Here is a 57,418-nt window from a genome sequence, read left to right on the forward strand (position 1 = left end):
ATTCGCGACGCCCGGCCGGACGTCGACGCCTTCCTCCAGCGCTATGGCAATCCCTATGCCCGGATCGGCCTCGACGCCCGCAGCGCGGTGCAGATGGCGCTCGGTTCGTCGGGCGTGCCGGAAACCTTCGTGATCGATGGCAAGGGGCGGATCGCTTACCAGCATATCGGGGATATTCGCGCGGACGATGTGCCGATGATCCTAGACCGGTTGAAGGACGCGCAATGAAGCTGATCCTTGCTCTTTTTTGCGCGCTGCTCGCGGTGCCAGCCGCAGCGCAGACCGCGCTGCCGCCCGCGCCCTGGGCCGACCGGCAGATTCCCGACGCTGCGCAGGAGCGCAAGGCGAAGGCGCTGATGGAAACCATCCGCTGCCTCACCTGTCAAAGCCAGTCGATCGCCGATTCGGGCGCCAGCATGGCCGGCGACATGCGATCGCAGATCCGCGAGCGCATCATGGCCGGCGAGCAGCCCGAGGCGATCCGTAGCTGGCTGATCGCGCGCTATGGCGACTGGGTCAGCTATGAACCCACCGCCGCGCCGATCCTGTGGCCGCTATGGGCCGCGCCGATCCTGCTGCTGGGGTTGGGGCTCCTGCTCTTGCGTGGGCGGATCAAGCGGAGGACGCGCGCATGACCGGCTGGTTCCTTGCCTTCGGCCTCGCGGCCATCGCCTTCCTTGCGCTGCTGCTGATCGGCCGCATTCCGCGATCGACTCGCGAAATCAGTGCGGCTGCGCTGCTGCTGGGCCTTGCCGGTTACGCCTGGCAGGGCAATCCGGGACTGGCCGGCGCACCGCGTCTCGCCAAGGACGCGGCCGGCGAGAAGTTCGACGAAAATCTGGCGGAGCGGCGACGCGGTCTGGCCGAGCGATTCGGTCCTGCGGCGCAGTGGATGATGCTGTCCGACGGGCTGGCGCGGCAGGGCAAGACCAAGGAAGCGGCCAATGTCTTGCTGTCGGGCCTGCGCGCCGCGCCAGACGATGCCAATCTGTGGCTGGGTCTGGGCAATGCGCTGATCGCCCATGCAGATGGCGTCGTATCCCCTGGCGCCGATTTCGCCTATCGCCGCGCATTGGCGCTCGATCCCGAAGGCCCGGCGCCGCGCTACTTCTACGGACTTGCTCTGGTTCGCAACGGCCAGTTGCAGGCCGCCCGTGACCTGTGGAAGCCATTGGCGGACAGCGCGCCTGCGGGCAGCCAGGTCAAGGCGGAACTGGACGCCAGCATCGCGCGTATCGACGCCATGCTTGCAGCGGGCGCGCCGCCGTCCCAATGATGCAGTGCAGCGTCCGCATTGCGTGCTCCACAGAGCCGTGATAGGGCGCGGCGGTTTACAGGGGTCGTGCGGGCTATTCCGCCATGCGCCCTCTATTGGGTGTCGATACGAGCATGATCCTTCATGGCTGACCTCCTTCCCAACACCGCTCCGGCTTCCGACGAGGAAGAGGGCGGTCATGGACATGCGCGGCAGAAAGCGACGGTAAAACTGGTGGTCGGGGCGATCGGCATCGTCTTCGGCGATATCGGTACCAGTCCGCTCTACGCTTTTCGCGAAACCTTCCACGGCCATCATCACCTGACGCTGGACGCCGACCATATATTGGGCGTCATCAGCCTGATGTTCTGGTCGATGATGCTGGTGGTGACGCTGAAATATGTCAGCATCATCATGCGCGCCGATAACAAGGGCGAGGGCGGCAGCCTGGCGCTGCTGGCGCTGATCAACGGGCAGACCAAGACGCAGCGCTGGTCGCGCGGCATCGTATTGCTGGGCGTATTTGCGACGGCGCTTTTCTATGGCGACTCGATGATCACCCCAGCGGTGTCGGTGCTGTCGGCGGTCGAGGGCCTGACCGTCTATAATCCTGCATTGGCGCCGGCGATTTTGCCGGTGGCGATCGTCATCCTGCTCGGCCTGTTCTGGATACAGGGGCTGGGCACCAACAGGGTCGCGGCCTTCTTCGGCCCGATCATGCTGACCTATTTCATCACGATCGCGGCGTTGGGCGTGATTTCGATCATGAAGACGCCGGGCATCCTCTATGCCTTCAATCCCTATTGGGCGGTGATGTTCTTCGTCACCGATCCGCTGCCGGCTTTCCTGGCGCTGGGGTCGGTGGTGTTGGCCGTAACCGGGGCCGAGGCGCTTTATGCCGATATGGGGCATTTCGGTCGCAATCCGATCCGCGTGTCCTGGCTCGCCTTCGTGCTGCCGGCGCTGATGCTCAATTATATGGGGCAGGGCGCGCTGCTGTTCCGCGAAGGCGCGGCCGCGCTGCACAGCCCCTTCTACAATCTCGCCCCGCAATGGGGCCAGTTGCCGCTGATCGTGCTGGCGACGCTGGCCGCGATCATCGCTAGCCAGGCGGTGATATCCGGTGCCTTCTCCGTCACGCAGCAGGCGATCCAGCTGGGCTTCATGCCCCGCTTGCGGATCGAACATACCAGCGCGTCGACCGCGGGTCAGATCTACATTCCCCTGATCAACTGGGGTTTGATGGTCATGGTCATCCTGCTGGTGCTGGTGTTCCAGACATCGTCCAACCTGACCGCTGCCTATGGCATCGCGGTGACGGGGGCGATGTTCATCGACAACGTATTGCTGACGGTGGTGCTGTACCGCCTGTGGCATTGGAAATGGTATTATGCCGCGCCGGTGCTCGGCATTTTCTATCTGGTCGACGGCGCCTATCTGGCGGCGAACCTGACCAAGGTGCCGGACGGCGGCTGGTTCCCGCTGCTGATCGGCTTCATCGTCTTCACGCTGCTGACGACCTGGTCGCGCGGTCGCCGGCTGGTGCAGGACCGGTTGCGCGAAGCGGCCATGCCGATCCCGGTCTTCGTGGCCTCCGCCGCCAACAGCGCGGTGCGGGTGCCCGGTACGGCCGTGTTCATGACCTCCACGCCCGATGGCGTTCCCCATGCGCTGCTGCATAATTTGAAGCATAACAAGGTGCTGCACGAACGGGTGATCCTGCTGACCGTGAAGATCAGGGACGTGCCGGTGGTCGAGGATGACGGCCGCTGCAAGCTGGAGGATCTGGGCCGGGGCTTTTTCCGCATGGTGCTGCAATATGGCTTCATGCAGGAGCCGGACGTGCCGGCCGCGCTCAAGAACGTCACCGGGTGCGGTCAGGCGTTCAAGATGATGGACACCAGCTTCTTCCTGGCGCGCCAGACGTTGCTCCCCTCGGCCAAGCCGGGCATGCCGTTGTGGCGCGAGAAGATCTTCGCCTGGATGCTGCGCAACGCGGAAAGCGCGATGGAGTTTTTCCGCCTGCCCACCAACCGCGTCGTGGAATTGGGCAGTCAGGTCGAAATCTGATTTTCATATCTGGAAGTTCACACCGTCCTGAGTGGACCGGTGATGAGCGATGGTTTCCGGATAGGACAGCAAAATAGGGCGCGACCGGATGGCCGCGCCCTTTCCAATTTCCGATCGAAGCCGGATCAGGCCGCGTCGCGGTCCTTGTTGATGTCGACCAGCTGACCGCCATTGACGGCGATCTTCTTGGGCTTCATCGCTTCGGGCACTTCGCGCACGAGTTCGATAGTCAGAAGGCCATCGGCCAGGTCGGCCTTTTCGACTCGCACGAAATCGGCGAGTTCGAAGCGGCGCTCGAAGCTGCGGTTCGCGATGCCGACATGGAGGAATTTGGAGCGATCCGCGGAGGAGGCGTCATCCTTTCGCCCGATCACCTGGAGCAGGTTCTGCTGGGCGGTGATGTCGATCTCGTCGGGGCGGAAGCCGGCGATGGCCAGCGTCACGCGATAGCGGTCTTCCGAAAGACGTTCGATGTTGAAGGGCGGATAATTGTCGCCTTGCGCCAGCCGGGCATTATTTTCGATCAGGTCGAACAGACGATCGAAACCCACGGTGGAGCGGCGATAGGGGGTGAGGTCGAAACCACGCATAATCATAATCTCCCAAAGGGCAGATGAACGTGCCGGACCCAATCATTGGCATCCGGCGATAGGATGTCCGACCCCATGTGGCGGCTGGACAAGCATGGATATGGTCTTGGCGTTCCGGCTTTCAAGAGCAGGGCGATGTTGGAAAATGCCGCCTTAACTTCGCACATGTCCCGCAAGTTTCGACATTAAGTTGTGCGCGCCCGATCCTATCGAAAAGGTCGCGCACCTTTACATGGCGGCGTCGGATCGAACAGAAAGATGCAAGAAAAGAGCGGGATAGGACAGGGTAAATAAAAAGCACCCGGATCATGCTTTCATGATCCGGGTGCTTAATGGACGATTGCTCGTCTCCCCCTTGGCCTGCCTCAACCGCTTCTTAGCCCCCTAAGCTCGAAGCGGGATGCAGTATCCCTGAACCACGGCCTTTTACCTGTGCTTCCGAAGCCTTGCTATGACTGGCGCAGCCCGCTGTCACGGGCAAAATCAGGCTGGTGTGATTTTCGGTTCGTCCCTGTGGCGGCAATGCAACAATCGGGCAATGCTTGCCGTTATGTCGGCTGATCCCTAGACCCTCATCCATATCACTATCGAAGGGCCGTTCGCGCCACATGATTCTATCCCGTTACGAACGCATGATCGCCAAACGCTACCTGCTGCCGGGCAAGGGCGAAGGGTTCATCTTCCTCGTCGCCGGCATCAGCCTGGTCGCGGTCATGCTGGGTGTCGCCGCGCTCATCATCGTCATGAGCGTCATGAACGGCTTTCGCGCCGAGCTGTTTGACAAGATCGTCGGCCTCAATGGCCATGCCGTGGTGCAGGGCTATGGCGGGCGGCTGCCCGATTGGCAGTCGGTGCTGAAGGAGGCCAAGGCCACGCCGGGCGTTACCAGTGCCACGCCGATGATCGACCAGCCGCTGCTGGCGACCTTCGACGGCCGGGTAGAGGCCATATTGGTGCGCGGCATGACGGTGCCGGATATTCGCAGCAACAAGACGCTGAAGAGCAAGATACTGGCTGGCAACATGAACAATCTGGTCGCCAATGGCGGCAAGATCGGCATCGGGTCGCGGCTGGCGGAAAATCTGGGCATCCAGCTGGGCGACAGCCTGACCATCATCAATCCCGCCGGCCGTTCCACCCCCTTCGGCACGGTGCCCCGACAGGTGGCCTATCAGGTCGCGGCGATCTTCGAAGTCGGCGTCTACGACTATGACAAGGCGATGGTCGTCATGCCGATGCAGGATGCGCAGACATTGCTGTTGCTGGGCGATGTCGTGGGCATGATCGAGGTCGAGACGGTCAATGCCGACAAAGTAGGCCAGATATTGGAACCGCTGGCCGGCAAGGTCGCCGGGCGCGCCGTCGTTACCGACTGGCGACAGATGAACGCATCCCTGTTCGAGGCACTGGCGGTCGAGCGGGTGGCGATGTTCGTCGTCCTGTCCATCATCGTGCTGGTGGCGGTGTTCAACATCCTGTCGTCGCTTATCATGCTGGTGCGGGCCAAGACGCGCGACATTGCGATTCTGCGGACGATGGGCGCGAGCCGGGTGGGACTGGTGAAGATCTTCATGACCGTGGGCGTGACCATCGGCACGCTGGGCATGGTGACGGGTATGATCGTCGGCTTCACCTTCCTCTTCTTCCGCCAGAGCGTGGTGAATTTCGTCCAGTTCGTGACGGGCCAGAATTTGTGGGATCCCTCGATCCGCTTCCTGACCGAACTGCCATCGAAGCCCGATCCGGTCGAGATCGCCATCATCTGCGTCATGGCTTTGGTGTTCAGCTTCCTCGCCACGCTTTATCCGGCCTTCAAGGCCGCCAACACCGATCCCGTGCAGGTGCTGCGCTATGAATGATATCCTCAAGGTCACGGGCCTTGCCCGCAGCTTCACGCAGGGCGGCGTCACCATAGAGGTGTTGCGCGGCGTGAACCTTAACGTCGGGCCTGGCGAGATCGTGGCGCTGCTGGGGCCGTCCGGTTCGGGCAAATCGACCTTGTTGCAGGCGGTCGGCCTGCTGGAAGGCGGGTTCGACGGGTCGATCCGGATCGCAGGCGAAGAAGCGGCCAAGCTGGACAATGACGGGCGGACGCGGTTGCGCCGCGACGCGCTCGGCTTCGTCTATCAATTCCATCATCTGCTGCCCGATTTCAACGCGACGGAGAATGTCATCCTGCCGCAGGTGATCCGCGACAAGGATATGGAAAGCGCCAAGGCGCGAGCTGAACTGCTGCTGACATCGCTGGGGCTTGGCCATCGACTGGACCATCGGCCGAGCCAATTGTCGGGCGGCGAGCAGCAGCGCGTCGCCGTGGCGCGGGCGCTCGCCAATCGCCCCGCGCTGGTGCTGGCGGACGAGCCGACCGGCAATCTGGACGAACGGACGGCCGATGTCGTGCTGGCCGAGTTCCTGCGGCTGGTGCGCGAAGAGGGATCGGCCGCTCTGGTCGCGACCCATAATGAGCGGCTGGCGCAGAAGATGGACCGGGTGGTCCGGCTGCATGCCGGGGTGCTGGAAGGCGCCTAGGGCATTTTGAAGCCGGCTGGCACGGCGAATAGTGAGGATGATCCGATCAGATCATCCTCTATGCCGCGGCCGTCGCACCATCTCTGACATTGGCAACCAGCACGCGGTCGCGACCTTCCGCCTTTGCGCGCAGCAAGGCAGCGTCGGCGGTCTGAAGCAGGCGGTCGGCACGGCCATGGTCCGGGAAGGTCGCAAGGCCGAAGCTGGCGGTGATCGCACCCAGTTCCCGACCGCGATGTTCGATCCGCAAATCCTGGATGGAACGCTGAATCTGAATGGTGCGGCCGAGCGCCTGGTCGAGGCTGAAACCGGGCATCAAAATCACGAATTCCTCGCCCCCCAAGCGGAAGGCATGGCCATTTTCCCGCAAGGCATCGGCTAACACCTTGCCGACCGCGCGCAATACGGCGTCGCCGGCATCATGGCCGAAACTGTCGTTGAACCGCTTGAAATGGTCGATGTCGATCATCAGGCAGGTGAGCGGTGAAAGATTGCGTTCGGCTTCGTTGACCAGCGTTTGAAGCATGATGTCGAATTGACGGCGATTGGGCAGGCCGGTCAGCACATCGGCCATCGCCATGTCGCGCAAGACATCGCGCAGGCGGAGATTGGCGAGGGCAAGGCCGATGTTTTCGGCCAGCATCTCCAGATATTTGCCGGTACGTTCCAGATGGCTGGCATTGGCGTGTACCGGCTCCTCATAATAAAGCATGCCGATGCTTTCGCCCTGCGCCGCGAGCGGGATGCAGATCGTGCTGATCGCACCGGTGGCATCCAGATGGTCGCAGGGAATATCCACCATCTCGCCGATCGGTCGATGCGTCTGGCCACGGCGCAACGCCCAGCAGGCGGAGGGAGCAAATTCCTTGCGCGAATAAGCGGGGGCGAGCCAGTCGCAGGCCTGTGTCATGGCGTTGCGGCGGGCGTCGTGAATATAGAGGCGGCCGGGGAAATCCGGCGCGATTTCGGGGGCGAAGCGGCGGACCACCTCCACCAGATCATGCACGCTGTCGCAGCCCTGCAGGCGTTGGGTCAGGCGGGACAGCAAGTCGCGCATGGTGCGGTCGGTGTCGCGTTCCTGCTCCAGACGCTGCCGCTCCAGGCCGTTTTCGCGGAAGATGCGGATGGCCTGCGCCATGTCGCCAATCTCGTCCACATGGGCGCTGTCGGGCGGGATGGCATCCCAATCTTGCGCGGCCAGACGGGTGACGACGTCGCTCAGGCTGACGACCGGCCGCAGGATGCGCTGTTTCAGGACGAAATAGAGGACGCACAGGAAGAGCAGGGCAGTGATGCCCAGCATGACTTCCGACATGGTGCGCCATTGACGGGCAGTGTCGGTTGCGCGCGACACGGCGTGGTCGGTGCGCTGATCCAGCATATATTGGAATTTGCCGACCTGCGCGGCGACGCGGTCCAGTTCGCGGCCATATTCGTCGCCGAACAAGATGGTGCGGCCGGTCTTGTCGTCGCCCGCCTGAGCGGCGCGGATCGCGGCGTCCTGCTCGTCCGTCAGCGCGTCCGACCAATGCAGCGCCTGACCCAGTGCGGCAAGTTCGCTTTCATTGGCGCCGGCATCGCGCAGATGGGCGACGCGCTGCTTGACCGACTTCAGCGCGCCCTTCTCACGACGGTAGGCGATCAGATGGCTCGGATCGCCGCTGATGACGAAGCCGCGCGCCTGTTCGGTAAGGCGATAGACATCCTCCTCCAACGTGGCGGTGGCCTGGTCGAAGGTGGCGCGTTGGGCGACGGCGGCGCGTTCGCGTTCTTCGGCGCCCGATGCCATCAACATGGTGGCGCCCGACGCCAAAGTCAGGGCGACGGTGGCTCCATAGGCCCAGTTGGTGATGGTAGACAGACGCATGATGCGAGCGACGGTAGCAGGGACAGGTTGGCAATCCGTTAAGGATGTTGACCGTCGGGCAGGTCGGCCGACCGCTTTACCCACAGATTTCGTGGCGAGGGGGGTGGGCCGAATCGCGCGGCATCCCTAGATTGGGGGCATGCCCCATGCTCCTTTCGTTCCGCTGCGCGTTTTTTCCTCCTTCACCATGCTGGAAGGGGCGATCGACCCCAAGAAGATCGCCAAGCAGGCGAAGGCTTTGGGCTTTCCGGCGGCGGCGATCACGGACCGGAATGGGCTTTATGGCTCGATGGCCTTTTCCGACGGGTGCAAGGATGAGGGCGTGCAGCCGATCATCGGCGCGATGCTTGGGATATTACGGCCGGGCCGCCCCGCCAACGCGCCGCCGGTGCATGACTGGATCGCGCTTTATGCGCAGGATGCTGGGGGATACGACAATATCTGCGCGCTGGTGTCGATGGCGCATCTGGACCGGCCGGTCGAAGACGTGCCCCATGTGACGATCGAGGCGCTGGAGGGGCGGACCGACGGCGTCATCGCGTTGACGGCGGGTGGCGAGGGCGCGCTGGCGCGGTTGTTCGCCGAGGATCAGCCGGACGCGGCGGTCGCCTATGTCGAGCGGCTGGAAGCGCTGTTTCCGGATCGGCTCTATATCGAGATTTGCCGCCGGCTGGACCCGGTCGAAGGCAAGGCCGAGCCACAACTGCTCGAAATGGCCTATGATCGCGATCTGCCATTGGTCGCGACCAATCCGACCTGCTTTGCCGAGCCGCATTTTCATGAGGCGCATGACGTGATGCTGTGCATCGCCGACAGCGCCTATGTCGAAACGCCCGATCGCCGCACCAGCTCGCCCGACGCGTGGATGAAGCCGGTGGGCGAGATGAAGCGCCTGTTCGAGGATCTGCCCGAGGCGCTGGCCAACACGCTGGTCGTCGCGCAACGCTGCGCCATTGCCGCGCCCAAGCGCAAGCCGATCCTGCCCAGCCTTGCGGGCGATATCGAGGGCGAAAGCATCATGCTGCGCGATCAGGCGACGGCGGGGCTGGAGGCGCGACTGGCCAAGGCCGGGATCATCGGGGAGGAAGCGCGCAAGCCCTATTTCGACCGGCTGAAGTTCGAGACGGACATCATCATCCAGATGGGCTTTCCGGGCTACTTCCTGATCGTGGCCGACTTCATCAAATGGGCGAAGGATCATGACATTCCGGTGGGTCCGGGCCGTGGTTCGGGCGCGGGGTCGCTGGTCGCCTGGGCGCTGACCATCACCGACCTCGATCCGTTGCAGCTTGGCTTGCTGTTCGAACGCTTCCTGAACCCGGAACGCGTGTCGATGCCCGACTTCGACATCGATTTCTGCGAAACGCGGCGCGGCGAGGTGATCCGTTACGTTCAGCAGAAATATGGTGCGGACCATGTGGCGCAGATCATCACCTTCGGTAAACTGAAGGCGCGCGCGGTGCTGAAGGACACGGGCCGCGTGTTGCAGATGAGCTATGGGCAGGTGGACCGGCTGGCCAAGCTGGTGCCCAACCATCCGACCGATCCGTGGACGCTGGAACGGTCGCTGAATGGCGTCAGCGAGTTTCGCGCGGAATATGACAATGACAATCAGGTCAAGCGCCTGATCGATTATGCGATGAAGCTGGAGGGATTCCCGCGCCACAGTTCCACCCATGCGGCGGGCGTGGTGATCGGCGACCGGCCGTTGCAGCAATTGGTGCCGCTCTATCGCGACCCGCGATCGGACATGCCGGTGACGCAGTTCGACATGAAATATGTCGAGGGCGCCGGCTTGGTGAAATTCGACTTTCTGGGTCTGAAGACCCTGTCGGTGTTGCAGAAAGCGGTGCAATTGCTGGCGGCGCGGGGCGTGCATGTCGATCTCGACACGCTCGCCTGGGATGACGAGGCGGTTTACGAACTGCTCCAGCGCGGCGACACGGTCGGCGTGTTCCAGCTGGAATCGGAAGGCATGCGCAAGACGCTGGCGGCCGTGCGTCCGACCAACTTCGGCGACATCATCGCGCTGGTGTCGCTCTACCGCCCTGGCCCTATGGACAATATTCCGATGTTCGGTCGCCGCAAGAATGGCGCGGAAGAGATTGAATATCCGCACATTCTTCTGAAGCCGATCCTGGAAGAGACGTATGGCATCTTCGTCTATCAGGAACAGGTGATGCAGGCCGCGCAAATCCTGGCCGGCTATAGCCTGGGTGACGCCGACCTTCTGCGCCGCGCCATGGGCAAGAAGGTGAAGGCGGAGATGGACGCGCAGCGGTCCCGCTTCGTGGACGGTTGTGCGCGCAGCGACATCAAGCCGGCTAAAGCGAACGAGTTGTTCGATTTGATCGACAAGTTTGCGGGCTATGGTTTCAACAAATCGCACGCCGCGGCCTATGCTTTGCTCGCTTATCAAACGGCGTGGTTGAAGGCCCATTATCCGGCGGAATTCTATGCCGGGTCGATGGCGTTCGATATCCATCTCACCGAAAAGCTGACTGTGTTCGTCGACGATATGCGGCGCATGGGGCTGACCTGCCTGGCGCCGGATCTGAACCGCAGCGAGGCGGACTTTACCGTCGAGGCGGTGCCTTGCGAGGGTGAGGATAAGAGGCTGGGCTTTGCCGTGCGCTATGCGCTGGGCGGGCTGAAGGGCGTGGGCGAAAAGGCGATGGAGCAACTGGTCGCCGAACGTGCGGCGACCGGGCCATTCAAGTCGCTCGATGATTTCGCCGATCGGATCGAGCCGCGTCTGCTGAACCGGCGGCAGTTGGAAAGCCTGGCGGCAGCGGGGGCTTTCGATGGCATCCATGAAGACCGTGCGGGCGTGCATGCGGCGGCGGAAACCATCTTGTCTGTCGCATCGAGCAATGCGCAGGCGCGCGAGAGCGGGCAGGGCGGTCTATTCGGCGATGTCGAGACGCCCCATGCCGATGTGCGCATTCCGCCGCATCAGGCCTGGACCGTGGCGGATCGCATGGCGCAGGAGAAAGAGGCGTTCGGCTTCTATTTCTCCGCCCACCCGGTGGACCGGTACAAGCATCTGGCCGATGCGCGGGGCGCCAAAAGCTATGGCCTGATCTGCCAGTCGCCCATGCCCGCGCCCAATGCCGAAGGGCGGTCGATGACGATCATGGCGGCGATGGTCGAGGATGTACGCTGGCGCGAGACGAAGCGGGGCGCGCGCTATGCCAACGCGACCTTCTCCGACCAGAGCGGGCAGTTTCAGGCGAGTTGCTTCGATGAAGAGGCGTGCAAGGCAATCGAGGAATTGTCGAAGGACGGCGATTGCGCGCTGTTGATCGTGGAACTGGACCGGTTGCCGGGCGAAGAGACACCGCGCGTCACCGTGCGCGGCGCCGAGCCATTCCGCGCGATCGCCAGTGCGTCGCGAATGGAGTTGACGGTGGATATCGACACGGTGCAGGCGGTCGAGGCGCTGGCGGCCTTGCTGGCCGGGGCCGGAGGCGGGCGCAGCGAAGTATTCTTGCGGGCGCCTGTAGGCGACGGACAGGCTGCCAAGCTGTTTCTGGGCGATCATTATAGTCTGGGCGCGGATCAGGTTGATGCGATCGCGACGATCAGGGGGCTGACGGTCCACAGGTTCGAGCGGATGGATGTGAAGGCGGATGGCTACCGCACCAAGATGCGGCGGATGGCCATGCGGTTGGCGGGGTAGGGAAGGTACGGCTGGTGGCCAGAAATTCCCTTACCGCTCTTCGTCACCCTGAACTTGTTTCAGGGTCCATTTGCCGCCACCGAGCAAAGGCTTGTTAGGCTTGATGGATGCTGAAACAAGTTCAGCATGACGAGTAAACATGAATCCGCCTAAAACAACCGCATCTGGGCGCCTTCAGGTGGGCGGAAGAGGTCGGTGCGCAGGATCAGGCGTTCGGCGCCGAGGCCAGCGCGTTTGCGGGCCTTGAGGAAGCGGGTGCGGATGAGGTCGGCCCAGACGCCTTGACCACGCATGCGAGTGCCGAAATTCGGATCATTGTCCCGCCCGCCGCGCAGGTCGCGGATGATGGCCATCACCTTGCCCGCGCGATCGGGATAATGGGCCTCCAGCCAGGCGCGGAAGAGCGGGGCGACTTCGTTCGGCAGCCGGACGGGGATATAGGTGACTTCGCGCGCGCCTGCCTGTGCGACGCGGGCGACCAGCGCTTCGATCTCATGGTCGGTGATGGCGGGGATGATGGGCGAAATGCTGGCGGTGACGGGGATGCCCGCTTCGGCCAGTTGGCGGATCGCCTCGACCCGGCGCAGCGGATGCGGGGCGCGGGGCTCCAACGTGCGAGCGATGGCCGGGTCCAGGCTGGTGACGGATAGCACGACCGCGACCAGCCCGTCCCGCGCCAGATCGGCAAGCAGATCGATGTCGCGCAGGATGCGGTCGGACTTGGTGGTGATGTAGGTCGGGTGACGGGTTTCGACCATGATCTCCAATATGGAGCGGGTGATGCCCCAATCCTTTTCGATCGGCTGATACGGGTCGGTATTGGTGCCCATGGCGATCGAGGCCACGACATAGTTTTTCTTCGACAATTCGGCGCGCAGCAGTTTGGCGGCGTCAGGCTTGGCGAATAATTTGGTTTCGAAATCCAGGCCGGGCGACAGGTCGTGATAGGCGTGCGACGGTCGGGCGAAGCAATATATGCAGCCATGTTCGCAGCCGCGATAGGCGTTGATCGACTGGCTGAAGCCAATATCGGGGGACTGGTTGCGGGTCACGATCGTGCGGGGATGTTCGATCGTGACCTGCGTTCTGGTGCGGGTGAGCGGACCGTCAATGTCGCCGATCGCGTCCAGCCAGTCGCCGTCCGCCTCCCGCTGGGGCAGGTTGAAGCGGCGGCTGTCGCCGTTCAGTGTTGCGCCCCTGCCTTTCTCGATCGCCATGGCCGATAAGAACATATCAGGAACGATGTGTCAATCGAGACAGCGAGTCAGACGGGTGAAGCGATGTCCAGTTATTAATTTGTTAGCTAACTAATTCAATGAAGGCTTTAAAATCGACCTTATGAAATATCCTTCGATACGCCATTTCGACTTCGCTCAACGGCTACTCAGGACGAACGGGACAATGCTATTATAGCCTTATCGCTCGGTCAGGCGGGGCATCAGTTCCACGAAATTGCAGGGGCGGAAACGGCTGTCCAACTGGGTGATCAGGATGCCGTCCCAGGCGTCCTTCACGGCGCCAGTCGAGCCGGGCAGCGCGAAGATGTAGGTGCCGCGCGCGACGCAGGCGGTGGCGCGGGACTGGATGGTGGAGGTGCCGATGCTCTGGAAGCTCAGCCAGCGGAACAGCTCACCGAAACCGGGAATTTCCTTGTCCTGCACCTGAGCCAGCGCTTCGGGCGTGACGTCGCGGCCGGTGACGCCGGTGCCGCCGGTGGTGAGAATGACGTCGATGTCAGGGTCGTCGATCCAAGCGTGGAGGCGCGCGACGATGGCGGATTTGTCGTCGCGCTCGATATAGCGGGCGGCGAGAATGTGCCCCGCGCTTTCCAGCCGTTCGACCAGCGTGTCGCCGGAGCGATCCTCGGCAAGGCCGCGCGTATCCGACACGGTCAGCACGGCGATGCGAACCGGAATGAAGGTCCGGCTCTCGTCGATCGGCATCAGTCCGAGCCGCCGCCCATGGAACTGCGACCATCCGCCTTGCTGAGGCGGACCAGTTTCACGCCCTTGGCATTGGGGAAGGTCGGCCACATGCCCTGCGCCATGCCGGTCAGGCAATCGGCGCTGCCCTTCGCCTGGATCTGGTACATCCAGTAGTTGCGCATGACGATGTTCACATAAGCGCGGGTTTCATAATAGGGCAGCGATTCCATGAAGAGCAGCGGATCGCCCTTGTCATGGACCTGCGTATTCCACCGATCGACCGGCAGCGGGCCGGCGTTGTACGCGGCCATCACCTTGGGCAGCAGGCCGCCGGTGGCGCTCATGTCGCGCAGCGATTCCAGATAGCGCTGGCCATATTCCATGTTGGTCGACGGCACGAATAGTTGCGCCGCGTTGGTGAGGCCCACATCGCCCGCCGTGCCTGGGCGCACCTGCATCAGGCCGCGCGCACCCGCGCTGCTGACCACATCGGAGCGGAAACCGGATTCCTGAAGCGTGTGGGCGTAGATGAGCGAGGGATCGACGCGCCAGCCACCATCGGGGCGCCAGTCGGGCGCGGGGAAACGGGCGAAGCTGTCGGGCTGCTTGCCGGCCGGGCCGTTATGGGCGAGCCAGAGCTGGGTGGCGGGCAAGTTCAGCGCGCTGGCGAGGCGGAGCAGGGCATCATATTGATCGCTGCCGCCGATTTTCGCCTGATAGCGGATAAGTTCGTCAGCCCGGCCATTGTCGCCGATCGCGGACAGGGCGATGGCGGCGCGGGCATTGGGGCTGCTCTTGAGCTTCTGCCATTCCAGGGCGCCGAAGCGGCTGCCGACCGGCGCGCCGCCCAAGGGCAGGCCAAGCGATTCGCGGGCGAGCAGGCCGTAGAAGGTTTCGTCGGAACGGGCGGCCTGCTTCAGATAAGTGGCGACCTTTTCCGCTTCGCCGCAGACCATATAGGCGCGCGAGGCCCAATAGGCGCCGGCCGATCGCATGTCGGTGTCACCCGCCAAAGCGGCGACATTGGCAAAGGCAGGGGCGGCAGCGCGGCAGTCATTCTGGCGCCATGCTGCAAGGCCCGTGGTCCAGTGCGCCTGTACGGTCCAATCGCCGCCGGTGCGGGTTTCCAGCGCGCGCGCGGCCATGCGGCGGGCGTTGGTGTCGTCATTTTCGATATAATAGGCCCAGGCGACGCGCTGGCGCACTTCGGTCAGGCCTTCATTGGTCAGGCCCGCTTCGCCGGTGCCCAGCAGCCCTTCGGCGCCGATCGGATCGTCATTCTTGACATAGGTCTGGATCTGGCCGGCGAGCGCCTGCGCGGCGACGTCAGTCTTTACGGCGGCGACATATTGCCGGCGAGGGGCAGCGCCAAGCCACACCATCTTCTGGATCTGCGGCAGGGTGGGCAGGATGGTCGCGCCGCGCCGTTGCGCCAGACGGGAAAGCTGATCGGCCTTGGGCAGCCAGGCGGCCTTGTTGATGAGGTCGAGCAGGTCGAACAGTTCGACCCTGGGCGAACCCTTGGCCAGATAGAGTTCGGACAGGGCCAGCGGACGAACGGCGTCCTGGCTGTCCAGCGTGGCGATCATCGCCGTCGCATCGGTCCATTGCTGGGACTGGATCGCGGTGAAGATGGCACGATAACGGGCCTTGTCGCCGTCGCTCAGTTGGAGGGGGGAGGCGTCGGCGGAAAGGGTCGTCGGCAGGACCGGGGTGGTTTCGGCCTTGGCAGGCAGCGTGGCGGCAAGGCCCATCGCGATCAGGGCAAGGCGGGATATTTGGGTCGCGGCGCGAATCACGGACGGGCTTCCTCGATCAGGCTTTGTAATATGCGCCAACATTCCGCCTTCGCCGCGGGCTGGGTCAGCAGCAGCCGGGGGTGGAATGTGGCAATGGCGGGCACAATGCCGCCATCATGGTTAAAGTCGTGTAAACCGCCGACCGCCGCGCCGTTACCGGTCGGGAGCAACGCACGGATCGTCCGATCGCCCAGCAACAACAGGCGCCGGGGCTGGGCCAGCGCGACATGGGTGCGCATCCGCTCGGCGGCGGCGGCGAGATCCGATGCCTCCACCATGCCGCCGGGGGGACGAGCGGTAAAAAGAGAGGCGAGATGGATGGCACCACGGTCGAGGCCGATGGCGCGCAACATCGCGTCGAACAGCAGGCCGGCGCGATCGGCCAGCAGGCGGCCTTCGAAGAGGTCGGCGGGATCGGGCAGGTCGGTGACGACCATCAGCGCAGCCTGCGCTTTGCCGACCGGTGCGATCTGTGTGCCGGACCAGCGCCGTTCGGGCTGCGCGGGATCAGTGGCCAGCCAATCAAGGAACGATTCGAGCGTTCGGGGCTTATCCACCACAAAGGCTGAAAAAACGGCTTCATTCGCGGCCGCAAGGCGAGCCGGCGCCGGACGCAACCAATTGACGGGCGCTTCCGTTACGGCACCGTCCACACCGGCCAGTTGCCACCATGCCAGATAGGCATCGGCGCAAACTGCCGCATCATCCTGCAATAAACCCCGCATCACAATCAGCTAGGGCCAGAGGTTGACGATCGGGTCAAGGTGCTTCATCGCCTTGGGTGGTAAACTGTTGGACTAATGCGGCGATCGGAAAAGACGGGGTGCAGCCCGCCGACGTCGACATGGAGGGATGAATGAGCGAACGGGAATCGATGCCCTATGACATCGTCATCGTCGGTGGAGGGCCGGCGGGACTGTCAGCGGCGATCAGGCTGAAGCAACTGGCGGAAAAGGCCGGCCAGGAACTGGCCGTGTGCGTGCTGGAAAAGGGGTCGGAAATCGGCGCCCATATCCTGTCCGGCGCAGTGATCGATCCCAGGGCGCTCGACGAATTGCTGCCGGAATGGCGGGAGCAAGGCTGTTCGCTAGCAGAAGTGCCTGTGACGGACAACCAGCATTGGTTCCTGACCAAGACCGGCAAGATCGCGATGCCGCACATCATGACGCCGGGCTGGATGCACAATAAGGGCACCTATACCGGATCGCTGGGCAACCTTTGCCGCTGGCTCGCGGAACAGGCCGAGGGGCTGGGCGTCGAAATCTTCCCCGGCTTCGCGGCGGCGGAAATCCTCTACAATGAGGATGGCAGCGTGAAGGGTGTGGCCACCGGCGACATGGGCATCGACCGGGAAGGCAACCACAAGGGCGATTATCAGCCCGGCCTGGAGCTGCATGCCAAATATACCTTCTTCGCCGAAGGCGCGCGCGGCCACCTTACCAAGATATTGAAGCGCCAGTTCGCGCTGGACGCGGACAGCGAGCCACAGGTCTATGGCCTGGGCATGAAGGAATTGTGGGATATCGATCCCGCGTTGCATCAGCCGGGACTGGTGATCCACTCGCAGGGCTGGCCGCTGACGGACGCCTATGGCGGCGGGTTCCTCTATCATCAGGCCAATGGGCAGGTGGCGTTGGGCTTCGTCGTGGGGCTGGGTTATCGCAACCCGCATCTCTATCCGTTCGAAGAGTTCCAGCGCTGGAAACAGCATCCGGAAATCCGCAAGTTTCTGGAGGGCGGGCGGCGCGTCTCCTATGGCGCACGAGCGATCAACGAAGGCGGGTGGCAGTCCATTCCCAAGCTTGTCTTCCCCGGCGGCGCGCTGATCGGGTGTTCGGCAGGCTTCGTCAACGTGCCGCGGATCAAGGGCACGCATACGGCGATGAAGTCGGGCATGCTGGCCGCCGAGGCGGCGTTCGAGGCGATCCAGAACGAGCGCGCTCGCGACGTGCTGGACGATTATGAACTGCGCCTGCGCTCCAGCTGGATCGCGACCGAATTGCAGCTGGTGAAGAATGCGGAGCCGCTGCTCAGCAAGTTCGGCGGCACGATCGGCACGGTGCTGGCGGGCATCGACATGTGGATGCGTACGCTCAAGATCGGCCTCCCCTTCACGATGAAGCACAAGCCGGACAATGAGAAGATCTGGCCCAAGGACTCCTGCGCGAAGATCGACTATCCCAAGCCCGATGGGGTGGTGAGTTTCGATCGTCTGTCGTCGGTATTCCTGTCGAACACCAATCATGAAGAAGACCAGCCGGTCCATTTGCAGCTGAAGGATCCCACGATCCCGATCAGCTACAATCTACCCCTTTATGACGAGCCGGCGCAACGCTACTGCCCCGCCGGCGTCTATGAAGTGGTCGGTCAGGAAGAGGGGCTTGCCCGTTTCCAGATCAACGCGCAGAATTGCGTCCATTGCAAGACGTGCGACATCAAGGATCCGACCCAGAATATCAATTGGGTCGTCCCGGAAGGTGGCGGAGGGCCGAACTATCCCAATATGTAAGCGCCTGATCCTTTTGTCCCTATTGGCGACCCCGGCCGTTGCCGGGGCGTCGGTCGAACCTGACGGGGCGCTCCATTCTTATGTGCGGGCGCGCATGGCGGACGGCGATGGCGCGCTGACGCTGGCGGTGGCCAGCTATCGCGAGGCGCTGAAGCAGGATCCGGCGCGGATCGAGATTGCGCGCCGGTCTTATGCCCAAGCGATGGAGAGCGGCGATCGGTTGCTGGCGCGGCAGTCGGCAGCGCTGCTGGATGCGGCGAGCGCTTTGCCGCGCGACGGCACACTGTTGCGGATCGGCGATGCGCTGACGGTCAAGGATTGGGCCGGCGCCCGGACGATGACCGACCGAATGGTGGAGGAAGGCAATTTCGCCTTTCTGGCGCCGATCATCCGCAGCTGGATTTCGCTGGGCGAAGGCCAATATGCGCCGCCGGTGATCGACGGCAAGGACCGGTTCGCAGCGCTGGGGCTGCGCTATGCCGACGAACATATCGCGTTTCAGGCGCTGGCTCGTCGCGATCTGGCGGTAGCGATGCCGGCGGCCCGCAAGGCGTTGGCGATACGCAGCGGCGATGGAGCCGCGTTGCGGTTGGCCCTGGCCGGGCAGTTGGCGACGCGCGGTGCCCGGACGGAGGCGCTGATGCTGCTGCCGGTTGGCGGCGCCAATTTCGCGCGGGCGCGCGCGGATATCGAAAAGGGTAAGTTGCCCAAGGCGTTGCGTAGCGCGGCGACGCCGGCGCAGGGTTTTGCCCGGCTGCTGTCGCGGCTGGCGGTCGATGTGTCGTCCGATGCGAGCGCATCGCCCCTTGGCCTGCGGCTGGCGCGGATCGCGACCTTTGCCGATCCCGATGGCGCCGACGTCCATTTGGTCGCCGCGCGGCTGTTGACCGCGCAGGATCATGCGGCGGGCGGCGCAGCCGAAGCGGGCAAGGTGCCGGCGAGCGACTGGTATGGCGCGTTGGCGCAGGCGGAGCTGATCGACGCGTTGGCGGCGGCCGGCGACATGGACGGCGCTTTGGCTCTGGCGCGGGCGCAGGCGGCGGAACCGGGCGCTGAGCCGGAGCGGCAGGTGCGGCTGGGCCGGTTGCTGTCTCAGAAGCAGGATTTCGATGGCGCGGCGGCGGCCTTCCATGCGGCGCAGGCCGGCTTCGCCCCGGACCAGATGCCCTGGACATTGCTGCTGTTCGAAGGCAGCGCGCTGGAACAGGGCAAGAGATGGGATGAGGCGCGCGCCGTGCTGGAGCGGGCGGCGGCGATGGCGCCGAACGAGCCGGTCATCCTCAACTACCTCGGCTACGCGCAGATCGAGCGTCGGCAGAATGTCGAGGCGGCGCTGGCATTGCTGAAGAAGGCGAGCGCGCTGAAGCCGCAGGATGCCTCCATCACCGATTCGCTGGGTTGGGCGCAGTTCGTGACCGGCAATGTGCGTGAAGCCGTGCCGGTGCTGGAGCGGGCGGCGGCGGCGGCTCCCACCGACAGCACGATCAACGAGCATCTGGGCGATGCGCTGTGGGTGGCGGGGCGTCGCTATGAAGCGCGCTATGCCTGGGCTGCCGCTTCGGTCTTTGCCGAGGGCGATGTCGCGGAGCGGCTGGCGGCGAAGCGCAAAGAGGGGATGAAGCCCGAATATGCCGCACCCTGATACGGCACTGGACGCGGATGCGTCCATCAAACCCGCTACCGAGATCGCTTATGCCAAGGTCAATGTCGCGCTGCATGTGCGGGCGCGGCGCGGCGATGGCTATCATGCACTGGAAAGCCTGTTCGTCTTTGCCGAGGATGGCGACGAACTGAGCGGGATCGCAACGGATGACGGGGCGATCGACCTGATGATCGACGGTCCGTTCGGCGGGGCGCTGGATGCGGGCGCGGACAATCTGGTGGTGCGAGCGGCGCGGGCGTTGCAGAGCTTTCTGGGCGAGCAGCGCGGGGCCGCGATCCGCTTGACGAAGAATTTGCCGGTGGCGTCCGGCATTGGCGGTGGATCGGCGGATGCTGCCGCGACGTTGCGGCTGTTGGTACGATTGTGGGATGTGCGGATCGATCCGGCGGAACTGGCCGGACTGGCGCTGGATCTGGGATCGGACGTGCCTGCCTGCGTCGCGAGCGTGACGCAGATGGTGAAAGGGCGCGGCGAGCAGCTGACGCGCCATGCGGTCGGGGGGCTGGAAGGGCTGCCGATGCTGTTGGTCAATCCGGATGTCGGGGTATCGACCGCGCAGGTCTTTGCCGGATGGGATCGGGTGGATCGCGGGACGCTGGACGCCGACAGTCTGGACGCCCTATGCGCGGATGGCCGCAACGATCTGGAAGCGCCTGCGCTGGCGGTGGCGCCAGTGATTGGCGATGTGCTGGCATTGCTGGCGGCGCAGGGGGATGTGCTGCTGGCGCGCATGTCTGGATCGGGCGCGACCTGCTTCGCATTGTTTCGCAGCGATGTGGCAATGGCGATGGCCGCGCGGGCAGTGGCAGACGCGCATGGAGATTGGTGGACGATGGAAACGCGGATCAAATGTGCATGACGCAAGCCTATGAGCAGATTGACGGCGGCGGGCTGGACCTGCTGATCGTCGCGGACCATGCGTCCGCCCATGTGCCGGCGAATATCGACTTGGGTATCAATCCCGCGTTGCTGCATGAGCATATCGCGGTCGATATCGGCGTGGCGGAGGTCAGCCGGTCGCTGGCCGAACAACTGGGTGCGACGGCGATATTGGGCGGCGTGTCGCGGCTGGTGATCGACCTCAATCGGGAAGAGGATGCGCCCGGTCTGTTGCCGGTGATGAGCGATGGCCATGCCATTCCGGGCAATCGCGACGCCGACCTGAACGACCGGATGATGCGGTTTCACCACCCCTATCATCATCGGGTGGCGCAGTTGCTGGATGCGATGACCTCTCCCTTCATCCTGTCGGTGCATAGTTTTACGCCCAAATTGGCGAGCGACCCTGATCAGCAGCGGCCATGGGATATCGGCGTGCTGTATAATCAGGATGATCGCGCGGCGCGGATCGCCATCCCATTGCTGGAAGCGGCGGGGCTGAAGGTCGGCGATCAGCTGCCCTATGCCGGGACATTGCTCAACGCGACGATGAACCGCCATGCGGAGGCCAATGGCATTCCCTATCTGGGGGTGGAGATGCGGCAGGATCTGGTCGGTGATGCAGAGGGTCAGGCGCGTTTTGCGGCGATATTGGGACCGGTGGCGCTGGCTTGCAGGAGGGCGTTGACATGAGGCGGATGGGTTGCGCGCTGGTGGTGCTGGCGACTTTGGCTGGCTGTGGCGAGCAGGCGCCGTCATCTTCGCCCAATCAAGCTGGCGTGGCGGCAGAGGCGGGGCCGGTCGATGATGGCAAGGCGGATTGCGCGCTGGGCGGATCGCAGGAATGGGCGCATGACTGTGTGGTCGAACGGGCTGGCAAGATGCTGACGCTGCGCCATCCCGACGGCGGTTTCCGGCGCTTTCATGTGCTGGACGACGGGCGCGGGCTGGAGGCGGCGGATGGCGCGGAGGCAGCGAAGCTGACGATATTGGACGACAAGCAGATCGAAATCGTGGCAGGGGGTGACCGCTATCGCCTGCCGGCACAGATCGGCGCGGCTGGCGGACAGTGAAGGGCGGGCCGATCCTGACGGCGGCGCAGATGCGCGCGGCGGAACAGGCGGCCTTCGATACTGGCGTCGATGACTATGGATTGATGGAGACGGCCGGCGCGGCGGCGGCAGAGATTATCTGGCGCGCGGGGCATAAGCGCGACGCACTGATATTGTGCGGGCCGGGCAATAATGGTGGCGACGGTTTTGTGATCGCGCGATTGTTGCGCGATCGGGGCGTGGCGGTGCGGATCGCGGCGTTGGGGGATAGCCGTACCGTTTCGAGCCAGCGCGCGCGGTCCGCGTGGGATGGGCCAGTCGAGGATGTCATGACCGCCGCGCCGGCGGGGCAGTTGGTCGATGCGCTGTTCGGCACCGGGCTGACGCGCGGACTGGATGAAGCGGTGGCGGCACGGCTGTGCCATCTGAGCGAAGCGGCGACGACCAGCCATGCGATCGACCTGCCGAGCGGGGTGGATAGCGATAGCGGCGCCTTGCTATCTGCCGTGCCGCATTTCGATGTCTGCATCGCCTTGGGCGCGTATAAGCCCGCCCATCTGTTGCAGCCGGCGGCGGCATATATGGGGCGACTGGCGCTGGCGGACATCGGGATCGCTATGCCGACCGAAGTGCATCATTTGGGCGCTCCTGCATTGTGCGCGCCGGGAGCGAATGCCCATAAATATACGCGCGGATTGGTGGCAGTGGTGGCCGGTGAGATGGTGGGCGCCACCTGCCTGTCGGCCGAAGCGGCCGCGCGATCGGGTGCAGGCTATGTACGATTGATCGCCGACGTGGCGGTTCCGGTACTGAGCCATGCGATCGTGCGGAGCGCCTCGCTGGATTTGGATCGCGCCAAGGCGGTGCTGGTTGGGCCTGGATTGGGGCGTGACGATGCAGCCTGGGACAGGCTGGTCGCTGTGGCCAAGGCAGGTGGGCCGTTCGTCGCCGATGCTGATGCCCTTCGGCTGTTTGCAGAAAAGGGTTTTGGTGATCTGACCCGACCGGCCATCATGACGCCGCACGAGGGCGAATTTAGCCGGCTTTTTGGCGATCTGCGGGGCAGCAAGATCGATCGGGCATTGGCGGCGGCGCGATCGTCCGGCTCGGTCGTGGTCTATAAGGGCGCGGACAGCGTGATCGCTGCGCCCGATGGCAGGGCGGCGGTGGCGAGCGGTGCTTCGCCCTGGCTTTCGACGGCGGGCACCGGTGATGTGCTGGCGGGACTGGCCGCCGGACGGCTGGCGGTGACCGGCGATCCGTTTCGTGCGGCGTGCGAGGCGGTATGGCTGCATGGCGATGCGGCGCGGCGGGCTGGGCCGGCTTTCGTCGCGGATGATTTGCTTGCCACGCTGCCAGCGGCTATCGCCGCGCGATTGTGATAGATTATGATCCAGATAGCATCATCCGCATCGCCGCGAAGGGCGACGGCATCACGGCCGACGGCCGCCATTTCCCGCTGACCGCGCCGGGCGACCGGATAGGACCGGACGGCAGCATCGTCTTCGGCGTACATCATGTCGAGCCGCCCTGTCGCCATTTCCCGGCCTGTGGTGGATGTCAGATCCAGCAGTTGGATGAGGAAAGCTACGCCGATTTCGTGACGGGGCGGGTCGTGGGGGCGCTGGCGGGGCAGGGTTTGACGCCGGGTATCGTGCTGCCGCCCCATATCTCGCCGCCCATGACGCGGCGGCGCGCGTCGTTGCGCGCGGCGCGGGCCGGCAATCGCGTCACCATCGGCTTTGCCGAGGAAGGCAGCCACAAGCTGATCGACCTGGATATGTGTTCGGTGTTGGACCCGGCGCTGTTTGCGCTGCTGGCGCCGCTGCGCGGGCTGCTGGGGACGATTCTGCCGGACAAGCGCGCGGCACATGTGCGCATGTCGATCACCGATCAGGGCGTCGACCTGCTGCTGGAGGGCGTGAAGGTGCAGGGGCTTAGCGCGGACGAAGGGCTGGGCGATTTTGCGCGGCGCCATGCGTTGGCGCGCCTGACCATCGACGAGGGGGACGGGCCGCAAACGCGCTGGGAGCCGGAGGCGGTGACAGTCAGTTTCGGTGGCGTCTCGGTCGGCTTTCCCCCCTTCTCCTTCCTGCAAGCCACGCCCGATGGCGAGGCGGCGCTGGTCGGCGCGGTGCGCGATGCACTGCCGGAAACGGGCGCGATCGCAGACCTGTTCGCCGGGCTTGGTACATTCGCACTGGCGCTGGGCGAGGGCCGCCCGGTTTATGCAGGGGAAGGCGCCCGCGATGCGATATTGGCGCTCAAGCAGGCCGGTGCGCGAGTGCAGCGGCGAATGGTGGCGGATCATCGCGACCTGTTCCGCCGGCCGCTAACGTCACAGGAATTGAACCGCTTTGCCGCCGTGATACTCGATCCGCCGCGTGCGGGTGCGAAGGAGCAGGTGCTGCAACTGGCGGCGTCCACCGTGCCGACGATCGCCTATGTGTCGTGCAATCCAGCAAGCTTCGCGCGCGATGCGGTGCATCTGACAACGGCGGGCTACCGATTGGAAAGCGTCAAGCCCGTGGGGCAATTCCGCTGGACCACTCATGTAGAATTGGTGGGTATCTTTCGCAAATAAGAAAAATCCCTCGCCGCTTGGGGGGAAGCGGCGAGGGATGGCTATCCTCTCCTGAAGAAAGCTGTCGCCAGCTTATCCCAGTTTGATGACGTTCGCGCGACGGCGGGCCGGCACGACTTCGGTGTAGAGGCTGGCCATCGGCTCATCCTCCACCTCGATCGTGGCTTCCGACGTGAAGCCGTTGAAACCGGTGCGCATCGCCGCGCCATAGGCGCCGAGCATGCCGATTTCGATATAGTCGCCGACCTTCACGTCCGACGGGAGCATGAAGGGACCGACCATATGGTCCATGTCGTCGCAGGTCGGGCCGTAGAAGGAGAAACCGGTCAGTTCCTCTTCGCTTTCGTCTTCGCGCAGCAGAGCCACAGGAAAACGCCAGCCGATATGCGCGGCGTCGAACAACGCGCCATAGGCGCCGTCGGTGATGTACAGTTCGCTGCCACGGCGGCGTTCGACGCGCACGATGATCGAGCTATATTCAGCCGAGAGCGCACGGCCGGGTTCGCACCACAGTTCCGACGAATAGCTGACCGGCAGGCTTTCGAAGCCACGGTGGATCGCTTCGAAATAATTTTCCAGCGCGACCGGCTCCATGCCCGGATAGATGGACGGGAAGCCGCCGCCGACATCGATGATATCGACCGTAACGGCTGCGTCCACGATCGCGGCGCGCACGCGCTCGATCGCATCGCTATAGGCCTGCGGGCTCATCGCCTGGCTGCCGACATGGAAGCAGATGCCGAGCGCATCGGCGGCCTGACGGGTAGCCATCAGCAATTCGCGGGTTTCGCCCAGTTCCGCGCCGAATTTGGACGCGAGGCTGAGTTCTGAATGTTCGGACGAAACGCGCAGACGAACGCACAATTCCAGATCGGTCGCATCGCCGGTGGCGCGCATGATCTTTTCCAACTCGTCGATCGTGTCGAGCGAGAAGGTGCGCACGCCATAGTCATGGTAGGCCTGTGCAATCGCTTCCTCGGCCTTGACCGGGTGCATGAAGCACAGCTTGACGCCTTCCTCACCAGCCAGCGTCTCGGCGACCAAGCGCACTTCGGCGATCGAGGCCACGTCGAAATGCGTGATGCCCGATGCGAACAGCGTGCGGATCAGATCGGGAGACGGGTTCGCCTTGACCGCATAGAGCGAGCGACCCGGAAACTTCTCCGTAAAGAAGCGGGCGGCCCGAGCGGCGGCTTCGGGGCGAATCAGCGTTACCGGTGCTGCCGGTTTGAGGGCGGTTGCTACCCCCAGCGCGCTAGGATGCTTGTGCAATTCAAGGGACCTCCAGTGTAGTTCAGGGCGAAAAGCTGCCTTGCGGTGGAAGTCCCATGGGGCAGCGGACGGTCCGTATATGCGGCAGTGCCCCCCCTGTAAAGCGCGCATCTCAAATTTGTTGCGCACCCTGCCATGAACCGTGCCGAAGCTTGGGCGAGATGTTGAAAAGAAAGGAAATTTCCGTCGGGCGAAAGATGCTTTCCGCCCGATTAACGCACGCCATCAGGCGTCCGACCGATCAAAATCAGGATAGCCGAGTCTTAAAATCGTCATATGAAAATGACCGGATTTCAGTGAGTTGATCGGATTCGGAATTCCAGCGCCAGATGGACGGTAAAGGCACGCCGTTGAAGGTGTTGGTCTTCACCATCGAATAATGGGCCTGATCGAGGAAGGCGATGCGGGCGCCCGGCTCCGCGCCTCCGGGGATGCGATAATCGCCGATGATATCGCCGGCGAGGCAGGATGGGCCACCGAGCCGGGTCACGGCGCCTTCCTCCGGCTCATGCAGCATGGCGGGGCGATAGGGGGCCTCGATCACGTCCGGCATGTGGCAGGTGGCGCTGATATCGGTGATGGCGACCGGCATGCCATTGTCGATCACGTCGAGAATTTCTCCGATCAATATGCCGGCGTCCAGCGCCATCGCCTCGCCTGGCTCGATATAGAGGGTGAGGCCGGTCTGGGCCTTGATCCGCTGGAGGAAGGCGACGAGGTCGTCGACCTGATAATCGGCGCGAGTGACATGGTGGCCGCCGCCGAAATTCAGCCATTTCAGGCCCCCGACATGGGGCATGACATAAGGTTCGATCGCCGCCCAGGTGCGTTCGAGCGGGCCGAGATCCTGTTCGCACAGATTGTGGACATGGAGGCCGTCCACGCCGACCAGATGCTCCGCGCGCAACTGGTCGATCGGGAAGCCGAGGCGGCTATGCGGTTGCGACGGGTCATATTTGGGCACTTCCCCCTCCGGATTGAGGGGGTTGAGGCGCAGGCCGATGTCGAAGACGCGACCGTCGGCGCGGGCGGCGTCGATCACGGGCTTGAGGCGCGCGATCTGGCCGGGGCTGTTGAAGATGACATGGTCGGAAATCTTGAGGATTTCGGCCAGGTCCGCAGGCTTGTAGGCGGCGCAATAGGTGGCGACTTCGCCCTTATATTCCTCGCGGCCGAGGCGCGCTTCATAGATGCCCGATGCGCAGACGCCGTCGAGATATTCGCCCAGCACCCCGCCGAGCGACCACATGGAAAAGGCTTTGAGCGCGCCCAGCACCTTGATGCCCGCACGGTCGCCTATGTCGCGCAGGACGGCAAGGTTGCGGCGCACCGCGGCCTCATCCACCACGAAGGCGGGGGATGGAACGCGGTACAGGTCGAAATGGGCAAAGGCGGCGGGATCGCCGGCGCGGGTTTCCATGGGTCGTTCCACTCCAGATGCTCCACCGTCGCCCCGGACTTGATCCGGGGTCCCGCTGCCTTAGCAACGGTGGAGAAGAAGCGGGACCCCGGCTCAAGGCCGGGGTGACGTTCGTTCGTGCGATAAAGCCGAATTAGAACGCCAGCGGCGCGTCCAGTTCCTTCACCTGCCAGGGCAGGCCATGCTTGTTCAGCATGTCCATGAAGGGATCGGGATCGAACTGTTCGATGTTGAACACGCCGTCACCCTTCCACGCGCCGGTCAACATCATTGCGGCACCGATCATCGCGGGGACGCCGGTGGTGTAGCTGACCGCCTGATTGCCGGTTTCGGCATAGGCGTCTTCATGGTCGCAGACCTGATAGATATAGACGGTCTTGTCCTGACCATCCTTCTGACCCGTGGCGATGTCACCGATGTTGGTCTTGCCCTTGGTGGTCGAACCCAGGCTCGACGGTTCGGGCAGCACGGCCTTCAGGAACTGAAGCGGGATGATTTCCTGCCCGTTGTAGATGACCGGGTCGATGCGGGTCATGCCGACATTCTGGAGGACTTCCAGATGCTTGAGGTAGGCGTCGCCGAAGGTCATCCAGAAGCGGATGCGCTGGATTTCGGGATAGTGGGTGGCGAGGCTTTCCAACTCCTCATGATACATGAGGTACATGTTCTTTTCGCCGACCTGATCGAAGTCGAACACCTGCTTGTGGCTGAGGGCCGGGCCTTCGACCCATGCGCCGTTCGCCCAGTGACGCGACGGGGCGGTCACTTCGCGGATGTTGATTTCCGGGTTGAAGTTGGTGGCGAAATGCTGGCCATGGTCGCCGCCGTTGCAATCGAGAATGTCGAGCGTGTCGATCCGGTCGAGCAGATGCTTCTTGATGTAGGAGGCGAAGACGCTGGTGACGCCGGGGTCGAAGCCCGAACCCAGCAGCGCCATGATGCCGGCTTCCTTGAAGCGATCCTGATAGGCCCACTGCCAGCTATATTCGAACTTGGCGGTGTCGCGCGGTTCGTAATTGGCGGTGTCGAGATAGTCGGTCTTGGTCGCGAGGCACGCGTCCATGATCGCCAGATCCTGATAGGGAAGCGCCAGGTTCACGACCAGCTTGGGCTGCACCTTTTCGATGAGCGCGATCGTCTCTTCGACATTATCGGCGTCGACCTGCGCCACGTCGATGGTCACGCCGGTGCGTGCCTTGACCGATTCGGCCACTTTTTCGCAGCTGATGAGGCGGCGGCTGGCGAGCGTAATATGGCTGAAAATATCAGCGTTCATGGCCATCTTGTGGACTGCGACGGAACCGACGCCGCCTGCGCCGATGACAAGAACCTTGCTCACTAATATTGCTCCATGGCTATGGTCGCGCCGGTCGCGCGAAAGCGCCCATATAGGAGGCTCGAATGACAGCGCAAAGTCAGAGTTGGTTTGGTTTCAAAAAGCCGCTGCTGGCGGGGCTGACCTTGGCGGCGATGCTGGGCGCCGGGCCGAGCGCTTTCGCCGCCGATGCGACGCCCAAGGCGCAGGCCACGAAGGGCGAGGTGAAGCTGACCTTCGCGCCGCCGCTGGACCAACCGATGCGCTACGAAGTATCGACGTTGCGCAGCCGGGGTGGGCAGGAACAGCAGGGGATCGTGGAACAGGTGATGCGTTTCCGCCGGGATGGCGAGGGCTATGTGCTGCGCATCGAACTGGTGAAGGGAACCCTGCCGGGGCTGACCGAGTTCAGCCTGTCGGTCGGCGATCCCAAGATGCCGCCATCGCTGCGTCCCTTCATGGAACCGATGGAATATGATGTCGGTGCCGATGGCGAAGTGCTGCGGATGCGGGACTGGGATGCGCTGAAGGGCAAGATCGGCGCGGGCATGAAGGATATGGTTGCGCTGATCGAACCGGACGAGGCGAAACGCGCGCCCGCCGCTGCAATGATCGAGAAGATGGCGGCGGGGTTCCAGCAGTTGACGCCCGAGCAGGCGGCGCAGCTGTTTCTGAAACCCTGGGCGACCTTTCTGGGGCTGGGGCGCAATCCGCGTGAACCGGGCGAATGGTATGAGGCGGACATCGAACTGGACACCGGCATCTTTCCGATGCCGCTGCCCGCGACCAGCCGCATGCGCCTGACGCGCCCGGCGGCGGTGTTCCATTGGGAACAGCATACCCAGATGGACCCGAAAGCCGCGAGCGAGGCGATCACATCCTATCTGGAGACGATGATCCGCGCGAGTGGCGACAAGGCGCCCGAGGGCAAGATCGCGGAAATGCGCAAGGCGCTGGGCGACATCAGGATCAACGATGTGCTGGAGGCGGATATCGATCCGGCGACCGGCATGGTGATCGAGGGGAGCTATATAAGGGCGATCGAGGCCGGCGGACAAAAGGGTGGCAATGGCGCGCGGGTGAAGCGGCTGGATTGAGGGAGGAAGGGGGGCGGGCCATGCCTTCTCCCTTGGAGGGAGAGAGATATGCAGCCATGGCGACGAAGGAGCCTAGGCGAAGTTGGATGAGGGGGATTGGCGCGAAGCTGGCCTCGTCATGAGACGTTGCGTCCCCCCTCACCCAGCTTCGCCTAAGGCAGCAAGCTGCCAAGTCTGCGCATCTTAATTGCTTTGTCGTGCATTGAGTGAATGCCCTAAAAGCGCGCTCCGTCCACCTTCTGAATGGTCAGTGCGTCGATATCGACCGAGGGCACGCAGCGCAGGTTGATGGCGCGCATGTCGCCTTGGGGCGATTTGCCGAGTGCGAAGGCTTCCGTGCCGCAGCTCCTGCAGAATTGATGCGTGATGGCGTGCTTGTAGAAAAGATAGTCGGTGAGGTGATCCGCGCCGCTTTCCAGCGTGAACTGGTCCGTTGGCACGAAGGCCAGGACGAAGCCCTTGCGGCTGCAATGCGAGCAGTTGCAGCTCATGGCCTCGGTCGGAATGTCGGCCGCGACGCTGAACGTCACCGCGCCACAGTGACAGCTTCCTTCATAGGCCATATCCGTTCTCCCTTTGATCCCATCATGTGTCAGCTGACCAATTTCTTCAAGCCTGCTACCGTATCGGCCTCCGCTGCCGGCTTGTCCTTGCGAATGCGGGCGATGCGGGGAAAGCGCATGGCGAGGCCGGATTTATGGCGCTTGCTGTCGTGGATGCTATCGAACGCCACCTCCAGCACCAGCGTCTTTTCCACTTCGCGCACCGGCCCGAAGCGCGCGACCGTATTCTGGCGGACGAAGCGGTCCAGCCATTTCAGTTCCTCGTCGGTGAAGCCGCTATAGGCCTTGCCCACCGGCAGCAATTCGCCATCCGCCGTCCAGCAGCCGAACGTATAGTCCGAATAGAAGGAGGAGCGTTTGCCATGGCCGCGCTGGGCATACATCATCACGCAGTCGGCGGTGAGCGGATCGCGTTTCCATTTATACCAAAGCGCCGCCTTGCGCCCGGCGACATAGGGGCTGTCGCGGCGCTTGAGCATCACGCCCTCGATCGCGGCATCGCGGGCGCCGGCGCGGATGTCGGCAAGAGCCTCGAAATTAGGAGCGTCGATGATGGACGAAATGTCGAAACGGTTGGGTGACAGCTGTGGCATATAGGCTTCCAGCCGGGCGCGGCGCTGTTCCCATGGCATGGCGCGCAGGTCTTCGTCGCCTTCGATCAACAGATCATAGAGGCGGACGAAGGCGGGATAGTCGGCCATCATCTTTGCGGTGACGGATTTGCGGCCGAGGCGTTGTTGCAGGGCGTTGAAGCTGGCCGCCTCTCCCCCCTGCATGTCGCCACGCACGAGCAGTTCGCCGTCCAGGACGGCATGGCCGGCGAAGGCCTCCGCAATTTCGGGGAAACTGCCACTGATATCGTCGCCTGCGCGGCTGTAGAGGCGGGTTTCGGTGCCGGTGCCGACGATCTGGATACGGATACCGTCCCACTTCCATTCGGCGGCATAATCTTTGAGATCGACGCTGTCGGCCTCCAGCGGGTGGGCCAGCATGAAGGGGCGGAAATAGGGCGTGCCTTCGGGATCCGGGCGGGCGGTGCGACCTTCCGCCCAGTCGAACAGGGCCGCGTAGGGCGGCGACAAAGCGTGCCAGACCTGTTCGACATCATCGACGTCCAAGTCAAAAGCCTGCGCGAAACCGGTCTTGGCCAAGCGGGCCGAGATGCCGACGCGCAAGCCCCCGGTCGCAAGTTTCAGCAGCGCGAAACGGCCGGAAGAGTCCAGATGATCCATCATCTGCGCCAGCATATCGGGCGCAGCGGCGCGGCTGACGCCATGAAGGCGGTCTATGACAGCAGACAGGCTGAGCGAGCCGTCGTCCAGTTCGGCGGGCTGATCCTCCCGTTTGGGCCAGAGCAGGGCGACGGTTTCGGCAAGATCGCCGACATAGTCGCGGGACATTTCGTAGAGGACCGGATCGGTACGGGCGCGGATCATGTCGCCGATGGCGGAGGATTTCACCGCCTTCAGGTCCAGATTGCCGGTCAGCGCCGCCAGTGCCCAGCCCCGGTCGGGATCGGGCGCGGCGCGCATATAGGCGGCGATCAGACCCAGCTTGGCATTGCGGGACCGGGTGTAGACGAGGGCGTCGAGCAGTTGGGAAAAGGCGCGCATACCCTAGTTCCGTTCGCTTCGAGCGTAGTCGAGAAGCAGAAAGAATGGCGCGTGCGTTTCTCGACTGCGCTCGAACGGAACGGAGGTCGTCAACTTATCCATCACCCTTCATCCTCATCTTCGCGGCCGACCAGCGCAAGTGCGCGGGCACGGATCTGATGGGTCATGCACCAGTGGAGCAGCGCTTCTTCCCGGCCGTGGGTGATCCAGGTTTCTGTCGGGGCGACTTCGCGGATCGTGTCGGTCAGTTCGTCCCAGTCGGCATGGTCGGATATGACCAGCGGCAGTTCTACATTCTTCTGCCGCGCGCGCTGTCGTACCCGCATCCAGCCCGACGCCATGGCCGTGATGGGGTCGGGCAGACGGCGGCTCCAGCGATCGTTGAGGGCGGAGGGGGGGGAGACGATGACGTGGCCGCGCATATCCTTCGCGGCCACGCCGGTTGCAGGGCGCAATTCGCCCATGTCGATGCCGAAATCCTGATACAGCGCACACATGCGCTCCATCGCGCCGTGGATATAGATGGGGTCGCGATGACCCCGCGCGCGCAGTTCGCAGATGACCCGTTGCGCCTTCCCCAGAGCATAGGCGCCGACCAGCACGCAGCGATCGGGATTGGCGTGGAGCGCGGCCAGCAGCCGGTCCATCTCGCTGCCCGTATCCGGGTGGCGGAAGACAGGCAGGCCGAACGTCGCTTCGGTCACGAAAATGTCGCAGGGAACCGGCTCGAAGGCTTTGCAGGTCGGGTCCGGGCGACGCTTGTAATCGCCGGTCACGACGACGCGCTCGCCGGCATGGTCCAGCACGATCTGCGCAGAGCCCAGCACATGGCCGGCGGGGACATAACGGATGGTCACGCCGCCCATGCGAACCTCCTCCCCATAATCGACCGCCGTGCCGCTGGCCGTGCCATAGCGCAGCGCCATGATCGCCAGCGTCTCTCGCGTGGCCCAGACATGGCCGTGGCCGCCACGGGCATGATCGGCATGGCCGTGCGTCACCAGGGCGCGTTCCTGCGGCAGGGACGGGTCTATCCACGCATCGGCGGGGCGGACATAGATGCCGGTCGGGTGCGGTTCGATCCAATGGGCCATAGGTGCAGAAGATGGGATGAGGCGTCCGGGTTCCGCAAGGGGCGTCATCGTCGCGTCATCACTTGGTCATGCAGGCGACACGCCATTGCCCTATCGGCGGCCGAACGACACGGCAAAGTAGGATTGCAGCCATGACCGCAGCCGCCCATGATAAAATCACCAACGCGGTGCATCGCCATCGCCACCTGTCGAAGCAGGGCCTGCTGGAGCGCGCCTTTACCTTCGCCTTTCGCGGCCTTGTCTATGCGCAGATATGGGAAGACCCGGCCGTCGATATGGAAGCGCTGGCGATTACGCCCGACAGCCATGTGGTGACGATCGCGTCGGGCGGCTGCAACGTCCTGTCCTACCTGACCGCCGATCCGGCGAAGATCACGGCGGTCGACCTCAACACGGCGCATATCGCACTCAACAAGCTGAAGCTGGCGGCGGCGCGGACGCTGCCCGATCATGCCGCCTTCCACCGTTTCTTCGCGCAGGCCGACAACAAGGCGAATGTCGCCGCCTATAAGAGCGTGGTCGCCCCGCATCTGGACGAAGCGACGCGGCGCTATTGGGAAGGGCGCGACCTGATCGGTCGCCGTCGCATCGGCGGTTTTGCGCGCGGCATCTACAAGCATGGACTGCTGGGTCGCTTCATCGGTGCGGCCCATCTGCTGGCGCGGCTGCATGGCATCAACCCCAAGCGGATGCTGGACGCGCGCAGCCGCGAGGAACAGGTCGAGATTTTCGAGCGCGAGCTGGCGCCGATCTTCGACAAGGGGTTCGTGCGCTGGCTGACCAGCCAGCCGGCCTCGCTCTTTGGCCTGGGCATCCCGCCCGCGCAGTTCGAGGCGCTGGCGGGCGATGATCGCATGGACAATGTGCTGAAGGCGCGGCTGAAGAAGCTGGCCTGCGACTTCGACATGAAGGACAATTATTTCGCAGTACAGGCATTTGGGCGCGGCTATGCAGGGGGCGAGGGGCCGCTGCCGCCCTATTTGCAGGCGACGAACCATGAGGCTGTGCGCGCGCGGGCCGAGCGAGTCGATGTGCGGCACATCAATTTCACCGACTTCCTCGCCAGCCAGCCGGATGCGTCGTGCGACCGCTACATCCTGCTCGACGCGCAGGATTGGATGGACGACGATCAATTGAACGCGCTGTGGGCGCAGATCACGCGGACCGCGAAGCCGGGCGCGCGCGTGCTGTTCCGTACCGCCGGCGAACCCAGCATATTGCCGGGCCGGGTGGTCGATGATGTGCTGAACCGCTGGGAGTATCGGGCGGAAGCGTCGCTGGATTATACAGCGCGCGACCGGTCGGCCATTTATGGCGGCGTCCATCTCTATGTGCTGAAAGGCGCATGATGAGCGGCCATAGCCAGTTGATGGACGGGGTCTATCGTTACCAGCGGCACTTTTACGACCTGACGCGCAAATATTATCTGCTGGGCCGCGACGGCCTGATCGCCGATCTGGACGTACCGGCGGGCGGCGCGGTGCTGGAGATTGGCTGTGGCACCGGGCGCAACCTGATCGCGGTGGGCAAGGCCTGGCCGCAGGCGCGGCTCTGTGGCGTCGATATCAGCGAAGCGATGCTGGACACGGCGCGGGCGTCGGTGGCCAAGGCAGGCATGGGCGACCGGGTGATGCTGGCGCAAGGCGATGCCTGCGGTTTCGATGCGCAGGCGCTCTTTGGCCGCGCGACGTTCGAGCGTGTGTTCATCAGCTATGCGCTGTCGATGATCCCGGAATGGGAAATGGCTCTGGCGCAGGCGGCGCGGTGCGTGGCGCCGGGCGGCAAGCTGGAGATTGTCGACTTCGGTCAGCAGGAGGCGTTGCCTGCGCTGTGGAAGCGGGCGCTGTTTGGGTGGCTGGGCAAGTTTCACGTATCGCCGCGCCGGGAATTGGCGCCCGCGATCGAACGGCTGGCACAGGATATGGGTGGGTTCCCGCATAGCCGGACGCTCTATCGGGGGTATGCCGTGCGGGGTGGGTTGATCCGGGTTTGAGGTTTATCAGTTTGAAGAGGGCGACGGGAATGCGTCTGTCGCTATCATGGTTCCAGCTTATCGCTTCGCCAGGGAATCCGGCCAAAACCCACATCCGTTCGTCCTGAGCTTGTCGAAGGACGCGCTCCGCGGATAGGATGTGGCATGGCATTCCATGCTTATCTTCTTCGGTGCGGCGACGGGTCTTTTTACGCGGGCCATACAGAGGATTTGGAAACGCGCGTCGCTCAACATCAGCAAGGTTTGATCCCCGGATATAGTATTGCGCGCAGGCCGGTGGTTCTGGTCTGGACAGAATCTTTCGGGACGCGGGATGAGGCACTGGCTGCTGAACGCAGGATCAAGGGATGGCGCCGGGCTAAGAAACAAGCCTTGATCGGTGGCGATTGAGAGCGATTGAAATTGCTCGCCCGCACTCGGCAGGATCAATGAGGCCAGGTTAGAGCGCGTCCTTCGACAGGCTCAGGACGAACGGAAGTTGGGGAGGGAAAATCCAGCTCTCCCGCCAACTTACGCCGCCTGACGCGCCGTTTTTTCCAGTTCCAGACGATCCCAGATTTCCGCCAGCGCCGACACCAGGTCGCGCATCATCTCTTCGGTGTGCGCGGGGCCGGGGGTGAAGCGCAGGCGCTCCGTGCCGCGGGGGACGGTGGGGTAGTTGATCGGCTGTACATAGGCGCCATATTCGGCCAGCAAGATATCGCTGATCCGCTTGGCCTTCACCGGGTCGCCGACCATGAGCGGCACGATATGCGTGACCGAGTCCATCACCGGCAGGCCGGCGTCGCGCATCAACTGCTTGAGCTTCGCGGCGGAAGCCTGCTGGCCCTCACGCTCTTCGCTCGACGCCTTGAGGTGACGCACGCTCGCCAGCACGCCCGCGACCAGCACCGGGGACAGCGACGTGGTGAAGATGAAGCCCGGCGCATAGCTGCGGATCACGTCGATGATCATCTGGTCGGCGGCGATATAGCCGCCCATGACACCGAACGCCTTGCCCAGCGTGCCTTCGATGATGGTCAGGCGGTCCGCGACATCGTCCCGCTCCGAAATACCGCCGCCGCGCGCGCCATACATGCCCACGGCATGGACTTCGTCGAGATAGGTGAGGGCGTTATATTCGTCGGCGAGATCGCAGATCGCAGCGATGGGCGCGACGTCGCCGTCCATCGAATAGACGCTTTCGAAAGCGATCAGCTTGGGCGCTTCGGGGTCTTCGGCCGCCAGCAATTCACGCAGATGATCGACGTCGTTATGACGGAAGACGCGCTTCTCGCAGCCCGAATTGCGGATTCCCGCAATCATCGAGGCGTGATTCAGTTCGTCCGAGAAGATGATGCAGCCGGGCAGCAGCTTGGCAAGCGTGGAGAGCGTCGCTTCGTTCGAGACATAGCCCGAGGTGAAGAGCAGAGCGCCTTCCTTGCCATGCAGGTCGGCCAGTTCGCCTTCCAGATCGATATGATAATGGGTGTTGCCGCCGATATTGCGGGTGCCGCCGGAGCCGGCGCCGACATCGTGCAACGCTTCCTCCATGGCGGCGACGACCTTGGGATGCTGACCCATGGCGAGATAGTCGTTGGAACACCAGACGGTGATGGGCTTGGGCCCGTTATGGCCGTGGAAGCAGCGGGCGTTGGGATAGGCCCCGCGATTGCGCAGGATGTCGATGAACACGCGATAGCGACCTTCTTCATGGAGCCGGTCGATCGCCTGCGAAAAGATGTGCTTGTAGTTCACTACGCTTCTTCCCGTTTCATTCGCGCGCGTCATTTTTTATCGCTACGCCATCCTCTGCCGATGCCGCATTTAACCGCGCATTCCCGTCATTACCAGCGATAACCGCTCGCAACTTTAGGGAGAAATACCTATCAGACTGATCGAACCCTTTGGCCATTGGACAAAAGGCCCATGGCTTTTCAAAGCGCGTCGATGCGATCAAGACCATAGCTGGCGAGCGCCGGGCGCAAGGCTTCCTGCTTTTCATCGACACGGGTGAAGACCGCTATGCCGGGCGCTGGCGCGTCGGGCCAGGGCTGGCCTTGGGTCAGATATTGGATGCGCCGGGCGATGCCTTCGCCGCCATGGACGAAGCCCATGGGGTGGGGTGCGGCGGCGGCCAGTTCCTGTTCGACCAAAGGGAAATGGGTACAGGCCAGAACGACCATGTCCATCCGGTCGCCGCCCGGCTGGTCGATGAGGCCATGGAGCGCATCGCGGGCGACCTGCGGGTCGAGCGGTTCGCCACGCAGCTTCGCTTCGGCCAGTTGCACCAGCGCAGCCGAGCCATGGCGTAGCACGATACAGTCCGCGCCGTGTTCGGCAGCGAGGCGATCGACATATGGCTGGCGTACCGTAGCGTCGGTGCCGAGCACGCCGAAAACCCGGCTTTTGGAGAGCAGGGCGGCGGGTTTGATCGCCGGAACGGTGCCGACGACGGGTATATCGAGCGCGGCGCGGACATGCTGAAGCGCGATGGTGGACGCCGTGTTGCAGGCGATGACGGCGAGGCGCGGTCGGTAACGCTCGACCAGCCGGCCGAGCAGAGCTGGCACGCGGGCGGCGATTTCCGCTTCGCTCTTCGTACCGTAAGGAAAGCCTGCACTGTCGGCGGCGTAGACGATCCGGGCAGTGGGCAACGCCGCACGGGCAGGGGCCAGGATGGATAGCCCCCCTACGCCGGAATCGAAGAAGAGGATGGGAGCGTCTGGTGCGACCGTCATGGCTGGCTGTGTCGCTTCATGGACGCGGAGTGTCAACGCCCTGCGCTTGCAAATGACCCGCCCGACTGTCACTTCGCCGATCCATATCAGGGAGATAATGATGGCCGAGCGCAGCATGAAGCAGAAGATGATCGCGGGGGAACCCTATCATGCCAATGACGCGGAGATCATCGCCGACCAGCTAGCGGCGGCGGAATGGATGCAGCGGTTCAACGCGACCCTGCCACCCGAGCGGGAGGCGCTGCTGCGCGAGCGGCTGGGCAAGCTGGGCGCGGGATCGACCATCAGGCCGCCTTTCCATTGCGATTATGGCTTCAACATCTTTCTGGGCGATGGCGTGTTCCTGAACTTCAACTGCGTCATCCTGGACGTGGTGGAAGTCACGATCGGCAATGGCACGCAGATCGGCGCGGGCGTGCAGATATTGACCGCCGACCATCCGCGCGATCCCGCGGCGCGCGCCACCGGTATCGAATGGGGCCGGCCGATCCGCATCGGGCGCAACGTATGGATCGGCGGCGGGGCGATCATCCTGCCAGGCGTGTCCATTGGCGACGATGCGCTCATCGGTGCCGGTAGCGTCGTGACGCGCGACGTGCCTGCGGGTGCAACGGTGGTCGGCAATCCGGCGCGGGTGCGTTAAGCGCATCCTAACCCCATTGCTCCGCGCGTCTGTCACGCTATGGTCGCGTGCAACATTTACTGGCGAATTGCATGACACCTCCCTGGCTTCTTCCCGCTTTCGTGCTCGTGCTGGGCTATCTGCTCGGCTCCATCCCCTTTGGCCTGATCCTGACCCGTGTCACCGGTGCCGGCGACCTGCGGCAGATCGGGTCGGGCAATATCGGCGCGACCAATGTGCTGCGCACCGGGCGCAAGGGGCTGGCGGCAGCGACCTTGCTGCTGGACCTGCTCAAGGGCGCGGCGGCGGTGCTGATCAGCGCCTGGCTGGTCGATGGTGGCGGACCCATGGCAGGCGCAATGGCTTTTATCGGCCATTGCTATCCCGTGTGGCTGCGCTTTGCCGGGGGCAAGGGCGTGGCGACGATGATGGGCGTGGTGACGGCGATGTTCTGGCCGGCCGGCTGTATCTTTGCGGCGGTTTGGCTGGCGGCGCTGTTCGGGACCAAATGGTCGTCGGTCGGCGGCATGGCGGCGGCGATCAGTGCGCCGATCGCCATGTGGGCGTTCGGGCGGATCGACCTGGTGCCGGTCGCCCTCGCGCTTGCGCTGATCGTGCTGTGGCGGCATCGCGCAAATATCAGCCGGCTGATGAAGGGTGAGGAGCCCAAGATCGGCACTTCCAAAGGCGCCGCCACCGAATGAGTGAGCGGGAGCGGTTCGACCGGCTGCGGCTCATCCGCTCCCCCCGGATCGGTCCGGTCAGCTATCGACAATTGCTCGCCCGCTTCGGTACGGCAACCGAAGCGCTGCGCGCCATTCCCGATCTGGCGGCGCGCGGCGGCGGGCGGGCAACCGTGGCCGATGCCGGCACGGTGGAAAAGGAAATCGCGCAAAGCCGCGCGCTGGGCGCCCGCTATCTGCTGATGGGCGACGCCGATTATCCCGCGCTGCTGGAGGCGTTCGACGGGGCACCGCCGGCGCTGATCCTGCGCGGTGATGCGGCGCTGGCCGCCGGGCAGTGCATCGCCATCGTCGGCGCGCGCAATGCGTCGGCCGCCGCCTGCCGCTTCGCCCGCAGCCTGGCGCAGGATCTGGGGCAGCGCGGTGCGATCACCGTGTCCGGGCTGGCGCGCGGCATCGATACGGAGGCGCATCGCGGGTCGATCGACAGCGGAACGATCGCGGTGATCGCATGCGGCATCGACATCGCCTTCCCGCCGGAAAATGCTGCGCTTCAAGAGCAGATCGCCGGACAGGGACTGGTCGTGACCGAGCATCCACCCGGTACCCAGCCATTGGCCCGACATTTCCCGGCGCGCAATCGCATCATCGCGGGACTAGCGCTGGGTACGGTGGTGGTGGAGGCGGCGCCGAAATCCGGTTCGCTCATCACCGCACGACTGGCGGCCGAGGCCGGGCGAGAGGTGATGGCCGTGCCGGGATCCCCGCTCGATCCGCGCGCGCAGGGATGCAACCAGTTGATCCGCGACGGCGCGATCCTGATCCAGCATGCCGCCGACATATTGGAAGCGGTGGGCAGCATCGACCCGCGCATGGTGCGGCAGGAGAGTTTCGACTTTATCGGGCAACCGGTGTCGAGCGATGTAGCCGAACAGGAGCGAGCGACGGTGATCGGCCTGCTGGGATCCGCGCCGGTGCCGATCGACGAAGTCATCCGCCTGTCCGGCCTGTCGCCGGGCGTGGTGCAGACGGTGCTGCTGGAACTGGAATTGGCGGGGCGGACCGACCGTCATTCAGGAGGAAAGATATCCCTGTCATGAGCGATGCTGCACAACGTCTGGATATTGGCGGGACATTGTCGGCCGCCATGGTGGCGATAACCGACAATATCGGTCGCTATGGCGCCATGGCGCTGGTGATGGCGGCCCTGGGTGGCGCGGTGGACACCTATGCGCCGCGGGCCGGCAACATGATCGGCAATGTCGCGCTGTTCTTCCTGTCGGTGCTGGCGGTTTTCCACACGTTACAGGCGCGGTTGCCTGGCGTCGCGATCAGGCCGCGTTTCGGTGCGGCTTTCGGTTTCAGCCTGCTTACCAACCTGGCCGTCATCTTCGGGTTGCTCCTGCTGATCGTGCCGGGGCTGATGATGCTGGCTCGCTGGGCGGTCGGCCTGCCGGCCCTGCTGCGCGAGGATCTGAGCGTATCGGAGGCGATGGGGCGCAGCAGCCAGCTGACGCAGGGCAACCGCTGGCGGATATTGGGGCTGGGTCTACTGATCTGGACACCGTTCCTGATCGTCATGATCCTGGTCGGTGGGCTGATATCCGTCATGATTGGCGATCAAAGTCTGGATTCGCTGCCGTTCAACATGCTCGTCAACCTGATGGCAGCCGGCGCGACGATCCTGAGCGGCATATGCTGGACTCTGGCCTATCTGACGCTGTCGGGTGACGCGGACGAGAGCGCCCTGGCCGATATCTTTGCCTGAGGCGGGAATAGCGTCCGGTAATGACTGGGTTGACGCGCCCCGCCACCACCCTACAGACTCGCGCGTGTACGTGAGAGATTTCCAAGCCGGGGCCTGAATGCAACTTGTCATCGTCGAATCGCCCGCCAAGGCGAAGACCATCGAGAAATATCTGGGCGGCGATTTCCACGTCCTCGCCAGCTACGGTCATATCCGCGACCTGCCGGCCAAGGACGGATCGGTGGACCCGGACGACGGCTTTGCCATGTCGTGGGAAAATTATGGCGACAAGGGCAAGCAGCTGAAAGCCATTGCCGACGCGTCCAAGAAGGCGACGCGATTGATCCTGGCGACTGACCCTGATCGCGAAGGGGAGGCGATCAGCTGGCATGTGCAGGAAGTGCTGCGCGCCAAGAAGGCGCTGCCGTCGGTCGTGGAGCGGGTGACGTTCAACGCCATTACCAAGGCGGCCGTGCTGGACGCGATGGCCAAGCCCCGCGCGCTGGACGAGGATCTGATCGACGCGTACCGCGCGCGCCGCGCGCTCGACTATCTGGTGGGCTTCACCCTGTCGCCGGTGCTGTGGCGCAAGCTGCCTGGCGCGAAGTCGGCCGGTCGTGTGCAATCGGTCGCTTTGCGGCTGGTGGTGGAGCGCGAGCGTGAGATCGAGAGCTTTACGCCGCAGGAATATTGGTCGGTCGCGGCCGAAATGGAGCAGGGCGGGCAGGGCTTTACCGCGCGCCTCGTCCGCTGGAAGGGCGAGAAGATCGAGCGCCTGACCATCGGCAAGGAAGGCGACGCCATGGCGGCCAAGGCCGATGTGGAAGCCGGGCGCTTTACCGTCGACAAGGTCGAGACGAAGCCGGTCAGCCGCAATCCTCCTGCGCCGTTCACGACGTCGACCTTGCAGCAGGAAGCCGCGCGCAAGCTGGGTTTCTCCGCCAGCCACACGATGCGGATCGCGCAGCAGCTCTACGAAGACGGCGCGATCACTTACATGCGTACCGACGGCGTGCAGATGGACGGCAGCGCCATTTCCGCCGCGCGCAAGGCGATCGCGGAGCGCTATGACGGCGGATATCTGCCCGAAAAGCCGCGCCAATATCAGACCAAGGCCAAGAATGCGCAGGAAGCGCACGAGGCTATTCGCCCGACCGAGTTTCATCGTGACAAGGTAGGGTCGGGCGATCATGCGCGCCTGTACGACCTGATCTTCAAGCGGGCGCTGGCAAGCCAGATGGCGTCGGCCCGGCTGGAACGCACGACGATCGATCTGGTCGAACAGACCGGCCAGCATGCGCTGCGCGCCACCGGACAGGTGGTGATCTTCCCTGGTTTCCTTGCGCTCTATGAAGAGGGACGGGATGACAGCGATGACGACGACAGCAAGCTGCTGCCGCGCATGAGCGAGGGCGATGTGCCGGCCAAGAAAAAAGTCACGGCCGACCAGCATTTCACCCAGCCGCCGCCGCGCTATTCCGAAGCGTCGCTGGTCAAGCGTCTGGAAGAATTGGGGATCGGGCGTCCGTCCACCTATGCTTCCACGCTTCAGGTGCTGAAAGACCGCGACTATGTGCGGATCGAGAAGAACCGATTCTTCGCCGAGGAAAGCGGACGGCTGGTCACGGCGTTTCTGGAACGCTTCTTCGAACGCTATGTGTCCTATGATTTCACGGCGGGACTGGAAGACGAGCTGGACGATATTTCCGGCGGCCGTGCCCAGTGGCAGGCCGTGCTGGAAGCCTTCTGGCGCGATTTCAAGCCCAAGACGGCCGAGATCATGGAGCAGAAGCCGTCCGACATCACGGCGGAGCTGGACAAGTTTCTGGAGCCGATGCTGTTTCCGCCCAAGGCAGACGGCAGCAATCCGCGTGCCTGCCCGCTGTGCGCGGATGGGCAATTGTCGCTGCGTGGCGGTCGGTTCGGGGCGTTCATTGCCTGCTCCAACTATCCCGAGTGCAAATATACCCGCAAATTCGGTCAGCCGGGCGGCAGCGAAGGTGCGGATACGGGCCCGGAAATATTGGGCCAGCATCCCGAAACCGGGCAGGATATCGTCAGGAAATCCGGCCGCTTTGGTCCCTATATCGAAATGGGGGAGGGCAAGGAGGCCAAGCGTGGCTCCATTCCCAAGGATCTGCCCGATGGCGAGATGACGCTGGACTGGGCGGTCAAGCTGTTGAGCCTGCCGCGTGAGGTCGGTCTGCATCCGGAGACGGGCAAGCCGATCGTGGCCAATATCGGGCGCTTTGGCCCCTATCTGCTGCACGACGGCAAATATGGGCGTCTGGCGAACACGGCCGAGATTTTCGAGGTCGGCATGAACAGCGCCGTCGTGAAGCTGGCCGAAGCCGCGAACCGGGGTGGCCGGTCGAGCGGCGGGCGCGAGCCGCTGAAGATACTGGGCGCGCATCCGCGTACCGAGGCCGAGATCAAGCTGATGGAAGGCCGCTATGGCGCCTATGTCACCGATGGCACGACCAATGCGACGCTGCCCAAGACGGTGGACAAGGATCAGCTGACGCTGGAGGAAGCGGCGCAGTTGATCGACGCGCGCGCCGCAGCGGCACCGGCCAAGAAGGGCAAAAAGGCCCCAGCCAAGAAGAAGGCCGCGCCCAAAAAGGATGCGGCCGAAAAGAAGCCCGCAGCCAAGAAGCCTGCCGCCAAGAAAGCACCGGCTAAAAAGAAAGCTGCAGCGGCCGAAACGGCCGAATAAACAATCCGCTCAGGCGGCGCGGCGCACCTGGTTGCGACCGCCCGTCTTAGCGGCATACATTGCGAGGTCGGCCAGATGCAGGCTGGCCTCGATCGGCTGGGCCGGATCGGACGCGCTCAGACCGATGCTGGCGGTGACGCGGACCGTTCCGCCCGTGGGCGCGCGGACCCGCAGCGACTGGATCGATATGCGCACGAGCTCGGCCCGTCGCTCTGCCTGATCCTCGTTACAGTCGATCAGGCAGGCGGCAAATTCCTCGCCGCCCAGCCGTCCGCAAAGGTCGGTCGGGCGCAGAGCATCGGCGATGGCACGGGCCACGTCATGCAGCACTGCATCGCCGGTCTGATGGCCATGATCGTCGTTGAAGCGTTTGAAATGATCGATATCGATCAGCAGATACCAATTGTCAGGCTGCCGGTGGACCTGCCCCGCCCGGTTCAAGAAGGCGTTGCGGCTCAGCAGGCCGGTCAGCCCGTCAATGTCGGCCAGCCGCGCCAGTTCGGCCACGCGCAATTCCAGTTCCTGACGCAACCGGCGATTTTCTTCCCCCTGGCGAACGAGCAGCACGCAGACTGGGGTCGATATGCTGCCCGAGCAGAAAATGCCGACGCCGAAATAGCGTAGCGGGATGAACATGCCGGGGATGGCCGACACGATGGCCATGATGATGATCGTCCCGAAAACAGAGACGCCGACGGCAAAGACGATTTTCTGCTTCGGACCCATGCAACGGGGCCGTAACGAGATAAGGTAAAGGATGGATTTACCTTATCTCGCCTTTCGTCATTCGACCCAGTCCAATCCGATATCGCGATAGATGCCGCGATCATCCTCCCAATCTTCCTTCACCTTGACGTGGAGGTAGAGGTGAACCTTCACGCCCAGCAGATTGGCCAGTTCGGCGCGGGCCTTCGACCCGATTTCCTTCAGCCGTTGCCCGCCCTTGCCCAGCACGATCGCGCGCTGGGTCGGGCGGCCGACCAGGATCTGTTGATGGATTTCGACCGAACCGTCGTCGCGCTCCTTATACTGCTCGGTATCGACCGCGGCGGCATAGGGAAGTTCGGCATGCAGCTGGTGATAGAGCTGTTCGCGGGTGATTTCGGCCGCCAGCATGCGGTCGGTGGCGTCCGACACCTGATCCTCAGGGAAGTGCCACGGACCTTCCGGCATCGCGTTCGCAAAGGCGGTCTTGAGTTCGGGCAGGCCATCGCCGGTCCCGGCCGACACGAAATAGATTTCGTCGAAACCCAGCTGATCGTTCAGCTTTTGCGTGTGGACCAGCAGCCGTTCCTTGGTGGCGATATCCACCTTGTTGATGATCAGCCACTTGCGTTCGGTGCGATGCTTGAGCGCTTCGATGATCGGCTCCAGCTTGGGGCCAAGGCCCGCCTTGCCGTCGATGACCATCGCGATCAGGTCCGCGCCCTGCGCGCCGCCCCAGGCAGCCTGCACCATGGCGCGGTCCAGCCGGCGCTTGGGCGCGAAGACGCCGGGCGTATCGACCAGCACCAGTTGCGCGTCGCCCTCGATCGCGACGCCCATCACGCGGGTGCGGGTGGTCTGCGCCTTGGGACTGGTGATCGCCACCTTCTGCCCCACAAGCGCATTCACCAGCGTGGACTTGCCCGCATTGGGCGCGCCGACTATGGCAATGACGCCGCAGCGCTGGGATGACTGCAATTCCGAACTTTCCAAATTAAACTCCGTTCGCCTATCGCGAGCTCGTCATCCCGACGAAAGCCGGGATCCCGGGTCAAGCCCGGGATGACGATGATGTTGTAGGCCTTTTATGCTTTGAGAGGAAGCTGGACCTAACCCGCCAGTTTTTCCAGCAGGGCTTTGGCCGCTGCCGTTTCCGCTTCCTGCTTGGATCCACCCGTCGCCACCGCTTCGCCCGCGCCCTTGATCGAGACGGTCACGGTGAAGCGCAGCGCGTGGTGCGGGCCGGATCGGTCGGTCAGCACATATTCGGGCGGCTTGCGCTTGTTGGCGGCGGCCCATTCCTGAAGATAGGATTTGGGGTGACGGGGCGCGCTGGTCTGGGTATCGACCCGGTCGCCCCACAGGCGGCGAACCAAGGCGCGCGCTTCCTCCAGCCCGCCTTCCAGATAAAGCGCGCCGATCAGCGCCTCCATCACGTCACCCAGCACATTGTCGCTGTCGGCGGCGCCATCGTCGCGGGCCTGCTTGCCCAGCACCAGATGGATGGGGACGCCGGCGGTGCGCGCGACTTCGGCGCAGGTTTCTCCCGAAACCAGCGCATTGAAACGGCGCGACAGCTTGCCTTCGGGTTCGTCGGTGAACCGGTCAAACAGCCATTCGCCGATCAGCAAGCCCAGGATGCGGTCGCCCAGAAATTCCAGACGCTCATAATTGACCGCCTTGGCGCTGCCATGGGTCAGCGCCTGTTCGAACCGCGTAGGGTTGGTCGGTGCGCGGCCGATCAGGGCCTTCAGCCAGGATGCAGTGTCAGGCTTGCTCAAAAGCCTTCCCCGATCCGGCTCCACCGCGCGGCGGTGAACCAGGTCCAGGGCAGCAGCCAGTTGGCGCTACCATCGGTCGAGAAGACGGAAATCACCGCCTTGCCCACCAGATTTTCTTCGGGGACGAGGCCGATGCCGCCGCCTTCAACCGCCGGGAAACGGCTGTCGGCGCTGCGATCGCGATTGTCGCCCATCATGAAGAGATGACCCTGCGGCACCAGCACGGTGTCGCGATCGTCAGCCGCGCCGTCGGGCAGCAGGTCGAGGACATTGTAGCTTTTCCCGCCGGGCAGCGTCTCGCGGAACTGCGGATAGCGGCATTGTTTGCCGCCATCGGGGGCTGCTTCCTCGAAATCGGGGCGATAGCAGGGGGAGGGCGCGCCTTCCTTCGTCGCGGCATCGACCATGTTGGGCGTGACCGGGATGACCAGGTCGGCGACCTTCTGCTTGGGGATGGCCTGTCCGTTCAGATAGACGGTCCCGCCGCGCACCGCGATCATATCACCGGGCAGGCCAATCACGCGCTTGATATAATCATTCTTCTGCGTCGGTGGCGCCTTGAACACCACCACGTCGCCACGCTCCGGCGTGGACGCCAGGATGCGGCCGGGGATTAGCGGGATGCTGAACGGCAGCGAATAGCGCGAATAGCCATAGGGCCATTTGGCCACCAGCAGATAGTCGCCGATCAGCAGGCGCGGCTGCATGGATTCCGACGGAATGTTGAACGGCGAAATGATGAAGCTGCGCAGGATGAAGACGAACAGCCCGAGCTTGGCGAGAAACCAGAGAAAGTCCCGCGTTTCCGATTTGGCAGTCATGGAATGTCGTCTGGTCCCTTACATGAGCCGATAAAGCGGCCGAGGCGGCTTGTGGAGCCTGTTACAGGACGCGTCAAGCGGTCCTTGCCGATGCAAAGCGCGCCGCTTTGGGCTAAGCATAGCGGGAATCGACCGGTGCAGCGTCGATATCGACCAACGTCATAGAGGAAATTGCATGACCAGCCCTGCACAGCCGAGTTCTTTGGCCGCCATCGCGGCGCTGCCCAAAGCCGACCTCAAATCCATTTTCACCACCGATACCGATCGCCTGTCCAAGCTGGTGCTGAGCCAGGGACCGATCCGGTTCGACTGGTCCAAGACCCATCTGACCGACGATCTGCTGGCCGGTTTCCTTGACCTGGCGCAGGAGCAGGATTTTGCCGGATGGCGCGACGCGCTGTTCGCTGGGCAGGCTGTCAACAACAGCGAAGGCCGCGCCGCCGAACATCCCGCCGAACGCGGTGAGGGCAATGCCGACAGCGTCGCCCATGCCAAGATGCTGCATCAGCGGATGCGCGGCCTGGTCGACGCGATTGAGGCGGGCGCGCTGGGCGAAGTCCGCCATATTCTGCATATCGGCATCGGCGGGTCCGCGCTTGGCCCCAAGCTGATCGTCGATGCGCTGGACGGCGATGGCGTGCGCTATGATGTGGCGATCGTGTCCAATGTGGACGGCACCGCGCTGGAGCGGGCGCTCGAAGGGTTCGATCCGCACACGACCCTGATCGCGATCGCGTCCAAAACCTTCACCACCAGTGAGACGATGCTGAACGCGGCGAGCGCGATCAACTGGATGGTCGAGGCCGGCGTTGACGACCCCTATGGCAAGGTGATCGCACTGACTGCCGCGCCGGAAAAGGCGATGGAATGGGGCGTGGACGAAACCCGCATCCTGCCCTTTGCCGAGAGCGTGGGCGGGCGTTATTCGCTCTGGTCGTCCATCGGTTTTCCGGCCGCGATGGCGCTGGGCTGGGACGCGTTCGAAAGCCTGCTGGAGGGCGCGGCGGCGATGGATCGCCATTTCCGCCTGTCCCCGCTGGCCGAAAATGCGCCGCTGATCGCGGCGTTCGTCGATCAATATTATGCACGGGTGCAGGGTTATCAGACGCGCGCTTTGTTCGCTTATGACGAGCGGCTGGCGCTGCTGCCCTCCTATCTCCAGCAGTTGGAGATGGAGAGCAACGGCAAGAGCGTGACCCGCGACAATCAGCCGGTCGTGGGACCGACCGCACCGATCACCTGGGGCGGGGTGGGCACCGACGCGCAGCATGCGGTGTTCCAACTGCTGCATCAAGGTACGGTGATTTCTCCGGTCGAATTCATCGCCTCGATCGAGCCGGGCCATGTGCTGGACCCGGCGCATCACCGCGCACTGTTGGTCAACTGCTTCGCACAGGGCGCGGCGTTGCTGCGCGGCAAGGAGAATGCGGACGATCCGGCGCGCGCCTATCCCGGCAACCGGCCGTCGACCACCATCCTGCTGGACGATGTGACCCCCGAAGCGCTGGGCGCGCTGATCGCTTTCTATGAGCATCGCACCTTCGCCAATGCCGTGTTGATGGGGATCAATCCCTTCGACCAGTTCGGCGTGGAACTGGGGAAGGAAATCGCCAAGTCGATCGAAGCCGATGGGGCGACTGGCTTCGACCCGTCGACCATGGCGCTGATCGAGTTGGCGCTGGGCGGCGAATAACCAACACGGCCGTTCGTTTCGAGCGAAGTCGGGAGACGCCAGTGCAGCGCTTCCGTTTCTCGACACGCTCGAAGCGAACGGAGGTGGTTTGGGTACCAGCAACAATATTCCCATTTGTAACTAGCGCCTACACCCGCCATATCCCGCCTCGATAAGCGGAGGCCAAGCATGAGCGGATATGATTTCGACCTTTTCGTCATCGGGGCAGGATCGGGTGGTGTGCGCGCCTCCCGCGTCGCGGCGGCGCATGGCGCGAAGGTTGCTGTGGCCGAGGAATTTCGGGTCGGCGGCACCTGCGTCATTCGCGGCTGCGTGCCCAAGAAACTGCTCATCTACGGCGCGCATTTCGCCGAGGATCTGAAGGACGCCCGCCGCTTCGGCTGGGACGTGCCGGAATGTGGCTTTGAGTGGACCACGTTGCGTGACAATGTGCTGGCCGATGTCGATCGGCTGGAGGGGCTGTATGGCAATACGCTGAGCAGCCATAAGGTCGAGGTGATCCGCGAGCGCGCGACCATCACCGGACCGCATGGCATCAAGCTGGCCAGCGGGCGCGAAGTGACGGCCAAGGTGATCCTGGTCGCGACCGGTGCCTGGCCGATCGTCCCCGATCTGGACGGCGCCGAACATGGCATCACCAGTAACGAGGTGTTCCATCTGGACGAATGCCCCCAGCGGATCGTGATCGTGGGCGGCGGCTATATCGCCAATGAATTTGCCGGCATCTTCCACCAGTTCGGCAGCCATGTGACGATGGTCAATCGCGGCAGCGATCTGCTGCGCGGCTATGACGAGCAGATCCGCGATCGCCTGCTCCAGATCAGCATGACGAAGGGGATCAATTTCCGCTTCAATGCGAAGATGGAGCAGATCGAGAAGAAGGAAGACGGCACGCTGTGCGTCCATATCGAAGGCGGCGATCCGGTGACGGCCGATGTCGTGCTGTTCGCTACGGGCCGCAAGCCGCATGTCGATGGGCTGGGGCTGGAGACGGCCGGGGTCGAGTTGACCGAGAAGGGCGCGATCAAGGTCGACGATTATAGCCAAACGAGCTGCGAGAGCATCTATGCCGTGGGTGACGTCACCGACCGGCTGCAACTCACGCCAGTGGCGATCCGGGAAGGCCATGCCTTTGCCGACACCGTCTTTGGCGACAATAAGCGCAAGGTGGACTATAGCTGCGTTCCGTCCGCCGTGTTCAGCCATCCGCCGCTGGCCGGCGTGGGCCTGACCGAGGCGCAGGCCAAGAACCAATATGGCACGGTGAAAGTCTATACATCCGATTTCCGGCCGATGAAGAATGTGCTGGCCGGGCGTCAGGAACGGGCGCTTTACAAGATGATCGTGGATGCGACGACCAACAAGGTTGTCGGGCTGCACATGATCGGGCCGGACGCGCCGGAGATTTTGCAGGCCGCCGCGATCGCGGTGAAGGCAGGCCTGACCAAGCAGGATTTCGACGACACCGTCGCGCTGCACCCCAGCATGGCGGAAGAGTTGGTGCTTCTCAAATAGCATCCGTTCGCTTCGAGCTTGTCGAGAAGCGGGAAGCACTGCGCTGGTGGTTCTCGACAAGCTCGAACTGAACGGATGTGAGGGGTTAGGCGGTGGCCACAAATGTCACCACCAGCGCGTCGCGCCAGGCTGGCGCGTCTGGATCGACGGGGTGAATTTCCGTGACGCCGTGCAGGATGCGGTGATCGTCGATCAGCATCGTGTCGGCCGGGTCCGCTAGTGTGAATTCCCCCAGCGCCGCGCCATCTGGTGCGCCGATGCGAGTAACGCCCTCGCGGACATTGCGGCGCTCCACCAGCATGACCAGCACATGGTCCACGCCGTCGCGGTGCATGCCTTCGGGCGTCGGGCGCCCCTGTTCGTCCGGCTTCGCTTCGATCCGGAACTGGTGCATTTCGACATGCCAATTGCCCTTGGCGGCCGGGTCGAAACTGTCGGCACAGAAGGCGAAGATGGACTGAAGCACCGGACTGTCGATCGTGTCGTCCGCGACCGGATCGAACCAGCGCTGTACGTCGCCGTTCAGCGGATTATAGTCGCGGCTCTGATAATGGGGCTGATGCGGCTTGCGCGTGAAGCGCCCCTGTTCCAGCGCGAAAGCGGCATGGCGGCGGCGGCGGTAGCGTCCACCATCGGCCATGTAGAGATCCGGGCCAAGAGCGTTCCAGCTTTGCGCGAAGGCTGCCCAGTCCGGTTCGGCAATGTCCAGCCTGTCGAACATCGCTGTGCCGGACAGGCGGGCATAGCCGTCGGCCAGGAGGGCGTCTTCGATATGGGAAAGGCTGTCCGTGTCGCTCATCATCATCCCTCTAATGGAGGCATGAGACGAGCGACAGGGCCAGTTACCACAAGCCGGATCGTCACTGCTCCGTTCGTGCTGAGTAGGGGCTGAGCTTGTCGAAGACCCATATCGAAGCACTGATCCTTCGATACGGCATTTCGACTTCGCTCAATGGCTACTCAGGACGAACGGCAATAGCGTGGTTCAGGCGATCGTCGGCACCATGCCGCCTTCGACCCGGACGGCCGCGCCGTTGGTGGCGGCGGCGAGCGGACTGGCGAGATAGGCGACCATCGCGCCGACCTCATCCGCCTCGATCAGGCGCTTGATGAGCGAGAGCGGGCGCAGCTTGGTGAAGAACTCGGCCTCGCGCTCGGCTTCCGGCGCGTCCTTGTTTTCCACCACGGAGCGAATGAAATCGACAATCCCTTCCGACCGGGTCGGGCCGGGCAGGACGGAATTGACCGTGACGCCGGTGCCGCGCGTATGTTCGGCAAGGCCGCGCGAGATGGACAGTTGCGCCGACTTGGTCATGCCATAATGGATCATCTCGGCCGGGGGCAGCAGGCCGCTTTCACTGGCGATGAAGAGGACGCGGCCCCAATTGTTTTCCAGCATCCTGGGGAAATAATGGCGGGAAAGGCGAGCGCCGCTCACCACATTGACTTCGAACAGATGATGCCAGTCTTCGTCGGTGATATCGGCGAAATCCTTGGCTTCGTAGATGCCCAGATTGTTGACGAGAATGTCGGTCGCGGGGACGGCGGCGATCAACGCGGCGGCGCCTTCGGCCGTGGCGGGATCGGCCAGGACCGCGTTGACGGGCAGTCCGATATCGGCGGCGGCGGCGTCCAGCTTGGCTTGGGTTCGCCCGGTGATGGTAACGGCGACGCCTTCCTGCGCGAGGCGCCTGGCGATGGCGAGGCCGATGCCGGCGGTCGATCCGGTCACGATGGCGGTTTTGCCGGTGAGTTTCAGGTCCATGAGCTTTTCCCTTTCGAATGAGACAGCAAGTTGGACAGGTAGATAGATATTTGCTTATTGATGATTAGAGGGAATGACATCACTTCAGAAGTGAATTGAAATCATGGATAATCGGTTCGGCGACGTCGAAACTTTCCTGATGGTGGCGGGTGAGGGCAGCTTTGCCGCTGCTGCCAAGGCATTGCGGCTAACCCCGTCGGCGGTCAGTCGATCCATCGCGCGCCTGGAGCAACGACTGGGCGTGGCGCTGGTGCGGCGGACCACCCGGTCGCTGGCGCTGACGCGGGAAGGCCAGGTCTATCGCGACCGGATGACCGCGATATTCGGCGATATCCATGACGCCGAAAGCAGCCTGCATATGGAGGGGGAAGGGCCGCGCGGGCTGCTGCGGATCAACGCTTCGCCCTCGTTCGGCATGGAGTGCCTGATCCCGATCCTGCCGCGGTTCGGCGAACGTCATCCGGCGGTGGATGTGGACCTGACGCTGACGGACGATATCGTCGACCTGGTCGAGGAGCGGGCGGACATCGCCATCCGCATCGGGCCGCTGCGCGACACCAGTTTGCGCGCCAAGAAGCTTGGGCACAGTCGCATGCTGCTGGTCGCAAGTCCCGATTATCTGGCGCGACGGGGGACGCCGGCGACCCCCGACGATCTGGAGGCGCATGATTGCCTGCGCTTCAGTTTCCGCCGGTCGGTGGACAGTTGGCCGTTCCGGGTGAAGGGGAAATTGGTGCAGCGGCCGGCGCAGGGGCGCTTCTTCGGCAATTCGGGCGAGGTGGTGCGGCACATGGCGGTCGCGGGCGCGGGGATTGCGCGACATGGCCGTTTCCACGTCGCGCGCGACCTGCGCGAGGGGCGGCTGGTCGAGGTGCTGGCCGATTATAATGCTGGCGACGGCGAGGATATCCACGCCCTCTACGCCGCGGAGGATCGCGCCGCGGCGCGGGTGCGGGTTTTTCTGGATTTTCTGGATGAAGCGATGGTCATCGATGGATGATGGGAGCGCCTATAGGCTGTAACTATGGCAGGGCCCAATATCGATATTTTACCCCATCGGCCGGCGCTTCCATGACGGAGCGACATGAAGGGGAGAGGATCTATGTCCACAGAGCTTTGTCGTCGCCACGTCCTGATCTCGGCCGCAGCGCTGATGGCGAGCCTTTCGGCGGCGGCGCACGGCGCCACGAGAGAGAGGCATGCCCAGGCGAGCGTCATCGTGGACAATGATTTTTCGGGCGATCCGGATGGACTGTTCCAATTGGCGCATCATCTGCTTTGCGGGTCGGTCGATATCCCGCTGATCATCGGATCGCATCTGCCGGCCAAATTTGGTGGCCCGACATCCGCTTCAGCCGGCTCTGCCAAGGCGCGGGCGTTGCTGAAGGTCATGCAATTGGACGGTCATCACGCCCCGATTGCAGGGGCGGAACTGCCCATCGCGTCGCGCGATCGCTGGAAGCCCAGCCCCGCGACGGCGGCGATCGTGCGCGAAGCGATGCGCGAGGATCGGACGGCGCCGCTGGTCTACGCAGCGGGGGCCGGGCTGACCGAACTGGCGCTGGCCTGGCTGGCCGAACCGAAGATCGGGCCACACATCAAGCTGGTGTGGATCGGCGGTGGCGAGCATCCCGGCCTGGCCTACCCCCCGCCCGGACCGGCGGAGGTGGAATTCAACCTGTCGATCGATCCGATCGCGGCGCAGATCATCTTCAACGAATCCGATATCGAAATCTGGCAGGTGCCGCGCGACGCCTATCGCCAGATGCTGTTTTCGATGGCCGAGATCGAGGACATTGCCGCCACGGGGCCTTTGGGCCGCTATCTCAAGGCGGAACTGGACGGCATGGCCGCGATATTGGCGTCCATTCCCGGCTTCCCGCCCATGCCCGACGCTGACGTCTATGTGCTGGGTGATAGTCCGCTGGTGACGTTGACCGCATTGGTGACGCCGATTCAGCCCGATCCTGCGTCCAGCCGCTATCTGCGAAAACCCACGCTCTGGTTGAATATAGACGGCAGCTATCGCGATCGCTCCGACGCGCGACCGATGCGGGTCTATAGCGCGATCGACAGCGACCTGACCTTCCGCGACATGGTAAGCCGCTTTGCAAAGCAGGCGCGGGCGGGCGGCTGAATTTCCTCACCCGATCCAGTAGGGCACGATCTGGCGATTATCCGGATCGACATGGATAGGGCGGTCGGCCGGCGGGAAGGCGCGCTGGTCGCAGCTTTGGCGGGGGCACAGGCGGCAAGTGATGCCGATCGGGGTCGCTGCGCCTTCCTCCGCCAGATGCAGGCCATCGGCATAGACGAAGTTGGCGGCATGGGCGACTTCGCAGCCCAGCACCACGGCATAGCGGCGCGGGGTGCGCTTGTAGCTGCCCGAGGGTTTCACCAACCCCTTGGCCATGGACACATAGCGCACGCCGTCGGGCGTTTCGCCGAGCTGGACGTTGATGCGGTCGGGGACGGCCACTGCCTCATGAACGTTCCAGAGCGGGCAGGCGCCGCCGAAGCGGGCGAATTGCAGGCGGGTGGCGCTGTGGCGCTTGGTGATGTTACCGGCCATGTCGACGCGACAGAAAAAGAAGGGGATGCCCCGCAGGCCGGGCCGTTGCAGCGTGGAGAGGCGATGGCAGGCCTGTTCGAAGCTGACGCCGAAAGTCCGGGCGATCCGATCGATATCGTGGCGCATCGTCCGCGCCGCTTCGCGAAAGGCGGCATAGGGCAGCAGCAGCGCGCCCGCCGCATAATTGCCAAGGCCGATCGCCAGCAATCGGTCGGCGCCGGGAACCGGCAGGGCGGCTTTCTTCACCACGTCGGCGATCACCGCCTGCCCCTCCAGCATCATCAATTGATGGGCGAGCATGAACTTGCGGCTTTCGGTCGGCAGCGCCGCGTTGATGAACAGCTTGCGTTCCGCCGGGCGATAGGCCCGCAGCGCGCTGTCGGGGGTATCGGCGATCAACGTCTCGATGCCATGGCGACGAGCGAGCGCCTCCACCAGCATGCCTTCGTCCAGCACCTGCCCCTGGGTGAAGCTTTCCGCCATCTCCTCGGCCAGGCAGTCGAGCGCGTGGACATAGTTGCCGGCCTCATGGAACCAGTCGCGGGCGGCTTCCCATGGCAGGCGGGCCTGCACCTCATGATCGTTGGCGATCGCCTCCTCGATCATGTTGATGCGTTCGTTGGCACGCATATGCGCATTGTAGAGATCGACATAGCGCGCCGCGAATTCGGGGAATTGCAGGTGCAGTTTCTCGATCCGCTCCGGCTCCATCTGGTTCCCCGGCAGTTCGGGATGGCCCAGCGCATAGGTGAAGGCGCCCAGAAGCTGCTCCTCCTCCCGGCTATCGAAACTGGCCCAGTCTGTGGGGAAGGCGCTGGCGAGCGCGGCCTTGACCTTGGCAGTCAGGGGACGATCGTCATTTTCCATCTGCGAAAGATAGGATACGGATATGCCCAGTGCCTGCGCCATCGTCGCCTGGTCCATCCGATGGTCCAGACGAAGCTGGCGCAGGCGAGGACCTGCGAAGATGCGGTTGCCGCGTGCCATATAGTCTTCCCTGCCCGCGCGGTTCGATTACTGGACCCCGGCCTTCGCCGGAGTCCGGAACGGCGCTGAACTCCGTTCCTAATTTGCGAAGTCGCGATTTGCAAATTAGCAAATTTACATTTGCGAACTGGGCTTGGGGCTGGGTAGGGGAAGGGCAAGGCGGCCGCTGCCGCACATGGGAGAGATGTAGGAATGTCGAAGCTCGCCATCATCGAACAGCTGGAAGCCAAGCGGGAGGCTGCGCGCCTTGGCGGCGGACAGCGGCGGATCGACGCCCAGCATGGCAAGGGCAAGCTGACCGCGCGGGAGCGGTTGGACGTGCTGCTGGACGAGGACAGCTTCGAAGAGCTGGACATGTATGTCGAGCATAATTGCGTCGATTTCGACATGAATGCGCAGCATATTCCGGGCGACGGGGTCGTCACCGGATCGGGCACGATCAACGGCCGGCTGGTGTTCGTGTTCAGCCAGGATTTCACCGTCTATGGCGGCGCGGTGTCGGAACGGCACGCGATGAAGATCTGCAAGATCATGGATATGGCGCTGAAGGTCGGCGCGCCGGTCATCGGCCTGAATGACAGCGGCGGCGCGCGCATTCAGGAAGGCGTCGCGTCGCTGGCGGGCTATGCCGAGATTTTCCAGCGCAATGTGCTGGCCAGCGGCGTGGTGCCGCAGATCAGCGTCATCATGGGGCCATGCGCGGGCGGGGCGGTCTATTCACCCGCCATGACCGACTTCATCTTCATGGTGAAGGACAGCAGCTTCATGTTCGTGACCGGGCCGGATGTGGTCAAGACGGTGACGAACGAAGTCGTCACGCAGGAGGAACTGGGCGGCGCGGTGACGCATACGACCAAGTCCGGCGTGGCGGACGTGGCGTTCGAAAATGATATCGAGGCTTTGCTGGCGACCCGCGATTTCGTGGACTTCCTGCCCGCGTCCAACAAAGAGCCGGTGCCCGAACGGCCGAGCGCGGACCCGTGGGACCGGATCGAACCGAGCCTGGACACGCTGATCCCGGCCAATGCCAACCAGCCCTATGATATGCACGAACTGATCCGCAAGGTGGTGGACGAGGGCGATTTCTTCGAAGTGCAGCCCGCCCATGCCGGGAATATCCTGTGCGGCTTCGGCCGGGTCGAGGGCAAGACGGTGGGCATCATCGCCAACCAGCCGATGGTGCTGGCAGGGGTGCTGGACATTAATTCGTCCAAGAAGGCGGGGCGGTTCGTGCGCTTCTGCGACGCGTTCGAGATACCGATCGTGACCTTCGTGGACGTGCCGGGCTTCCTGCCGGGGACGGCGCAGGAACATAGCGGCATCATCAAGCATGGCGCGAAACTGCTGTTCGCCTATGCCGAAGCGACCGTGCCCAAAATCACCGTCATCACGCGCAAGGCCTATGGCGGCGCCTATGACGTCATGAGTTCAAAGCATCTGCGCGGCGATTTGAACTATGCCTGGCCGACCGCGGAAATCGCGGTAATGGGCGCGAAGGGCGCGGTGGAGATCATTTTCCGGGGCAGGACGGCGGACGAGATCGCCGAGAAGACCAAGGAATATGAGGACCGCTTCGCCAACCCGTTCGTCGCGGCGAGCAAGGGCTTCATCGACGAGGTGATCCAGCCGCATTCGACGCGGAAGCGGATTGCGCTGGGCCTGCGCAAGCTCAAGAACAAAGCGCTGGAGAACCCGTGGAAGAAGCATGACAATATTCCGCTTTGAGCAATGACGTCATCCCCGTGAAGACGGGGATCCATCTCCAGACCTCACCCTTGGAGATGGCTTGGGAGATGGATTCCCGCCTGCGCGGGAATGACGAGGATAGGATGAAGTGATGAAACTCGGCCGTCTCAACCATATCGGGATCGCGACGCCTTCGCTGGAGGCGAGCCTTGCCTATTATCGCGACGTGATGGGCGCGGCGATCGTGCATGAACCGTTCGACCTGCCCGCGCAGGGGGTGAAGGTGTGTTTCGTCGATACGCCGGGTGAAAATGGCACCCATGGCACGCAGATCGAGCTGATCGAGCCGCTGGGCGAAAACTCGCCCATCCATGGCTTCATCGCCAAGAACCCGGCCGGTGGACAGCATCATATGTGCTACGAAGTGCCGGACATTCATGCAGCCAAGGCCTGGTTCGAGAAGTTGGGCAAGAGGGTGCTGGGCGAACCGCGTATCGGTGCGCATGGCACGCCAATCTTTTTCGTGCACCCCAGGGATATGAACGGGGTGCTGACCGAGATCATGGAAACGCTGAAAGAGGCGCACTGAATTTCGTCACCCCGGACTTGATCCGGGGCCCGCTGTTTTCGTCCC

50 protein-coding genes (1 of these 50 only partly in view) are annotated in these 57,418 nt (G+C 63.6%); 29 read left to right on the forward strand and 21 right to left on the reverse strand.

Annotated features, from left to right (window positions below):
- The 4 genes from F4U95_RS13220 to F4U95_RS13235 all read left to right on the forward strand — a co-directional run.
- A protein-coding gene (locus F4U95_RS13220) for a redoxin family protein (RefSeq protein ID WP_150425982.1) crosses the window boundary here: on the forward strand, window positions 1-228 show its 3' end. 300 nt of this gene lie to the left of the window's left edge; the window shows 228 of its 528 coding nt (coding positions 301-528); its start codon lies off the left edge, out of view; it ends in the stop codon at window positions 226-228.
- The gene (locus tag F4U95_RS13225; RefSeq protein WP_150425983.1) at window positions 225-635 is read left to right on the forward strand and encodes a cytochrome c-type biogenesis protein; all 411 of its coding nucleotides are present in this window, start codon (window positions 225-227) and stop codon (window positions 633-635) included. The genes F4U95_RS13220 and F4U95_RS13225 overlap by 4 nt, the downstream gene beginning before the upstream one ends.
- Window positions 632-1,276: a tetratricopeptide repeat protein gene (locus F4U95_RS13230; RefSeq protein ID WP_150425984.1), complete on the forward strand. Its 645-nt coding sequence runs from the start codon at window positions 632-634 to the stop codon at window positions 1,274-1,276. The genes F4U95_RS13225 and F4U95_RS13230 overlap by 4 nt, the downstream gene beginning before the upstream one ends.
- Window positions 1,277-1,399: 123 nt before the next feature.
- Entirely contained in the window at window positions 1,400-3,325 is a 1,926-nt protein-coding gene (locus tag F4U95_RS13235) for a potassium transporter Kup (RefSeq protein WP_120250061.1), read from the forward strand.
- 125 nt (window positions 3,326-3,450) lie between these two features.
- Here the strand turns inward: F4U95_RS13235 and F4U95_RS13240 are convergent, their stop codons facing one another.
- Window positions 3,451-3,915: an Hsp20 family protein gene (locus tag F4U95_RS13240; protein WP_120250062.1), complete on the reverse strand. Its 465-nt coding sequence runs from the start codon at window positions 3,913-3,915 to the stop codon at window positions 3,451-3,453.
- A gap of 608 nt (window positions 3,916-4,523) precedes the next feature.
- Here F4U95_RS13240 and F4U95_RS13245 point away from each other — a divergent pair.
- Entirely contained in the window at window positions 4,524-5,774 is a 1,251-nt protein-coding gene (locus tag F4U95_RS13245) for a lipoprotein-releasing ABC transporter permease subunit (RefSeq protein ID WP_150425985.1), read from the forward strand.
- A complete protein-coding gene (locus F4U95_RS13250) occupies window positions 5,767-6,444 on the forward strand; it encodes an ABC transporter ATP-binding protein (protein WP_150425986.1) in 678 nt (225 codons plus the stop codon). Before F4U95_RS13245 ends, F4U95_RS13250 begins: the two co-directional genes overlap by 8 nt.
- A 58-nt stretch (window positions 6,445-6,502) precedes the next feature.
- Here the strand turns inward: F4U95_RS13250 and F4U95_RS13255 are convergent, their stop codons facing one another.
- A complete protein-coding gene (locus F4U95_RS13255; RefSeq protein WP_150425987.1) occupies window positions 6,503-8,311 on the reverse strand; it encodes a diguanylate cyclase in 1,809 nt (602 codons plus the stop codon).
- A 139-nt stretch (window positions 8,312-8,450) separates the two neighbouring features.
- On the opposite strand from F4U95_RS13255, the gene dnaE reads away from it, so the two are divergent.
- Complete coding sequence (gene dnaE / locus F4U95_RS13260) at window positions 8,451-11,993, forward strand: DNA polymerase III subunit alpha (RefSeq protein ID WP_150425988.1); 3,543 nt, start codon at window positions 8,451-8,453, stop codon at window positions 11,991-11,993.
- 149 nt (window positions 11,994-12,142) lie between these two features.
- Here dnaE and F4U95_RS13265 read toward each other — a convergent pair whose 3' ends face one another.
- From F4U95_RS13265 to F4U95_RS13280, 4 genes are all read right to left on the reverse strand, one after another.
- A complete protein-coding gene (locus F4U95_RS13265; RefSeq protein WP_150425989.1) occupies window positions 12,143-13,210 on the reverse strand; it encodes a PA0069 family radical SAM protein in 1,068 nt (355 codons plus the stop codon).
- Between the two features lie 198 nt (window positions 13,211-13,408).
- Entirely contained in the window at window positions 13,409-13,936 is a 528-nt protein-coding gene (gene moaB, locus F4U95_RS13270) for a molybdenum cofactor biosynthesis protein B (protein WP_150425990.1), read from the reverse strand.
- The gene (locus F4U95_RS13275) at window positions 13,936-15,717 is read right to left on the reverse strand and encodes a lytic transglycosylase domain-containing protein (RefSeq protein WP_150425991.1); all 1,782 of its coding nucleotides are present in this window, start codon (window positions 15,715-15,717) and stop codon (window positions 13,936-13,938) included. Before F4U95_RS13275 ends, moaB begins: the two co-directional genes overlap by 1 nt.
- Window positions 15,714-16,442, reverse strand: a complete 729-nt coding sequence (locus F4U95_RS13280; protein ID WP_150425992.1) for a uracil-DNA glycosylase family protein — start codon at window positions 16,440-16,442, stop codon at window positions 15,714-15,716. Before F4U95_RS13280 ends, F4U95_RS13275 begins: the two co-directional genes overlap by 4 nt.
- 131 nt (window positions 16,443-16,573) lie before the next feature.
- On the opposite strand from F4U95_RS13280, the gene F4U95_RS13285 reads away from it, so the two are divergent.
- The 7 genes from F4U95_RS13285 (at window position 16,574) to F4U95_RS13315 (ending at window position 24,404) form a co-directional block, all read left to right on the forward strand.
- Complete coding sequence (locus F4U95_RS13285; protein WP_150425993.1) at window positions 16,574-18,226, forward strand: electron transfer flavoprotein-ubiquinone oxidoreductase; 1,653 nt, start codon at window positions 16,574-16,576, stop codon at window positions 18,224-18,226.
- Between the two features lie 94 nt (window positions 18,227-18,320).
- Complete coding sequence (locus F4U95_RS13290; RefSeq protein ID WP_161600391.1) at window positions 18,321-19,868, forward strand: tetratricopeptide repeat protein; 1,548 nt, start codon at window positions 18,321-18,323, stop codon at window positions 19,866-19,868.
- Entirely contained in the window at window positions 19,855-20,748 is an 894-nt protein-coding gene (locus tag F4U95_RS13295; protein WP_150425995.1) for a 4-(cytidine 5'-diphospho)-2-C-methyl-D-erythritol kinase, read from the forward strand. The genes F4U95_RS13290 and F4U95_RS13295 overlap by 14 nt, the downstream gene beginning before the upstream one ends.
- Window positions 20,745-21,461, forward strand: coding sequence for an N-formylglutamate amidohydrolase (locus F4U95_RS13300; RefSeq protein WP_150425996.1), 717 nt, complete (start codon window positions 20,745-20,747; stop codon window positions 21,459-21,461). The genes F4U95_RS13295 and F4U95_RS13300 overlap by 4 nt, the downstream gene beginning before the upstream one ends.
- Window positions 21,458-21,841, forward strand: coding sequence for a hypothetical protein (locus tag F4U95_RS13305; protein WP_170267495.1), 384 nt, complete (start codon window positions 21,458-21,460; stop codon window positions 21,839-21,841). Before F4U95_RS13300 ends, F4U95_RS13305 begins: the two co-directional genes overlap by 4 nt.
- Window positions 21,838-23,202 carry an NAD(P)H-hydrate dehydratase gene (locus F4U95_RS13310; RefSeq protein ID WP_246171591.1) on the forward strand — a complete coding sequence of 455 codons (1,365 nt, stop codon included), beginning with the start codon at window positions 21,838-21,840 and terminating at the stop codon, window positions 23,200-23,202. The genes F4U95_RS13305 and F4U95_RS13310 overlap by 4 nt, the downstream gene beginning before the upstream one ends.
- Window positions 23,199-24,404 (forward strand): class I SAM-dependent RNA methyltransferase, encoded by a 1,206-nt coding sequence (locus tag F4U95_RS13315; protein WP_150425998.1) that lies wholly within the window; start codon window positions 23,199-23,201, stop codon window positions 24,402-24,404. The genes F4U95_RS13310 and F4U95_RS13315 overlap by 4 nt, the downstream gene beginning before the upstream one ends.
- Before the next feature lie 72 nt (window positions 24,405-24,476).
- Here F4U95_RS13315 and F4U95_RS13320 read toward each other — a convergent pair whose 3' ends face one another.
- The 3 genes from F4U95_RS13320 to F4U95_RS13330 all read right to left on the reverse strand — a co-directional run bounded on the left by F4U95_RS13320 (window position 24,477) and on the right by F4U95_RS13330 (window position 28,435).
- Window positions 24,477-25,676 (reverse strand): type III PLP-dependent enzyme, encoded by a 1,200-nt coding sequence (locus F4U95_RS13320; RefSeq protein WP_120250075.1) that lies wholly within the window; start codon window positions 25,674-25,676, stop codon window positions 24,477-24,479.
- A gap of 247 nt (window positions 25,677-25,923) precedes the next feature.
- Window positions 25,924-27,096 carry a carboxynorspermidine decarboxylase gene (locus F4U95_RS13325; RefSeq protein ID WP_150425999.1) on the reverse strand — a complete coding sequence of 391 codons (1,173 nt, stop codon included), beginning with the start codon at window positions 27,094-27,096 and terminating at the stop codon, window positions 25,924-25,926.
- A 133-nt stretch (window positions 27,097-27,229) separates the two neighbouring features.
- Window positions 27,230-28,435 carry a saccharopine dehydrogenase family protein gene (locus tag F4U95_RS13330; protein WP_120250077.1) on the reverse strand — a complete coding sequence of 402 codons (1,206 nt, stop codon included), beginning with the start codon at window positions 28,433-28,435 and terminating at the stop codon, window positions 27,230-27,232.
- A gap of 62 nt (window positions 28,436-28,497) precedes the next feature.
- On the opposite strand from F4U95_RS13330, the gene F4U95_RS13335 reads away from it, so the two are divergent.
- Window positions 28,498-29,508 (forward strand): hypothetical protein, encoded by a 1,011-nt coding sequence (locus F4U95_RS13335; RefSeq protein WP_150426000.1) that lies wholly within the window; start codon window positions 28,498-28,500, stop codon window positions 29,506-29,508.
- A 215-nt stretch (window positions 29,509-29,723) separates the two neighbouring features.
- Here F4U95_RS13335 and F4U95_RS13340 read toward each other — a convergent pair whose 3' ends face one another.
- From F4U95_RS13340 to F4U95_RS13350, 3 genes are all read right to left on the reverse strand, one after another.
- Entirely contained in the window at window positions 29,724-30,071 is a 348-nt protein-coding gene (locus F4U95_RS13340) for a GFA family protein (protein WP_150426001.1), read from the reverse strand.
- Window positions 30,072-30,100: 29 nt separating this feature from the next.
- Window positions 30,101-31,684, reverse strand: a complete 1,584-nt coding sequence (locus tag F4U95_RS13345; RefSeq protein WP_150426002.1) for a cisplatin damage response ATP-dependent DNA ligase — start codon at window positions 31,682-31,684, stop codon at window positions 30,101-30,103.
- A gap of 101 nt (window positions 31,685-31,785) precedes the next feature.
- Entirely contained in the window at window positions 31,786-32,778 is a 993-nt protein-coding gene (locus F4U95_RS13350) for a ligase-associated DNA damage response exonuclease (protein ID WP_150426088.1), read from the reverse strand.
- A gap of 131 nt (window positions 32,779-32,909) precedes the next feature.
- Here F4U95_RS13350 and F4U95_RS13355 point away from each other — a divergent pair, with 131 nt between their 5' ends.
- The 3 genes from F4U95_RS13355 (at window position 32,910) to F4U95_RS13365 (ending at window position 35,161) form a co-directional block, all read left to right on the forward strand.
- Complete coding sequence (locus F4U95_RS13355; protein WP_150426003.1) at window positions 32,910-34,127, forward strand: BtaA family protein; 1,218 nt, start codon at window positions 32,910-32,912, stop codon at window positions 34,125-34,127.
- Complete coding sequence (locus tag F4U95_RS13360) at window positions 34,127-34,771, forward strand: class I SAM-dependent methyltransferase (protein WP_150426089.1); 645 nt, start codon at window positions 34,127-34,129, stop codon at window positions 34,769-34,771. The genes F4U95_RS13355 and F4U95_RS13360 overlap by 1 nt, the downstream gene beginning before the upstream one ends.
- Window positions 34,772-34,915: 144 nt before the next feature.
- A complete protein-coding gene (locus F4U95_RS13365) occupies window positions 34,916-35,161 on the forward strand; it encodes a GIY-YIG nuclease family protein (RefSeq protein ID WP_150426004.1) in 246 nt (81 codons plus the stop codon).
- 120 nt (window positions 35,162-35,281) lie between these two features.
- On the opposite strand, the gene hemA is transcribed toward F4U95_RS13365, so the two are convergent.
- Window positions 35,282-36,508, reverse strand: a complete 1,227-nt coding sequence (gene hemA, locus F4U95_RS13370; RefSeq protein ID WP_150426005.1) for a 5-aminolevulinate synthase — start codon at window positions 36,506-36,508, stop codon at window positions 35,282-35,284.
- Window positions 36,509-36,687: 179 nt separating this feature from the next.
- Window positions 36,688-37,491 carry a glutamate racemase gene (gene murI / locus F4U95_RS13375; RefSeq protein ID WP_150426006.1) on the reverse strand — a complete coding sequence of 268 codons (804 nt, stop codon included), beginning with the start codon at window positions 37,489-37,491 and terminating at the stop codon, window positions 36,688-36,690.
- A 100-nt stretch (window positions 37,492-37,591) separates the two neighbouring features.
- On the opposite strand from murI, the gene F4U95_RS13380 reads away from it, so the two are divergent.
- The 5 genes from F4U95_RS13380 (at window position 37,592) to topA (ending at window position 43,259) form a co-directional block, all read left to right on the forward strand.
- Entirely contained in the window at window positions 37,592-38,134 is a 543-nt protein-coding gene (locus F4U95_RS13380) for a sugar O-acetyltransferase (protein ID WP_150426007.1), read from the forward strand.
- A gap of 71 nt (window positions 38,135-38,205) precedes the next feature.
- The gene (gene plsY / locus F4U95_RS13385; protein ID WP_150426008.1) at window positions 38,206-38,817 is read left to right on the forward strand and encodes a glycerol-3-phosphate 1-O-acyltransferase PlsY; all 612 of its coding nucleotides are present in this window, start codon (window positions 38,206-38,208) and stop codon (window positions 38,815-38,817) included.
- Window positions 38,814-39,896, forward strand: coding sequence for a DNA-processing protein DprA (gene dprA / locus F4U95_RS13390; protein ID WP_150426009.1), 1,083 nt, complete (start codon window positions 38,814-38,816; stop codon window positions 39,894-39,896). Before plsY ends, dprA begins: the two co-directional genes overlap by 4 nt.
- Window positions 39,893-40,564, forward strand: coding sequence for a glycerophosphoryl diester phosphodiesterase membrane domain-containing protein (locus F4U95_RS13395; RefSeq protein ID WP_150426010.1), 672 nt, complete (start codon window positions 39,893-39,895; stop codon window positions 40,562-40,564). The genes dprA and F4U95_RS13395 overlap by 4 nt, the downstream gene beginning before the upstream one ends.
- A gap of 97 nt (window positions 40,565-40,661) precedes the next feature.
- Window positions 40,662-43,259: a type I DNA topoisomerase gene (gene topA / locus F4U95_RS13400; protein WP_150426011.1), complete on the forward strand. Its 2,598-nt coding sequence runs from the start codon at window positions 40,662-40,664 to the stop codon at window positions 43,257-43,259.
- A gap of 9 nt (window positions 43,260-43,268) precedes the next feature.
- Here the strand turns inward: topA and F4U95_RS13405 are convergent, their stop codons facing one another.
- From F4U95_RS13405 to lepB, 4 genes are all read right to left on the reverse strand, one after another.
- Window positions 43,269-43,985 (reverse strand): GGDEF domain-containing protein, encoded by a 717-nt coding sequence (locus tag F4U95_RS13405; protein WP_120250090.1) that lies wholly within the window; start codon window positions 43,983-43,985, stop codon window positions 43,269-43,271.
- Window positions 43,986-44,042: 57 nt separating this feature from the next.
- Window positions 44,043-44,957 (reverse strand): GTPase Era, encoded by a 915-nt coding sequence (gene era, locus F4U95_RS13410; protein WP_150426012.1) that lies wholly within the window; start codon window positions 44,955-44,957, stop codon window positions 44,043-44,045.
- A 116-nt stretch (window positions 44,958-45,073) separates the two neighbouring features.
- Window positions 45,074-45,745, reverse strand: a complete 672-nt coding sequence (gene rnc, locus F4U95_RS13415) for a ribonuclease III (RefSeq protein WP_120250091.1) — start codon at window positions 45,743-45,745, stop codon at window positions 45,074-45,076.
- The gene (lepB, locus tag F4U95_RS13420; RefSeq protein WP_150426013.1) at window positions 45,742-46,566 is read right to left on the reverse strand and encodes a signal peptidase I; all 825 of its coding nucleotides are present in this window, start codon (window positions 46,564-46,566) and stop codon (window positions 45,742-45,744) included. The genes rnc and lepB overlap by 4 nt, the downstream gene beginning before the upstream one ends.
- Before the next feature lie 175 nt (window positions 46,567-46,741).
- Between lepB and pgi the strand changes: the two genes are divergently transcribed.
- Window positions 46,742-48,259, forward strand: a complete 1,518-nt coding sequence (pgi, locus tag F4U95_RS13425; RefSeq protein WP_150426014.1) for a glucose-6-phosphate isomerase — start codon at window positions 46,742-46,744, stop codon at window positions 48,257-48,259.
- 168 nt (window positions 48,260-48,427) lie between these two features.
- The gene (gene gor, locus F4U95_RS13430) at window positions 48,428-49,774 is read left to right on the forward strand and encodes a glutathione-disulfide reductase (protein WP_150426015.1); all 1,347 of its coding nucleotides are present in this window, start codon (window positions 48,428-48,430) and stop codon (window positions 49,772-49,774) included.
- 85 nt (window positions 49,775-49,859) lie between these two features.
- Here the strand turns inward: gor and F4U95_RS13435 are convergent, their stop codons facing one another.
- Window positions 49,860-50,573, reverse strand: a complete 714-nt coding sequence (locus F4U95_RS13435) for a 2OG-Fe dioxygenase family protein (protein WP_150426016.1) — start codon at window positions 50,571-50,573, stop codon at window positions 49,860-49,862.
- Window positions 50,574-50,759: 186 nt separating this feature from the next.
- On the reverse strand, window positions 50,760-51,539 hold the full coding sequence (locus tag F4U95_RS13440) for an SDR family NAD(P)-dependent oxidoreductase (RefSeq protein WP_150426017.1): 780 nt from the start codon (window positions 51,537-51,539) through the stop codon (window positions 50,760-50,762).
- Window positions 51,540-51,642: 103 nt separating this feature from the next.
- On the opposite strand from F4U95_RS13440, the gene F4U95_RS13445 reads away from it, so the two are divergent.
- Together F4U95_RS13445 and F4U95_RS13450 are read left to right on the forward strand one after the other, a co-directional pair.
- Window positions 51,643-52,539, forward strand: a complete 897-nt coding sequence (locus F4U95_RS13445) for a LysR family transcriptional regulator (RefSeq protein ID WP_150426018.1) — start codon at window positions 51,643-51,645, stop codon at window positions 52,537-52,539.
- 102 nt (window positions 52,540-52,641) lie between these two features.
- Window positions 52,642-53,676 (forward strand): nucleoside hydrolase, encoded by a 1,035-nt coding sequence (locus F4U95_RS13450; RefSeq protein ID WP_150426019.1) that lies wholly within the window; start codon window positions 52,642-52,644, stop codon window positions 53,674-53,676.
- A gap of 6 nt (window positions 53,677-53,682) precedes the next feature.
- Here the strand turns inward: F4U95_RS13450 and F4U95_RS13455 are convergent, their stop codons facing one another.
- Complete coding sequence (locus F4U95_RS13455; protein ID WP_120250096.1) at window positions 53,683-55,098, reverse strand: helix-turn-helix domain-containing protein; 1,416 nt, start codon at window positions 55,096-55,098, stop codon at window positions 53,683-53,685.
- Between the two features lie 192 nt (window positions 55,099-55,290).
- Between F4U95_RS13455 and F4U95_RS13460 the strand changes: the two genes are divergently transcribed.
- Both F4U95_RS13460 and mce read left to right on the forward strand, forming a co-directional pair.
- Window positions 55,291-56,823, forward strand: a complete 1,533-nt coding sequence (locus F4U95_RS13460; RefSeq protein WP_150426020.1) for an acyl-CoA carboxylase subunit beta — start codon at window positions 55,291-55,293, stop codon at window positions 56,821-56,823.
- 112 nt (window positions 56,824-56,935) lie between these two features.
- Window positions 56,936-57,373 carry a methylmalonyl-CoA epimerase gene (mce, locus tag F4U95_RS13465; RefSeq protein WP_120250098.1) on the forward strand — a complete coding sequence of 146 codons (438 nt, stop codon included), beginning with the start codon at window positions 56,936-56,938 and terminating at the stop codon, window positions 57,371-57,373.
- Window positions 57,374-57,418: the final 45 nt, after the last annotated feature.

Origin of the sequence: Sphingobium limneticum (assembly GCF_008710165.1) — a bacterium.
In the GTDB taxonomy this organism is placed as follows: Bacteria; Pseudomonadota; Alphaproteobacteria; order Sphingomonadales; family Sphingomonadaceae; genus Sphingobium; species Sphingobium limneticum.

Excerpts from the sequence above, each read along its gene's own strand:
- F4U95_RS13225 (WP_150425983.1), top strand. The coding sequence starts at position 225 with ATGAAGCTGATCCTTGCTCTTTTTTGCGCGCTGCTCGCGGTGCCAGCC.
- F4U95_RS13230 (WP_150425984.1), top strand. The coding sequence starts at position 632 with ATGACCGGCTGGTTCCTTGCCTTCGGCCTCGCGGCCATCGCCTTCCTT.
- F4U95_RS13235 (WP_120250061.1), top strand. The coding sequence starts at position 1,400 with ATGGCTGACCTCCTTCCCAACACCGCTCCGGCTTCCGACGAGGAAGAG.
- F4U95_RS13240 (WP_120250062.1), bottom strand. The coding sequence starts at position 3,915 with ATGCGTGGTTTCGACCTCACCCCCTATCGCCGCTCCACCGTGGGTTTC.
- F4U95_RS13245 (WP_150425985.1), top strand. The coding sequence starts at position 4,524 with ATGATTCTATCCCGTTACGAACGCATGATCGCCAAACGCTACCTGCTG.
- F4U95_RS13250 (WP_150425986.1), top strand. The coding sequence starts at position 5,767 with ATGAATGATATCCTCAAGGTCACGGGCCTTGCCCGCAGCTTCACGCAG.
- F4U95_RS13255 (WP_150425987.1), bottom strand. The coding sequence starts at position 8,311 with ATGCGTCTGTCTACCATCACCAACTGGGCCTATGGAGCCACCGTCGCC.
- dnaE (WP_150425988.1), top strand. The coding sequence starts at position 8,451 with ATGCCCCATGCTCCTTTCGTTCCGCTGCGCGTTTTTTCCTCCTTCACC.
- F4U95_RS13265 (WP_150425989.1), bottom strand. The coding sequence starts at position 13,210 with ATGGCGATCGAGAAAGGCAGGGGCGCAACACTGAACGGCGACAGCCGC.
- moaB (WP_150425990.1), bottom strand. The coding sequence starts at position 13,936 with ATGCCGATCGACGAGAGCCGGACCTTCATTCCGGTTCGCATCGCCGTG.
- F4U95_RS13280 (WP_150425992.1), bottom strand. The coding sequence starts at position 16,442 with ATGCGGGGTTTATTGCAGGATGATGCGGCAGTTTGCGCCGATGCCTAT.
- F4U95_RS13285 (WP_150425993.1), top strand. The coding sequence starts at position 16,574 with ATGAGCGAACGGGAATCGATGCCCTATGACATCGTCATCGTCGGTGGA.
- F4U95_RS13290 (WP_161600391.1), top strand. The coding sequence starts at position 18,321 with ATGGCGGACGGCGATGGCGCGCTGACGCTGGCGGTGGCCAGCTATCGC.
- F4U95_RS13295 (WP_150425995.1), top strand. The coding sequence starts at position 19,855 with ATGCCGCACCCTGATACGGCACTGGACGCGGATGCGTCCATCAAACCC.
- F4U95_RS13300 (WP_150425996.1), top strand. The coding sequence starts at position 20,745 with ATGACGCAAGCCTATGAGCAGATTGACGGCGGCGGGCTGGACCTGCTG.
- F4U95_RS13305 (WP_170267495.1), top strand. The coding sequence starts at position 21,458 with ATGAGGCGGATGGGTTGCGCGCTGGTGGTGCTGGCGACTTTGGCTGGC.
- F4U95_RS13325 (WP_150425999.1), bottom strand. The coding sequence starts at position 27,096 with ATGGAAACCCGCGCCGGCGATCCCGCCGCCTTTGCCCATTTCGACCTG.
- F4U95_RS13335 (WP_150426000.1), top strand. The coding sequence starts at position 28,498 with ATGACAGCGCAAAGTCAGAGTTGGTTTGGTTTCAAAAAGCCGCTGCTG.
- F4U95_RS13340 (WP_150426001.1), bottom strand. The coding sequence starts at position 30,071 with ATGGCCTATGAAGGAAGCTGTCACTGTGGCGCGGTGACGTTCAGCGTC.
- F4U95_RS13345 (WP_150426002.1), bottom strand. The coding sequence starts at position 31,684 with ATGCGCGCCTTTTCCCAACTGCTCGACGCCCTCGTCTACACCCGGTCC.
- F4U95_RS13350 (WP_150426088.1), bottom strand. The coding sequence starts at position 32,778 with ATGGCCCATTGGATCGAACCGCACCCGACCGGCATCTATGTCCGCCCC.
- F4U95_RS13355 (WP_150426003.1), top strand. The coding sequence starts at position 32,910 with ATGACCGCAGCCGCCCATGATAAAATCACCAACGCGGTGCATCGCCAT.
- F4U95_RS13360 (WP_150426089.1), top strand. The coding sequence starts at position 34,127 with ATGAGCGGCCATAGCCAGTTGATGGACGGGGTCTATCGTTACCAGCGG.
- F4U95_RS13365 (WP_150426004.1), top strand. The coding sequence starts at position 34,916 with ATGGCATTCCATGCTTATCTTCTTCGGTGCGGCGACGGGTCTTTTTAC.
- murI (WP_150426006.1), bottom strand. The coding sequence starts at position 37,491 with ATGACGGTCGCACCAGACGCTCCCATCCTCTTCTTCGATTCCGGCGTA.
- F4U95_RS13380 (WP_150426007.1), top strand. The coding sequence starts at position 37,592 with ATGGCCGAGCGCAGCATGAAGCAGAAGATGATCGCGGGGGAACCCTAT.
- plsY (WP_150426008.1), top strand. The coding sequence starts at position 38,206 with ATGACACCTCCCTGGCTTCTTCCCGCTTTCGTGCTCGTGCTGGGCTAT.
- dprA (WP_150426009.1), top strand. The coding sequence starts at position 38,814 with ATGAGTGAGCGGGAGCGGTTCGACCGGCTGCGGCTCATCCGCTCCCCC.
- F4U95_RS13395 (WP_150426010.1), top strand. The coding sequence starts at position 39,893 with ATGAGCGATGCTGCACAACGTCTGGATATTGGCGGGACATTGTCGGCC.
- topA (WP_150426011.1), top strand. The coding sequence starts at position 40,662 with ATGCAACTTGTCATCGTCGAATCGCCCGCCAAGGCGAAGACCATCGAG.
- F4U95_RS13405 (WP_120250090.1), bottom strand. The coding sequence starts at position 43,985 with ATGGGTCCGAAGCAGAAAATCGTCTTTGCCGTCGGCGTCTCTGTTTTC.
- lepB (WP_150426013.1), bottom strand. The coding sequence starts at position 46,566 with ATGACTGCCAAATCGGAAACGCGGGACTTTCTCTGGTTTCTCGCCAAG.
- pgi (WP_150426014.1), top strand. The coding sequence starts at position 46,742 with ATGACCAGCCCTGCACAGCCGAGTTCTTTGGCCGCCATCGCGGCGCTG.
- gor (WP_150426015.1), top strand. The coding sequence starts at position 48,428 with ATGAGCGGATATGATTTCGACCTTTTCGTCATCGGGGCAGGATCGGGT.
- F4U95_RS13435 (WP_150426016.1), bottom strand. The coding sequence starts at position 50,573 with ATGAGCGACACGGACAGCCTTTCCCATATCGAAGACGCCCTCCTGGCC.
- F4U95_RS13440 (WP_150426017.1), bottom strand. The coding sequence starts at position 51,539 with ATGGACCTGAAACTCACCGGCAAAACCGCCATCGTGACCGGATCGACC.
- F4U95_RS13445 (WP_150426018.1), top strand. The coding sequence starts at position 51,643 with ATGGATAATCGGTTCGGCGACGTCGAAACTTTCCTGATGGTGGCGGGT.
- F4U95_RS13450 (WP_150426019.1), top strand. The coding sequence starts at position 52,642 with ATGTCCACAGAGCTTTGTCGTCGCCACGTCCTGATCTCGGCCGCAGCG.
- F4U95_RS13455 (WP_120250096.1), bottom strand. The coding sequence starts at position 55,098 with ATGGCACGCGGCAACCGCATCTTCGCAGGTCCTCGCCTGCGCCAGCTT.
- F4U95_RS13460 (WP_150426020.1), top strand. The coding sequence starts at position 55,291 with ATGTCGAAGCTCGCCATCATCGAACAGCTGGAAGCCAAGCGGGAGGCT.
- mce (WP_120250098.1), top strand. The coding sequence starts at position 56,936 with ATGAAACTCGGCCGTCTCAACCATATCGGGATCGCGACGCCTTCGCTG.